The sequence below is a fragment of the Thermosipho sp. 1074 genome, assembly GCF_001999655.1.
Lineage (GTDB): Bacteria > Thermotogota > Thermotogae > Thermotogales > Fervidobacteriaceae > Thermosipho > Thermosipho affectus.
In genome coordinates, this window is the sequence record NZ_LBEX01000018.1 from 343,243 (window position 1) to 400,913 (window position 57,671).

General features: G+C 29.3%; 56 protein-coding genes, 2 pseudogenes and 1 riboswitch (2 of these 59 only partly in view). Of the genes and pseudogenes, 31 read left to right on the forward strand and 27 right to left on the reverse strand.

Annotated features, from left to right (window positions below):
• The 5 genes in view from XO08_RS08580 to XO08_RS08600 are tightly spaced (at most 5 nt apart) and all read left to right on the forward strand, a layout consistent with a single transcriptional unit that may run on beyond the window.
• Nucleotides 1–2,541, forward strand: the 3' portion of a protein-coding gene (locus XO08_RS08580; RefSeq protein ID WP_075666535.1) for a valine--tRNA ligase. It extends 54 nt beyond the left edge of the window; 2,541 of the gene's 2,595 nt are visible here — the last part of the coding sequence; its start codon lies beyond the left edge, outside the window; it ends in the stop codon at nt 2,539–2,541.
• Nucleotides 2,542–2,544: 3 nt separating this feature from the next.
• On the forward strand, nt 2,545–3,852 hold the full coding sequence (locus tag XO08_RS08585) for a folylpolyglutamate synthase/dihydrofolate synthase family protein (RefSeq protein WP_075666536.1): 1,308 nt from the start codon (nt 2,545–2,547) through the stop codon (nt 3,850–3,852).
• A gap of 5 nt (nt 3,853–3,857) precedes the next feature.
• Nucleotides 3,858–4,196, forward strand: coding sequence for a ribosome silencing factor (rsfS, locus tag XO08_RS08590; protein ID WP_075666537.1), 339 nt, complete (start codon nt 3,858–3,860; stop codon nt 4,194–4,196).
• A complete protein-coding gene (locus tag XO08_RS08595; RefSeq protein ID WP_075666538.1) occupies nt 4,193–5,434 on the forward strand; it encodes an amidohydrolase in 1,242 nt (413 codons plus the stop codon). Before rsfS ends, XO08_RS08595 begins: the two co-directional genes overlap by 4 nt.
• Complete coding sequence (locus tag XO08_RS08600) at nt 5,392–6,360, forward strand: TIGR01212 family radical SAM protein (protein WP_075666539.1); 969 nt, start codon at nt 5,392–5,394, stop codon at nt 6,358–6,360. Before XO08_RS08595 ends, XO08_RS08600 begins: the two co-directional genes overlap by 43 nt.
• A 222-nt stretch (nt 6,361–6,582) precedes the next feature.
• Here XO08_RS08600 and XO08_RS08605 read toward each other — a convergent pair whose 3' ends face one another.
• The 3 genes from XO08_RS08605 to XO08_RS08615 are packed head-to-tail and all read right to left on the reverse strand — an operon-like array spanning nt 6,583 to nt 8,328.
• Nucleotides 6,583–7,278 (reverse strand): ATP-binding cassette domain-containing protein, encoded by a 696-nt coding sequence (locus XO08_RS08605; protein WP_075666540.1) that lies wholly within the window; start codon nt 7,276–7,278, stop codon nt 6,583–6,585.
• A gap of 9 nt (nt 7,279–7,287) precedes the next feature.
• Nucleotides 7,288–8,112, reverse strand: coding sequence for an ABC transporter permease (locus XO08_RS08610; RefSeq protein ID WP_088368954.1), 825 nt, complete (start codon nt 8,110–8,112; stop codon nt 7,288–7,290).
• Nucleotides 8,113–8,121: 9 nt separating this feature from the next.
• Nucleotides 8,122–8,328 (reverse strand): hypothetical protein, encoded by a 207-nt coding sequence (locus XO08_RS08615; RefSeq protein WP_075666541.1) that lies wholly within the window; start codon nt 8,326–8,328, stop codon nt 8,122–8,124.
• 652 nt (nt 8,329–8,980) lie between these two features.
• Between XO08_RS08615 and XO08_RS08620 the strand changes: the two genes are divergently transcribed.
• From XO08_RS08620 to XO08_RS08630, 3 genes are all read left to right on the forward strand, one after another.
• On the forward strand, nt 8,981–9,208 hold the full coding sequence (locus tag XO08_RS08620) for a hypothetical protein (RefSeq protein WP_075666545.1): 228 nt from the start codon (nt 8,981–8,983) through the stop codon (nt 9,206–9,208).
• 294 nt (nt 9,209–9,502) lie between these two features.
• Complete coding sequence (locus XO08_RS08625) at nt 9,503–10,867, forward strand: radical SAM protein (protein ID WP_075666546.1); 1,365 nt, start codon at nt 9,503–9,505, stop codon at nt 10,865–10,867.
• Nucleotides 10,868–10,930: 63 nt separating this feature from the next.
• Nucleotides 10,931–12,652 (forward strand): ABC transporter ATP-binding protein, encoded by a 1,722-nt coding sequence (locus tag XO08_RS08630; protein ID WP_075666547.1) that lies wholly within the window; start codon nt 10,931–10,933, stop codon nt 12,650–12,652.
• 202 nt (nt 12,653–12,854) lie between these two features.
• Here XO08_RS08630 and XO08_RS08635 read toward each other — a convergent pair whose 3' ends face one another.
• From XO08_RS08635 to XO08_RS08645, 3 genes are read right to left on the reverse strand one after another with little or no spacing between them, the layout of a single operon-like run.
• On the reverse strand, nt 12,855–13,034 hold the full coding sequence (locus XO08_RS08635; protein WP_075666548.1) for a hypothetical protein: 180 nt from the start codon (nt 13,032–13,034) through the stop codon (nt 12,855–12,857).
• Nucleotides 13,031–14,368 carry a S41 family peptidase gene (locus XO08_RS08640; protein WP_075666549.1) on the reverse strand — a complete coding sequence of 446 codons (1,338 nt, stop codon included), beginning with the start codon at nt 14,366–14,368 and terminating at the stop codon, nt 13,031–13,033. The genes XO08_RS08635 and XO08_RS08640 overlap by 4 nt, the downstream gene beginning before the upstream one ends.
• 3 nt (nt 14,369–14,371) lie before the next feature.
• On the reverse strand, nt 14,372–15,682 hold the full coding sequence (locus XO08_RS08645; protein ID WP_075666550.1) for a radical SAM protein: 1,311 nt from the start codon (nt 15,680–15,682) through the stop codon (nt 14,372–14,374).
• Nucleotides 15,683–16,639: 957 nt separating this feature from the next.
• Here XO08_RS08645 and XO08_RS08650 point away from each other — a divergent pair.
• The 5 genes from XO08_RS08650 to XO08_RS08675 all read left to right on the forward strand — a co-directional run bounded on the left by XO08_RS08650 (nt 16,640) and on the right by XO08_RS08675 (nt 22,149).
• Nucleotides 16,640–17,935 (forward strand): radical SAM protein, encoded by a 1,296-nt coding sequence (locus XO08_RS08650; RefSeq protein ID WP_075666551.1) that lies wholly within the window; start codon nt 16,640–16,642, stop codon nt 17,933–17,935.
• Nucleotides 17,919–19,535, forward strand: a complete 1,617-nt coding sequence (locus XO08_RS08655) for an ABC transporter ATP-binding protein (protein ID WP_075666552.1) — start codon at nt 17,919–17,921, stop codon at nt 19,533–19,535. Before XO08_RS08650 ends, XO08_RS08655 begins: the two co-directional genes overlap by 17 nt.
• Nucleotides 19,536–20,224: 689 nt before the next feature.
• Entirely contained in the window at nt 20,225–20,794 is a 570-nt protein-coding gene (locus XO08_RS08660) for a hypothetical protein (protein ID WP_075666553.1), read from the forward strand.
• A complete protein-coding gene (locus XO08_RS08665; RefSeq protein ID WP_075666554.1) occupies nt 20,788–21,090 on the forward strand; it encodes a hypothetical protein in 303 nt (100 codons plus the stop codon). The genes XO08_RS08660 and XO08_RS08665 overlap by 7 nt, the downstream gene beginning before the upstream one ends.
• Nucleotides 21,091–21,645: 555 nt before the next feature.
• Nucleotides 21,646–22,149 carry a hypothetical protein gene (locus tag XO08_RS08675; RefSeq protein ID WP_075666556.1) on the forward strand — a complete coding sequence of 168 codons (504 nt, stop codon included), beginning with the start codon at nt 21,646–21,648 and terminating at the stop codon, nt 22,147–22,149.
• 265 nt (nt 22,150–22,414) lie between these two features.
• Here the strand turns inward: XO08_RS08675 and XO08_RS09470 are convergent, their stop codons facing one another.
• From XO08_RS09470 to XO08_RS08700, 6 genes are all read right to left on the reverse strand, one after another.
• Nucleotides 22,415–22,549 carry a hypothetical protein gene (locus XO08_RS09470; protein WP_255362985.1) on the reverse strand — a complete coding sequence of 45 codons (135 nt, stop codon included), beginning with the start codon at nt 22,547–22,549 and terminating at the stop codon, nt 22,415–22,417.
• 174 nt (nt 22,550–22,723) lie between these two features.
• Nucleotides 22,724–22,975 (reverse strand): nucleotidyl transferase AbiEii/AbiGii toxin family protein, encoded by a 252-nt coding sequence (locus XO08_RS09415; RefSeq protein ID WP_232218185.1) that lies wholly within the window; start codon nt 22,973–22,975, stop codon nt 22,724–22,726.
• A complete protein-coding gene (locus XO08_RS08685; RefSeq protein ID WP_075666557.1) occupies nt 22,908–23,168 on the reverse strand; it encodes a hypothetical protein in 261 nt (86 codons plus the stop codon). Before XO08_RS08685 ends, XO08_RS09415 begins: the two co-directional genes overlap by 68 nt.
• Nucleotides 23,169–23,839: 671 nt before the next feature.
• On the reverse strand, nt 23,840–24,019 hold the full coding sequence (locus XO08_RS08690) for a hypothetical protein (protein WP_075666558.1): 180 nt from the start codon (nt 24,017–24,019) through the stop codon (nt 23,840–23,842).
• 51 nt (nt 24,020–24,070) lie between these two features.
• A complete protein-coding gene (locus tag XO08_RS08695) occupies nt 24,071–25,414 on the reverse strand; it encodes a S41 family peptidase (protein WP_232218186.1) in 1,344 nt (447 codons plus the stop codon).
• A 28-nt stretch (nt 25,415–25,442) separates the two neighbouring features.
• The gene (locus XO08_RS08700) at nt 25,443–26,771 is read right to left on the reverse strand and encodes a radical SAM protein (protein ID WP_075666559.1); all 1,329 of its coding nucleotides are present in this window, start codon (nt 26,769–26,771) and stop codon (nt 25,443–25,445) included.
• A 1,540-nt stretch (nt 26,772–28,311) separates the two neighbouring features.
• Here XO08_RS08700 and XO08_RS08705 point away from each other — a divergent pair.
• The 4 genes from XO08_RS08705 to XO08_RS09355 all read left to right on the forward strand — a co-directional run bounded on the left by XO08_RS08705 (nt 28,312) and on the right by XO08_RS09355 (nt 29,972).
• Nucleotides 28,312–29,175 (forward strand): hypothetical protein, encoded by an 864-nt coding sequence (locus XO08_RS08705; protein WP_075666560.1) that lies wholly within the window; start codon nt 28,312–28,314, stop codon nt 29,173–29,175.
• 7 nt (nt 29,176–29,182) lie between these two features.
• Nucleotides 29,183–29,458: a hypothetical protein gene (locus tag XO08_RS09345; RefSeq protein WP_198022707.1), complete on the forward strand. Its 276-nt coding sequence runs from the start codon at nt 29,183–29,185 to the stop codon at nt 29,456–29,458.
• A 21-nt stretch (nt 29,459–29,479) separates the two neighbouring features.
• Nucleotides 29,480–29,656, forward strand: a complete 177-nt coding sequence (locus XO08_RS09350; protein WP_198022708.1) for a hypothetical protein — start codon at nt 29,480–29,482, stop codon at nt 29,654–29,656.
• A gap of 178 nt (nt 29,657–29,834) precedes the next feature.
• On the forward strand, nt 29,835–29,972 hold the full coding sequence (locus XO08_RS09355) for a hypothetical protein (protein WP_198022709.1): 138 nt from the start codon (nt 29,835–29,837) through the stop codon (nt 29,970–29,972).
• 296 nt (nt 29,973–30,268) lie between these two features.
• On the opposite strand, the pseudogene XO08_RS09510 reads toward XO08_RS09355, so the two are convergent.
• From XO08_RS09510 to XO08_RS09360, 4 genes and pseudogenes are all read right to left on the reverse strand, one after another.
• Nucleotides 30,269–30,577 (reverse strand): annotated as a pseudogene (locus tag XO08_RS09510) (ATP-binding protein); the annotation flags it as partial.
• 1 nt (nt 30,578) lies between these two features.
• A pseudogene (locus XO08_RS09515) lies at nt 30,579–30,755 on the reverse strand (ATP-binding protein); the annotation flags it as partial.
• A gap of 158 nt (nt 30,756–30,913) precedes the next feature.
• Nucleotides 30,914–31,402: a DDE-type integrase/transposase/recombinase gene (locus tag XO08_RS08725; protein ID WP_075666561.1), complete on the reverse strand. Its 489-nt coding sequence runs from the start codon at nt 31,400–31,402 to the stop codon at nt 30,914–30,916.
• A gap of 9 nt (nt 31,403–31,411) precedes the next feature.
• Nucleotides 31,412–31,789: a hypothetical protein gene (locus XO08_RS09360; protein WP_075666562.1), complete on the reverse strand. Its 378-nt coding sequence runs from the start codon at nt 31,787–31,789 to the stop codon at nt 31,412–31,414.
• A gap of 1,296 nt (nt 31,790–33,085) precedes the next feature.
• Here XO08_RS09360 and XO08_RS08735 point away from each other — a divergent pair.
• The 9 genes from XO08_RS08735 to XO08_RS08775 all read left to right on the forward strand — a co-directional run bounded on the left by XO08_RS08735 (nt 33,086) and on the right by XO08_RS08775 (nt 42,809).
• Nucleotides 33,086–34,108, forward strand: coding sequence for an LVIVD repeat-containing protein (locus tag XO08_RS08735; protein ID WP_075666563.1), 1,023 nt, complete (start codon nt 33,086–33,088; stop codon nt 34,106–34,108).
• A gap of 820 nt (nt 34,109–34,928) precedes the next feature.
• Nucleotides 34,929–35,108, forward strand: coding sequence for a hypothetical protein (locus XO08_RS08740; RefSeq protein ID WP_075666564.1), 180 nt, complete (start codon nt 34,929–34,931; stop codon nt 35,106–35,108).
• Nucleotides 35,109–35,853: 745 nt separating this feature from the next.
• Nucleotides 35,854–36,291, forward strand: coding sequence for a DUF4234 domain-containing protein (locus XO08_RS08745; protein ID WP_232218187.1), 438 nt, complete (start codon nt 35,854–35,856; stop codon nt 36,289–36,291).
• 36 nt (nt 36,292–36,327) lie between these two features.
• A riboswitch (TPP riboswitch) is annotated at nt 36,328–36,439 on the forward strand.
• A gap of 52 nt (nt 36,440–36,491) precedes the next feature.
• Nucleotides 36,492–37,268 carry a sulfide-dependent adenosine diphosphate thiazole synthase gene (locus XO08_RS08750; RefSeq protein ID WP_075666566.1) on the forward strand — a complete coding sequence of 259 codons (777 nt, stop codon included), beginning with the start codon at nt 36,492–36,494 and terminating at the stop codon, nt 37,266–37,268.
• A complete protein-coding gene (gene thiC, locus XO08_RS08755; RefSeq protein WP_075666567.1) occupies nt 37,265–38,542 on the forward strand; it encodes a phosphomethylpyrimidine synthase ThiC in 1,278 nt (425 codons plus the stop codon). Before XO08_RS08750 ends, thiC begins: the two co-directional genes overlap by 4 nt.
• Entirely contained in the window at nt 38,539–39,249 is a 711-nt protein-coding gene (locus XO08_RS08760) for a TIM barrel protein (RefSeq protein WP_075666568.1), read from the forward strand. Before thiC ends, XO08_RS08760 begins: the two co-directional genes overlap by 4 nt.
• A 3-nt stretch (nt 39,250–39,252) precedes the next feature.
• Complete coding sequence (locus XO08_RS08765; protein ID WP_075666569.1) at nt 39,253–40,452, forward strand: thiamine-phosphate synthase family protein; 1,200 nt, start codon at nt 39,253–39,255, stop codon at nt 40,450–40,452.
• A gap of 99 nt (nt 40,453–40,551) precedes the next feature.
• Nucleotides 40,552–41,511, forward strand: a complete 960-nt coding sequence (pfkA, locus tag XO08_RS08770; protein ID WP_075666570.1) for a 6-phosphofructokinase — start codon at nt 40,552–40,554, stop codon at nt 41,509–41,511.
• A complete protein-coding gene (locus XO08_RS08775) occupies nt 41,508–42,809 on the forward strand; it encodes an amidohydrolase (protein WP_077288026.1) in 1,302 nt (433 codons plus the stop codon). Before pfkA ends, XO08_RS08775 begins: the two co-directional genes overlap by 4 nt.
• Here XO08_RS08775 and hydE read toward each other — a convergent pair.
• The 11 genes from hydE to murJ all read right to left on the reverse strand — a co-directional run bounded on the left by hydE (nt 42,782) and on the right by murJ (nt 52,582).
• On the reverse strand, nt 42,782–43,807 hold the full coding sequence (gene hydE, locus XO08_RS08780; protein ID WP_075666572.1) for a [FeFe] hydrogenase H-cluster radical SAM maturase HydE: 1,026 nt from the start codon (nt 43,805–43,807) through the stop codon (nt 42,782–42,784). The two genes, XO08_RS08775 and hydE, sit on opposite strands and share 28 nt — an antisense overlap.
• Nucleotides 43,773–44,042: a hypothetical protein gene (locus XO08_RS08785; protein ID WP_075666573.1), complete on the reverse strand. Its 270-nt coding sequence runs from the start codon at nt 44,040–44,042 to the stop codon at nt 43,773–43,775. The genes hydE and XO08_RS08785 overlap by 35 nt, the downstream gene beginning before the upstream one ends.
• On the reverse strand, nt 44,029–45,444 hold the full coding sequence (gene hydG, locus XO08_RS08790; protein ID WP_075666574.1) for a [FeFe] hydrogenase H-cluster radical SAM maturase HydG: 1,416 nt from the start codon (nt 45,442–45,444) through the stop codon (nt 44,029–44,031). Before hydG ends, XO08_RS08785 begins: the two co-directional genes overlap by 14 nt.
• A gap of 2 nt (nt 45,445–45,446) precedes the next feature.
• Nucleotides 45,447–45,698 (reverse strand): TM1266 family iron-only hydrogenase system putative regulator, encoded by a 252-nt coding sequence (locus XO08_RS08795; RefSeq protein WP_075666575.1) that lies wholly within the window; start codon nt 45,696–45,698, stop codon nt 45,447–45,449.
• A 130-nt stretch (nt 45,699–45,828) separates the two neighbouring features.
• Nucleotides 45,829–47,577: an NADH-dependent [FeFe] hydrogenase, group A6 gene (locus tag XO08_RS08800; protein WP_075666576.1), complete on the reverse strand. Its 1,749-nt coding sequence runs from the start codon at nt 47,575–47,577 to the stop codon at nt 45,829–45,831.
• Nucleotides 47,578–47,754: 177 nt separating this feature from the next.
• Entirely contained in the window at nt 47,755–48,630 is an 876-nt protein-coding gene (locus XO08_RS08805; protein WP_075666577.1) for an AEC family transporter, read from the reverse strand.
• Nucleotides 48,627–48,875, reverse strand: a complete 249-nt coding sequence (locus XO08_RS08810; RefSeq protein ID WP_075666578.1) for a hypothetical protein — start codon at nt 48,873–48,875, stop codon at nt 48,627–48,629. The genes XO08_RS08805 and XO08_RS08810 overlap by 4 nt, the downstream gene beginning before the upstream one ends.
• A complete protein-coding gene (rnc, locus tag XO08_RS08815) occupies nt 48,865–49,560 on the reverse strand; it encodes a ribonuclease III (RefSeq protein ID WP_075666579.1) in 696 nt (231 codons plus the stop codon). The genes XO08_RS08810 and rnc overlap by 11 nt, the downstream gene beginning before the upstream one ends.
• On the reverse strand, nt 49,479–50,504 hold the full coding sequence (locus tag XO08_RS08820) for a 7-cyano-7-deazaguanine synthase (protein WP_075666580.1): 1,026 nt from the start codon (nt 50,502–50,504) through the stop codon (nt 49,479–49,481). The genes rnc and XO08_RS08820 overlap by 82 nt, the downstream gene beginning before the upstream one ends.
• Entirely contained in the window at nt 50,497–51,189 is a 693-nt protein-coding gene (locus tag XO08_RS08825; protein ID WP_075666581.1) for a biotin--[acetyl-CoA-carboxylase] ligase, read from the reverse strand. The genes XO08_RS08820 and XO08_RS08825 overlap by 8 nt, the downstream gene beginning before the upstream one ends.
• The gene (gene murJ / locus XO08_RS08830) at nt 51,176–52,582 is read right to left on the reverse strand and encodes a murein biosynthesis integral membrane protein MurJ (protein WP_075666582.1); all 1,407 of its coding nucleotides are present in this window, start codon (nt 52,580–52,582) and stop codon (nt 51,176–51,178) included. Before murJ ends, XO08_RS08825 begins: the two co-directional genes overlap by 14 nt.
• A 106-nt stretch (nt 52,583–52,688) precedes the next feature.
• On the opposite strand from murJ, the gene XO08_RS08835 reads away from it, so the two are divergent.
• The 5 genes in view from XO08_RS08835 to XO08_RS08855 are tightly spaced (at most 11 nt apart) and all read left to right on the forward strand, a layout consistent with a single transcriptional unit that may run on beyond the window.
• Nucleotides 52,689–52,967, forward strand: a complete 279-nt coding sequence (locus XO08_RS08835) for an RnfABCDGE type electron transport complex subunit B (protein WP_075666583.1) — start codon at nt 52,689–52,691, stop codon at nt 52,965–52,967.
• Entirely contained in the window at nt 52,964–53,755 is a 792-nt protein-coding gene (gene dprA / locus XO08_RS08840) for a DNA-processing protein DprA (protein WP_075666584.1), read from the forward strand. The genes XO08_RS08835 and dprA overlap by 4 nt, the downstream gene beginning before the upstream one ends.
• Entirely contained in the window at nt 53,742–54,578 is an 837-nt protein-coding gene (gene panC / locus XO08_RS08845; RefSeq protein WP_075666585.1) for a pantoate--beta-alanine ligase, read from the forward strand. Before dprA ends, panC begins: the two co-directional genes overlap by 14 nt.
• Before the next feature lie 4 nt (nt 54,579–54,582).
• Complete coding sequence (locus XO08_RS08850) at nt 54,583–56,691, forward strand: TIM-barrel domain-containing protein (protein WP_075666586.1); 2,109 nt, start codon at nt 54,583–54,585, stop codon at nt 56,689–56,691.
• An 11-nt stretch (nt 56,692–56,702) separates the two neighbouring features.
• A protein-coding gene (locus XO08_RS08855; protein WP_075666587.1) for a polyribonucleotide nucleotidyltransferase crosses the window boundary here: on the forward strand, nt 56,703–57,671 show its 5' end (the start). Its footprint extends 1,128 nt past the window's final position; 969 of the gene's 2,097 nt are visible here — the first part of the coding sequence; its start codon is at nt 56,703–56,705; its stop codon lies beyond the right edge, outside the window.

Genomic DNA, 57,671 nt, shown 5'->3' on the forward strand with positions numbered 1-57,671 from the left:
TACAGCTTTTGGTTGGAAAAAGGATATTTTTCACCTAAAAAAGATGGGCCAAAATACTCTATTGTAATTCCTCCGCCAAATATAACGGGTAAAATCCACATGGGGCACGCTTTAAACATCACATTACAAGATATATTAGTTAGATTTAAAAGAATGAATGGATACAAAACGCTCTGGCTACCAGGTGAAGATCACGCGGGAATTGCAACTCAAACTGCTGTAGAAAAAAATTTAGAAAAGGAAGGAAAGAAAAGAGAGGAGCTTGGCAGGGAAAAATTTTTAGAAATTGTTTGGGAATGGGCAAATACATACAGAAAGACCATAAAAGATCAAATAAAAGCCATTGGAGCTTCTGTGGATTGGTCTAGAGAAAGATTTACTTTAGATGAAGGGTTATCAAAAGCCGTTAGGAAAGTGTTTGTATCATTATACAAAAAAGGATTAATATACAGGGGAAAATACATTGTAAACTGGTGTCCAAGGTGTAAAACTGTTTTATCTGACGAAGAAGTAGAACACAAAGAGCATGAAGGTAAGCTTTACTATATAAGGTATCCATTTGCTGATGGTGCTGGAGAAATAGTTATAGCCACCACTCGTCCAGAAACCATGCTAGGAGATACCGCTATTGCTGTATCCCCTTCAGATGAAAGATATAAGCACTTAGTTGGTAAAGAAGTAATTTTACCACTTATAGGAAGAAAATTAAAAATAATTGCAGATCCATATGTTGATCCAGAATTTGGTACAGGGGCTTTAAAAGTAACTCCTGCACATGATCCAAATGATTATCTTATTGGCCAAAGAAATAACCTCGAATTTATCAACATATTTAACGATGATACAACACTGAATGAGAATGCGGGGAAATATCAAGGTCTTGGCAGAGATACAGCAAGGGAAAAGATTGTCGAAGACCTGGAAAAAGAAGGATATTTAGTAAAAGTTGAAACATTACAACATTCCGTAGGACATTGTTATAGATGTGACACTGTTATTGAACCTATGCTAATGGATCAATGGTTTGTTAAAATGGAACCACTTGCCAAAAGAGCAATAGAAGCTGTGGAAAATGGAGAAGTAAAGTTTTATCCAGACAGATGGAAGAAAGTGTATTTGAATTGGATGTATGAAATAAGAGATTGGTGTATAAGTAGACAACTTTGGTGGGGCCACAGAATACCAATTTGGTATTGTAAAGATTGTGGCCATATAAACGTATCTGAAGAAGAAGTACACGTTTGTGAAAAATGTGGAAGCACAAATTTACGTCAAGAAGAAGATGTGCTTGATACATGGTTCTCCTCTGCACTTTGGCCATTTAGTACCCTTGGTTGGCCAGATGAAACATCTGATTTAAAGGAATTTTATCCAACCAATGTATTAGTTACAGGATTTGATATTATATTCTTCTGGGTAGCAAGAATGATCATGATGGGATATGAATTTATGGGTGAAAAACCGTTCTCGGATGTTTACATACATCAACTAGTACGTGATAAATTTGGAAGGAAAATGAGTAAATCACTTGGTAATGGAATAGATCCACTAGATGTAATTGAAGATTACGGAGCAGACCCCATGAGATTTTCACTTGCATTACTTGCTGCACAAGGTAGAGATATAAAACTAGATTTAAAACACATTGAAACAAGTAAAAAGTTTGCAAACAAAATTTGGAATGCAACAAGATTTGTGATTTTAAATCTAAAAGATTTCGAAAAAGAAGAATTAAATAATTTAAACTTATCGGATAGATGGATTCTTTCAAAACTTCAAAAAACAATTAAAAATGTAACCAGTGCAATTGAATCATATGATTTTAATCTTGCGGCAAGGGAAATATACAATTTCTTCTGGGATGAACTTTGTGATTGGTATATCGAAGTTTCAAAACCACGACTTAATTCTGAAGACAAAACAGTTGTTCAAAATGTATTGGTAAAAGTATTAGATAATAGCTTAAAACTTCTTCATCCATTCATGCCATTTATAACGGAGGAATTGTGGCAAAAATTACCAACTGATGGTGAATCTATAACTATTTCAGAATGGCCGAAAATTGATGATAACTTAATAGATGAAACTGCGGAAAAAAGATTTGAATTGTTAAAGAACATAATAAAAGGTATAAGGAACGTTAAAGCAGAAGTTAATATACCTCAAAGCAAAAAAGTAAACATAGTTTCAACTATAAAATTTGATCAAGAGGAAGAACTTTACATAAAAACTCTAGCAAAAGTTGAAAATATAAGTTATTCAAACATGAAACCTGAAAAAGCGGCAAGTGCATATGTCGACAATGAAAACGAAATATTTGTAGAACTTGGCAATTTGATAGATATTGATACTGAAGTAAAAAGATTAACCAAGAAAATTGAAAAGCTAGAAAAGGATGCGGAGAAATTCAGAAAAAAACTAAACAACAAAAAATTCCTGGGAGGAGCACCAGAAGAAATAATAGAAGAAACAAAGGAAAAACTCTCGAATATCGAAGGGCAAATTGAAAAGATCAAAAAAATTCTAAAATCACTAATGTGAGGGATGACTGTGACTTATTTAGAAGCACTAAAATATCTTTATTTCAACAGACCATTTGGTAAAATAAAGATAGGTCTATACAGAATAGAAGAACTTTTAAATATACTTAACAATCCAGAAAAAACTTTCTCTTCTTTTCACGTAACTGGTTCAAATGGAAAAGGGAGTACTACAACGTTTTTGCATTACTTATCTAGATTTCATGGATTTAAAACGGGGGGATATTTTTCTCCCCATTTATCATCTATTTTGGAAAGGTATTTAATTAACGGAGAAAAAGTAAGTAAAAATACTTTTCTAAAATCCTTTGAAAAAATTAAAAATGCAGCAGAAGTCTTAGATAAAAAAGGTATAGATTATTCTCCTAGCTTTTTTGAATTTGCAACTGCTATTGCATTTGAGATATTCAAAAACGAAAATGTAGAAATTTCAACAATTGAAGTAGGACTAGGTGGAAGATTTGATGCAACAAACGTTATTATTCCTAAAGTCTCTGTTATAACAACTGTTAGTTTAGAGCATACAAAAATTTTAGGAAATTCAATAGAAAAAATAGCTTTTGAAAAAGCGGGAATAATAAAAGAGAATACTCCTGTTGTTATTGGAAGTATTCCAAATACTGCAAAAGAAGTTATTTATGAAATTGCAAATAAAAAAGGTGCAAAAGTTTACGAATTGGGAAAAGATTTTAATTTTGAAATAAATAAATTGAGTTTCAATGAAAATTCAATTAATTATTACGGGGATAAAGACATAAAGGACATAAAAATATCACTAAATGGTACTCACCAACCTATAAACGCTGCAATTGCACTCAAAGCCTTTGAGATATTTAATCCATTAAATGAAAATGTGGTAAATGATGCCTTCAAAAGAGCTTTTATTCCAGGAAGATTTGAACTTTATAAAAATATTCTTCTAGATGGTTCACACAACCCGCAAGCTGCTGAAAAATTCGTTGAAAACCTGGATATATACTTTAAAAACAAATCGAAAGTTGCGGTTTTTGGCATCCTTGATGATAAAGATAAGAGAAAAGTAATAGAAAAAATATCAAAAAAATTTGATCATATAATAGTTACTTGCCCACCTTCACATAGGGCAGTTAATTGTGAAGAGACGTTCTTGCTAACAAAAGAATACTGTAATTCGGTTGAATTTGTCAAAGACCCTTTAAAAGCATTGGAAAAACTTCAAAAGTACCGTTCTGAATTAAAGATAGTAACTGGTTCTTTTTATCTTGTAGGTTATATAAGAAGTTATTTGGAAAATGGGTATATAGATGAAGAATTAAATTTAATGAGGAGGTGACATTTTTGGAAATACTTGATTTAATTTGGAAAACATTGATTGAAAAAGAAGCAATAGATCCCGTTATATTAGACATGTCAAAAACAAATGTTCCAACTGAATTTTTTGTAATTTTAACTGCAAATAGTAATACACATATGAACAGTTTAAAAGAAGCTATTCTGGATTTACTCAAAGGTAACGGGATGGAGATTATATATTATGATAAGGAAGAAAATCATGATTGGTTAATAATTGACGCAGATGAAATAGTTGTGCATATATTTAAAGATGATGCCAGAGAATTCTATGATTTAGAAGGCTTATGGATCGACGCCAAAAGAATAAAGGTGAGTAAAGAATGATCCTAAAAAACGCATATGTATTAAAAAGCTGGGAAAAAAATCCAGAAAAATTAGATATAAAAGTCGAAAATGGAACAATAGTAGAGATAAAACACAATTTACAACAAGAAGATGATGAAATAATAGAGCTAAAGAACAAACTTATTATTCCCGGACTTGTAAATACACACACTCATGCGGCAATGTCAATTTTTAGAGGAATAGCTGAAGATGTATCATTTAATGATTGGTTATTTAAAACAATTATTCCATTAGAAGAAAAACTGGACTACAAAACGGTATATTATTCTACATTAATTTCACTAATGGAAATGGCCCAAAATGGTATAGTTGCTTTTTGTGATATGTATATTTTCGAGGATGCAGTGGCACAAGCGGTAGCCGATTTTGGTATAAAGGCTTTGTTAACACGTGGGTTAGTATCAGAAAATGACAAAATCGAAAAAACTAGACTAAACGAATCCCTTAAGTTATACAACAAATGGCACGGATATGATAATAGAATATTTATAGGTCTTGGGCCACATGCCCCTTATACTTGCTCTATACCAGCTTTAAAAGAAATCTCAAAAATTTCAGAAGAATTAGATATTCCAATAACCATACATCTTTTTGAAAACAAGTGGGAAAGAGAAAAATACAGTCTAAAAGAAATCCTTGATACAGGTATTGCTAATAATCATCTTTTGGCTGTACATTGCATCCATTTAGACGACAACGACATTCAATTATTAAAGAACTATAACGTCTATATTTCACATAATCCATCAAGTAATTTGAAACTTGGGAACGGAATTGCACCTGTTACAAAATTTATCAATAATGATTTACCCGTTACATTAGGAACTGACGGGCCTGCAAGTAATAACTCTATCGATATATTATTTGAAGCAAGACTTGCAACTCTTCTTCAAAAGAAAGACAATCCAAAAAATCTTTCAGTGGACAAAGCAATTAAAATGATCACATACGACGGATATAAAGCGTTGAATTTAAACGGAGGAACAATTGGAATTGGAAAACCTGCAGATTTTACTATTATAAATTTAAATAACCCAAGCTTTTTCCCTGTTGATAATATGAAAAAACATATAATCCACTCAAAAACAAGTATATTTGCCACAATGGTTGACGGTAAATTTATATATTTCAATGGAAAATTCCCAACAATTGATGAAAAGGAGGTCTATAAACAATTTTCGAATTCCTACAAGAAGGTTATAGGTACAGAAAATTAAGCGTTGAATTAAAAAAAAGATATGGAACTAAAGTCTATAGATTACCTATAAATGCAGGATTTACTTGCCCAAATCGTGAAAACGGACAATTTGGTTGTCTATTTTGTGATGAAACAGGAAGCGGTTTTACAACTATTAAAGATATTGATATAAAATCCCAAATAAATGAAATGAAAAAAAGATATATAAACAAAGGTGCAAAAAAGTTTATAGCTTACTTTCAAAACTTCTCAAACACCTATGCTCCAATTGAAAGATTGAAAGATATTTATTATCAGGTTATAGAGAAAGACATAGTTCAAATTTCCATTTCAACAAGACCTGATTGTATTTCTGATGAAATACTCGATCTTCTTGAAGAACTTAAAGAAAAGATAGACGTATCTATTGAAATGGGACTTCAAACAGCAAACTATCACACTCTTACAAAAATGAACAGAGGACATACACTTGCCGAGTATATAAATGCAACAATGAAGGTTAAAAATAGGGGATTTGAACTAGTCTCACATGTGATATTGAATTTTCCCAATGATAACATACTCGATGTTATTGAAACTGCTAAAATATTATCTGTACTTGGAGTTGATGGTGTAAAAATTCATTCACTTTATATTGTTAAAAACACTATTTTAGGTAAAATGTTTGAAGAAGGAAAGATAAAGATAGGTTCTCTTGAAGATTACGTCGAAAGGACTATTAGATTTTTAGAATATCTTTCTCCAAAGATCGTTATACATAGATTAGTTGCAGATCCACCTAGAAAAGGAACAATATTTGGAAATTGGGGAAAACCTAAAATCCAAATTATAAACCTTATTGAAAGAAAGCTTGCCGAAAAAGAAACCTATCAAGGAAAAAATTTTTTAAGTTGGTATACTCCAAAAACTGAAAAATTTAAAAATATTCAAAATGATTTACATTAGAACTTTTATGTGGAGTTATAACCACTGAAAAAATAATATTTTATCCAGATTGCTGAAAGTCATAAAAGATTTTTACTCCCAATAAGGAGAACATTAAGAAAGATAAAATTATTTTGAACTTAGCCATTCAATTTGGTCTGATGATAATTTGGCTTGTTCTAAGAAAATAAAGTTCATTTATTTTGAGTTTATATCGTATTTGTATTAATTACAAGTTTTTATTCAAATGTAATTTAACAATATTTCTTCTATTTTGTTGTAATCATTAGTATTTATTTCGCCAATCTTTCTTCCTTTTTTTAAGACAATTATTTTGTGCATTTTTTTTAATTCTTCAATTTCGTGCGTTGCAAAAAAAATTATTTTATCTTTTTCTATAAGTTCTTCTACAATATTGTATATACTTTGACGAGTTTTAAGATCAACTCCGGCTGTAGGTTCATCAAAAATATATATTTCAGAATCTTTCATTATTGCCCTTGCTATATCCAGTCTTCTTTTTAAACCTTTGGATAACTCCATATATTTTACCTTTTCAAAATCTTTTAAATCTGTTTCTTCAATAACTTTATCTATGACTATTTGCAATTTTTCTCCATACAAACCATTAAGTCTTCCAAAAAACTCTAAATTTTGTCTAACGTTTAGTCTATAATAAAAACTCCTTTCAACCCCTGTTGATATTGACACATTTTTTCTGGCATATTTTTCATGTTTAAGTAAATCAACACCATCTAACAAAACATTCCCGTTATCTGGGATTAAAAATGTTGCCACTATTTTTAGCAAAGTAGTTTTTCCAGCTCCATTTTCTCCAAAAAGTGCTATTTTTTCTCCTTTTCTAACAGTTACGTTTATATCTTGTAGTGCTATTGTTCCATTTTTATATTTTTTACTTACATTAATTATTTCAAGCATAAAACCTCCTCAATACCATGCAAGAGTACCTTCCTTTCTTGCTTTATTAAATGATAATTTAAATAACCAAACACCAAATGGTATTAACACCAAACCCATTATTACCATAACAAGGAATCCCGTTCTTATTTGAACTACATTATAGCCCTTTAGTAAAGTTTTTCTTAAAAGATCCATACCATACGTTGATGGAAGAAGATACGAAATTCCTCTTATAAATTTCGGCATAATTTCTACTGGATAGTATATTCCAGAAAAAAGCCCTGTGAGTGTAAAATATATCCACCCTACTGGATCACCTCTTTTTGTTATAAGTATTATTGCAGCTGAAATTAGTCCAATTCCTATAAGCGGAAGCATTACAACAAGCAAAACCAAAAAAGATGCAAAAATATTTGGATTTATTTTTACAGAAAATAACCACACAAGTGCAAAAAATATAAATAAAATATTAAAGGTTGTAAACAAAAAGCCACTTAAAAAGTTGAATGCGAAAAGTTGCCAAAATGGCGTATCTGAAAGCAAGAAATATTCAAGTGTTCCCATTCTTTGTTCTCTTTGTATTGACGCTTTGAAAGTTGATAATGCAAGATTTGTATAAGACATGAATACTGATCCAGTTATAAAATATGCAAGAATATCTCCACCATATTTTTCAATTAATGGAAAATAATTACCACCAGCTATAAATTTCCCTATGAGCCCAAATTGTATTATTCCAACAAATCCACTTAAAAATCCCAAAATAAATTGTGTCCGGTACGAAAACCAGATAATTACATCCCGTTTTATAAATCCAAACAATTTTACTGCAAATTTTATAAAATTTTCCATTCTTTCACCTTATTTATTTTCCTCATAAAGCCAAGGAAATAACCAATTCCACCAATGTCTTTTTTTACAGCCTTCATTACAAGAAACATTTGGTGAACATTCCTCTTTGTTTGCACAACCGTCGCAATTTTTAACATCTCCACAAAGTCCTCTTTCTCCATCACAAAAGGAAAGATATACTTTATCGTTTACAACCGGCTTGTTTAAAAATTCCATATAATTCCCTCCTTTTTCAATAAAGTTTTTGATTAATTTTTTGAATATTTCAGTAAAATTATACAAAATCTACGTTTAAATTACAAGTATAATAATTTTATGTTTTTATATATTAACATCATCTATATAACTATGGTTTAGTAAAACATATGTACATTTAATTAGCATTACTACATATAGTTTTGTAGTTCCTATACTGATAAATCAAATAAAAATATGTTAAAAAATATATAAAAATATTGGGTTAGGAAAAATATTTAATTGCTACGCTTATCAAAAAAATTTCCTAAATTGTAAAAGTTAAATTTTATAATAAAAAAATGAAAAAATATTTTTGTTAGAAATAGAAAAATTAACAAATAAAACCACATTTTTATGGTCTTGTGCAATGTTAATAATAAAACCTTCTTATTTTAGATATTATATTATAAAGCATAAATCAAATTATTCGTAATAATTATGCAAAATAATAAGAAACATTTTAAAATTTCAAGTATTTTTGCTATAATTATGGTTAAAAAAAAAAAAAAACGCACTATATGAAAATTTTTAGAGATTGATAGGCGCTTATATATCTTATAAAATAGAATTGTAATTTGTTTAAAAAAATATTTTTCGTTAGTGAAAAAAATATCAAAAGGAACGATATATTATGAATGAAATTTTCAAGGATGCGTCTTTTGTTTTTTTGGATAAAAATCTTAAAATCACACATGAAAGTACAAATTTCACAAAATTTAAGTCGTATTACGTCGTTGATTTACCCGAGTATAATGTGTACTTGCCTGTGCAACTTGAAAAACATAAAATTAGAAATCTTAATGGAAAGTTTATATGTGATCCGTTTACTATAGTAAAACAAAGATTTTATAACAACTAATAATATAATTTAAAATACATCATGAATCCCGGGCCGGGATTATCTTAAAAGAAAAGGAGGGGATAACATGAAAAAAGTTGTTATTTCTTCAAAAAATTTTGATAAAGTTTTGAATGCAGGATGTACGGGTTATTTTCTTTGTGGTAGTTGTAAAGAAGGCAAACTAACACCATAACTTTAAAATTGTCCTCCACCTTATTAAACAAGGTGGAGGACGTTTATAAATAGTAATTCTTAAAATTTGTGAGGGACTACTTTTATTCAGAATTTTAGCCAATATATAGGGGTGAAATAATGAAAGAGCTTGAATTCATTTTTAAACATTTGGAAAACATAAAAAGTAATTTTAAGCTTTTTTATCGTAAAAATGATAAAGGTTTATTATTACATAAACCTACTCTAACATTATATGTTCTAGATAAACAAAATTTTCAATTTTTCAAAGAACTCTTAAACAAAAATGAAGCACAACTAAGAGAAAAATTTAAAAAAAAGGATTTTGAGCTGAAAGATTTAAAAAATACAATTGAAGAAATTAAAAAGCTTGTTCAATATAACAGTCAAAAAGATAAAAAAACAAAAAAATTAGAAAGATTAGCACTTTTTATTGCGCAAGAATGTCCGCTAGAATGTGTTTATTGTTATGGGAAAGGAGGAACATATGGAAAATCAGAAATAATGAGTTTGGATATTTTAGAAAAATCGATTAACGTATTTTATTCACTCTATGACAAAATTGAAACTATTCAATTTTTTGGTGGAGAACCATTAGTAAACATAGAAGGAATATGTAAGACAATCGAAATTTTAAATAAAAAAATAATGAGACAACAAATAATTTATATGCCGAAAATTAATATAATAACTGGGCTGGGAGTTTCAAAAAAAGTAGTTGAGAAATTGATATTATTACTTAAGAAAAATAATCATTTTAATTATGAAATAATTGTGAGCTTTGATGGTCCAAAAAAGATACAGAATCTATTACGACCTTTTAAAAAAGGATTACCATCATATGATAGGATAGTTGAAAATCTTAATATTTTAAAAGAAATAAATCAACCAAAAGCAATAGAAGTTACTTATACAAAGCAACATTTAATATTTGGAATTAGTCACGAAGATTTAAAAGAATTTTTTAAGAATGAATTTGATATTGAAGATATTTTAATTAGACCTGTAATGAGCTGCGATGAGAATTTAATTATAGAAAATGATAATACTTTAAAGGAAATAGAAAAAATATTAGAAAGACCTTATGATTTGGAATATAAACTGAAAGAATATATAAGTATTTTGATCAATTCCAAACCTACAGAATATTATTGTAATGCTGGAATATCCAGTGTTGCTATATCAGCTTCTGGCGATATATATCCTTGTCAATTAGTTGTTGGAGATTCCAAATTTGCTTTTGGTAGTATTCAAGCTCCAATAAAAACAATAAAAGAAAATCTAAAAAAAATGGAAAGTAAATATAAAATTTTAAACTCAAAACTTCTTGACAAAAATTGCAAAGAGTGTTTTTTAACTTTTTTTTGTGAAGGTTGCGTTTTTAAGCAATATTATTTTGAAAAATCATCCGATGCATCTATTCCACATAATAACTGTGAAATTGTAAAAACGTTGACTGAACGTTTATTTTTAAGTATAAATTAACAACAAAATGTATTACTCAATATCAACAGAATGATAGAAAATTAAAAAATAAGGAGGAATACAATGAAACTTTTTTCGATTTTATCAAATAAAGAAGTGAAAGAACTTTTAGATTACACAAAGAAGTATGTAAGTTATCAAAAAACTATTTTTATATTAGCTCCGATTTTACTTATTGTTGGTTCAATTAGTCCGTTTCTTGTCAGATTTTTGTTTGATAATATAATCCAAAATGCGTATTTTTCAAAACTTCCATTATTTGTATTATTATTCATTTTTGTAAAAGGAGCGGAGAGATTTCTTTCAGTTATTGTGAATTATAATTTTAGAAAATGTGGAAATCTAATAGTTAGAAATGAACAAACAAGTTTTGTTAAAAAAATTCTTCGCTTACCAGTTCGGACTATCTCTGGAAATAATACAGGTGATATACTTTCAAGAGCAACTTCAGATATTCCTGTTTTTTCTCAGGTAGTAAGTACAGCTATGCCAGGTATTGTTTTAAATGTCATATCACTGGTTGTTTTTAGTGGAATACTTATTTATTTGAGCTGGCAACTTGCAATAGTTGTATTTGCAACTATACCTTTTTATAACCTATCTATCAATAGTTTTAACAGGCTTTTAAAAAATTTTTCTAAGTTGGAACGCGAAAAGAATAGTGAGGTTATAGAAGGAATACGTGAAAGAATAGAAGGAGCATTAACCATAAAACGCTTTGGTAAATTTGATTATTTTGTAAGCAGCTTAAAAGAGAAAATAGACGATTGGGTAAAAGTAAGTAATAAATATAATTTGTTTATGCAATCAATAGAAGATTTTTTAGTGTTTATAAAAGATATATGTCCAATAATAGTATTAAGTTTTGGTGGATATCTAGTTATGAAAGGAAATATAACTCTTGGTACTTTGGTAGGTTTTTATAGTTTCATGAACTGGATTTATGAACCAATAAGAGTTTTAAGTCACTTCTTTGTTTCACTTCAAAGTTCAACACCAGTTTTTAAAAGAATAAAAGAAGTATACGAAATAAAAGAAGAAACAAGCGGAAAAGAAACAATTAAAAATGTAGATGAGATCGAATTTAAAGGAGTTGACTTCTCATATAACAGCAATTATGTGTTAAAAAACTTAAATTTTAAAGTAACATCGGGTGAACGAGTTGCCATTGCTGGTTTAAGTGGTAGTGGAAAAAGTACAATGTTAAGTCTTATGACAAGATTTTATGAACCAACTAATGGGAGTATATTAATAAATAAAAAAGATATAAAAAGGTATACACTTGAATCTCTCAGAAAGAATATTATAGTAGTAAAACAAAACGATTTTCTTTTTAACATGAGTGTAAAAGAGAATATAATACTTGATGGTAATTTTAGTGAAGAAGAGTTCATAAAAGCAGTGAAAATAGCACGCGTGGATAAGTTTGTAAATGAACTTGAAAATGGATATAAAACATTGATTGGAGAACGTGGGAAAAAGTTATCAGATGGTCAAAGACAAAGAATAGCGATAGCAAGGGCAATAATTAGAAAACCACAAGTTCTTGTACTTGATGAAGCAACATCTGGAATAGATTCTAAAACTGAAGAAGAAATATTTGAAAATCTTTTCAAACTTGATATGACAATAGTAATTGTTTCCCATAGATTATCCACAATTAAAAAAGCAGGGAAAATATTTATCATAGAAAATGGACAATTTATATGTGATGGAACTCATGAGGAACTACTTAATAAATGCTCAAAGTATAAACAAATCATTCAGGCTCAACTTATTAGTTAAAAATAATTAAATTATAAAATATCAAAAAAATATTAAAAACAACTATTTTTATATTTATCATCTTACTTACATTATTATTTAATAGCGGATACATTTTATAAACTATTTTTTGATTTTACCAAATGAAAATAAACTCCTTGTGTAAATTGATTAGCAATAATATAAATATAACATAGTTGTAAGTCCTGATTTATAAAAGATACTAAGGAACATTTGGGTTGTCCCAAGTACATCCAATAGGTAAATCAAGGAAACACCCACCGGGTGCTGGCCCACATGGTCCACTTCCTCCTTCGCATAATTGTGCAATCATTTCACAGCCATTTTCCGTTTCCAAATCTTCTGGTGGTATTATGGGATTTAGTATTTTTACTTTCATCATTTTTCCCCTCCTCCTTTTGTGTTTTTATTTATAATTTCAAAAGCATAATCTAACATTACATCATTTTCTCCAAGCAAATAATCTATTTCTTCATCTTCGGTTAATTCTTTTTCATAATCCACCTCTATTTTTGGGTTGTCTGTAATTTTGTAATATCCACCTGGTATAAGTACTAATATTTTCGTATTTGGTAAAATATATTTTCCCAGTGCAGCACCAAGAGAATTAACAGGTTCCCTTGGTCTTTTGCCTATTATTTTTCCTACGTTTAGCTTTTTAAAAAAGTATGTAGCTACAACTGCCGCTGAAAACATTCTATTATTTACAAGAAGCCATATCTTTCCGTTAAAATTGTGTCTTGCAGGAAGTATTTTTGGATTTAATTCGTATTTTTCTAAGGTCCTTTTTATTTTTCCGTTACTTAACGGTATATTCTTGCAGGTGTACCCTACTAAGTATATTTGTAAAGGATTTTGGGTTAAATATTTGAAAAGCTCCCACACATTGTCTAAAAATCCCCCAGAATTTCCTCTTAAATCTATTATTAAATCTGATAAGTCTTCATTTTCACTGAATGTTTTGTTCAAAAATTCTTTGTAATATGTTAACCATCTATAACTATACATAAACGTACTTATTTTTAATATTCCAATATCTCTTCTTCTTTCAAACGATAATTTTCTTTTTTTCCATTCCTCTGGATATAATTCTTTTTTCTTTTTAATTGCCTCTTCAAATTTAATGGCATTTACTTTTATTACTTTTTTTATATCATTGGTTTTTATCAACACTTTGAAATTATTTTTATCTTCAATTTCTGGAAAGAGTTTAATTAAATCCTCCAAATGTTTGAAAAGTACATCTGAGGAAATTTTTGGTAAAAACAGTTTCAAATCATTAATTATTTCTTCTACGTTCCTATCATCGATTTTCAAGATCTCTACCTTATTTTCTAACTCAGTCACAAGTGAATTTTTCACAAATAATCTATTACCTACCACCACTGGTTCAAATGGCATTACTAATATATCTGGTGTAATATTGAAAAATACCCCATAATGTCCATCGCTAAAAATATGTATTATAGGAGCGATAGTTTTAAAAAACTCGCCTTTTGTCATAGGCTTGTTAAGTTGTCCCTTTATTCTGTTAACTTCTGAATAAAACTTTTCCTGAGATACAAATTCAAATGGATCAATCCCTGATTTTAGTATGTAGTTTATATAAATTTCAAAATCTTTTTGTAATTCTTCAGGAGAAAATAATTGTTGATTAAAACTTATCATAGCAAATAGTAATAATAAGATTGAAATCCATTTTTGTATATTTTTCATAAATTATCTTCTCCTTTGAATTAGAATTTTTTTCAGCTTTTCGGGAATGTATGAGTATAATGCAATAGATGTTTCAACAAGTTTTCGAACAAACCTACAATAATCTTTGTTTAATTTATAATTCTTTTTATCAATTATTCCAGATTCGTAATAACATTGACCTCCACAAATATATCTTGCAAAGCAACTTTGACATTCTTTTAAAATATCTACCTTTTTAATTTTTTCCATGATTGTTTCTTCAATAATTTTAAAAATCTTTATTTTATTGTCTTTTAACACGTTCCCAACTTTGCCAGTAAAAGTTCCATCAAACCTATGACAAACATAAACATCTCCTTTAGGATTCACTACTACAACTTTTCTACCTGCTCCACATGGGTAATACCTTTTTTGCCTAGTATGTAAAATTTTTAAAAACATCCAGATTATATTTGGTAACTTTTTTTGAAATTTATCAAAATTTCTTTCTTTTAAAAGTTTTATCATTTTATCTGTATAAATATCTATGCTATTTAACAGTTCATCTATTCTCGGTTTTAATTTATTATCATTTGTTGAAACTAAGAAAACAGTAAATGGAATTGTTAACGTAGAAAAAAACTCCATTAAGTTAGTAAAATCATCATTTTTTGATGTTAAAGTGGCCCGAAGCAATATTTTTTTAAATATGTCGTTTTTATATGACGAATGTAAAATTTCAATTGCTTTTATAATATCTTTATAGGTTCCTTTCTTGTTCTTTTTTAGTCTCAATTTATCGTTCAATTTTTGGTTTCCATCCAGACTTAATGTAATTGAAAAGTTATTTTTTCTAAAAAACGTAGCTATTTCCGGTGTAATGATAGTGCCATTCGTTGTTATAGCAAATCTAATATTTTTTCCTAAATAACTGTTTGCAAAATTTACAACTTTCTTGATAACACTAAAATTAATGAGCGGTTCTCCTCCAAAAAAAGAGATTCCAACGTTTGATTGCCCTTTTTCATAAAACATTTCTATAGCTTTCTTAGCTGTTTCCAGATTCATTAAACCTTTAGAATGATAAGTTCCTTCTTCTGCATAGCAATAAACGCATTTAAGATTACACATATGTGAAACTGTTAACACTAATAACTGTGGTTTAAAATTAATACTATTAAAGCTGCATATCTTATTATCTATAAACGGTTTAACTACACTAACTATATTTGGTGGTAAAAAATCGTTATCTTTTATTTGATGGCTAATTTCTTCATCAATTTCAAGTAGTAATAAGTTTTCTGGCAGAAAAAGAAGATATTTTCCAAAATGATTTATAAGTTTGAACTCCATATTTTCACTCTTCCTTATTAATTTATTCCACTTCTACAATTTATTATATAAATCACATGAAAATATAACAACCTCGAAAAATTTCAATTATAAGTTTTTTTTTTTTTTTTTAAATATTTCTAATTTATTTAAAATATATTAACGAATAATGTGAAGCATTTTTTATGTACTAAAACTATTTTTATAGTTTAAAAAAATTGTTTTGTTTATTTTCCTTATAAAGCCAAGGAAATAACCAATTCCACTAATGCCTTTTTTACAGCCTTCGTTACAAATGCCAACACAAGAGTCGTAAAAGTTAAATTTTATAATAAACAAATGAAAAAATATTTTTGTTAGAAATAGGAAAATTAACAAATAAAAACACATTTTTATGGCTTGTGAAGTGTTAATAATAAAACCTTCTTATTTTAGATATTATATTATAAAGCATAAATCAAATTATTCGTAATAATTATGCAAAATAATAAGAAACATTTTAAAATTTCAAGTATTTTTGCTATAATTACATTTAAAAAAAAAAAAAAAAACGCACTATATGAAAATTTTTAGAGTTTGATAGGCCTTTGCATATCTTATAAAATAAAATTGTAATTTGTTTAAAAAAATATGAATCATATCTCAACCATTCAAATAAATTTGCTTAACATACAATAAATGCATAAAGGATTTTTATATTGTTTGTTAAAAAAATAACAAGTATTATGTCAATAAGAATATATTATGATTTCTTTATAAAAATCACAGGGGTGGAGGGGAGTTTTTAAGGAGGTGTTAAAATGAAAATAATACTAAAATGGTCTGATGTAAAGAAGTCGGTTCTTAAGATATCAGCTACTAAAGTAAACTGCTCGTTATCGGCTGCTCATTGTTCATATTTTGTACATTAAAAATTGATTCCCTCCACCCTTTCCGCTTATTTTTAATTATTTACATCAAAAACAAGGAGGGAAAGGAATGCGTTTTTTTAAAGATGTAAAAGGTAACTATTGCGTATGTTTGGACTCGGAAACTCTTAAATGGATAATTGTTGATAAAAACTCAGCTCTACAATGTGACGATAGCAATCAAAATCTAATAAAAGTCTTCGAAGATGAAAGGGTTAATGAAAAAGAAAGTGAAATTCTAAAAGATAATGTATACCCTAATCCTATTGGGATATCAATACTCCCAACATTTAATTGTAACTTAAAATGTATTCATTGTTTTTATGAATCAAGGCCAGATAAAAGTTATCAAATGCTTAATCGAGATTATATTCCTTTAATTATTGAACTAATAAATTCGTATAATATTGAAAATGTGACAATAGGTGGTGGTGAACCTTTAACTTATCCACATCTAAGGAAACTATTAACCGACTTATTAGAAAAAACAAATGTAAAAATTTTTTTATTAACAAATGGGTTATTATTGTATAAAATAAAGGACTTTTTGAAAAATACCCAACTTAGTATCCAAGTTAGCTTTGACGCTACAAATGCGGACACTTATCAAAAAGTACGTGGCGGAAATTTTCAAAATTTACTTGAAAATATAGCTTATTTAAAAGATTTGAAAACTGATACTGCTTTGAGTTATACAATACATACTATTAACAAAGATGAAGTTATAAAATTTATAAAATTTAGCGAAAAAATAGGTATCAACTTTCTTCACTTTCCAATTATAGAAAATTATGGAAGGGCAAAAATTAATCAGTTATCTCCAGCCCCTAAAGAGCTAATTGACTTATACCAATTCTTGGTTTATTACTCGTTTCACTATAATAAATTAAAAATTTATTTTGTTGAGGAAATTAAGTTTAGATTACTGAATCAACTTAGGAGATATAATTGTTCAGCACTTTATAATCAATTATCTCTTGGACCTGATGGATATTTATATCCATGTAGTGAATTGATAGATAACAGATTCAAAATCTGTCATATCACGGAATTGAAAAAATTAAAAAACTTTGTTCAACAATTCAGGATTCAGACAAACATTGGAACACCGATTGTCCAAAAAATTTGTCCAGATTGTCCTATAAAATATTTGTGTGGTGGAGGATGTAGAGCTGTTGATTTTCTTTCTGGAAAAAGCTATTTTAAAGCAAAAGCAGATAGTTTAACTTGTGATATATTTCTGAAAAGTGCTTTTACTATTTTGTGGGAACTTGCAAATTATGAACTTAATCCAAGAATACCATTAAACCTCCTCTATTCTGATAATGTATTTAGGTGGGTGAAAGAATATGAAAAACATAACTAAAAAACAAATAGTTAAATTACTTAAAAAACATCTCTTTCATTTATTTTTTGCATTTTTTCTGCTAATTTGTGCAACAGGAATGACAATTTCTATTCCTTTATTTTCAAGAAATATCATAAATTTTATATTGACTAATAATACCACAGCTAGTTTGTTCAAAATTCAGCTAATGTTACTTTTGTTGGTGAGCCTATCCAAAGAATTTCTTATGTACTTTTCGTATTACATCTTCGAAAGTAGGATGAGATTTTTTACCGCATCACTTAGAAAGACAATATTTGAAGTAGCTCAAAATAATTTCAATCAGATTTCTTCCTTTGAATCTGGCAGGTTGTTCACTTACATTAGTACGGATACAGAGAGAATTCAAAATTTCTTTTATCCTACTCTTATATTTTTTTTGAAAGACTTGCTTATATTGATTTTTGCCTTAACCATAGGGCTTTTTATGAATCCCTTGGCAATTATAATATCAATTCTTCCTCTACTGCTTTTCTTTGTTTTAGCACGTTTTGTTAATTCAAAGATTAAAAATCTAACACATAAAGCACTTGAATCGCAAACGGAATTTATAAGCAGGTTAAAAGAATATATTCAAGGAATGGAAATGTTTCGGGTATTTTTGAAAGAAAAATTTTCTATAACAAAGTTTAAAGAATTCAATGAAAATTATACAAGAAATGATATCAAAAGGATAAAGTCAATTGTTTTATTCAACATTCCACTTGCACTATTATTCAATAGCGGATATATCATAGCAATAATTATGGGAATCTATCAAATGAAGATAGGTACCATACAAGCAGGTGGTTTAGTAGCAGCGCTTATGATAATAAATTATATCTATGAATCTGCAAAAAACTTTTGGGATTTCAACATACATCGCCAGGAAATAAAAGTTGTGCAAAAAAGACTTTCTGAGATTTTAGAACTACCGTTTTCAAAAAAATGCAACGCTACTTCCAAACTATACCGTTTAGACGAAAAGATCAAGTCTTTAAAAGTACATATACCAAACTTTTCTTACGAAGATACTACTCCATTACTTGAAAATTTTAACCTGGATATACAAACAGGAAAAATCATAGGACTTTTTGGAAAAAGTGGAATAGGTAAAAGTACTGTAATAAAAATCATTCTTGGACTTTTAAGTGTAGAAAACAACTACGTTTTCATTAACAACATATCGCTGAGTAAAATCGAGATAAATTCATATTATCAGAAAGTTGGTTATCTTCCCCAGCATTCAGTTTTATTTAAAGGAACGGTTAAAGAAAACATACTTCTTGGTGAAGATAAAGAATTAGATAAGGACTTAATAGAATTTTTAGATGATCTTTCACTTGAAAAACAAGTAAAAGAAGGAGGTAAAAATCTTTCAGGTGGAGAACGTCAAAGAATTGCTATAGCACGAACATTTGCACAAAATGATAAAGACATGTATATCTTAGATGAACCCACAACTTATCTGGATGAAATAAAAATCAGAGCTTTAAAGGAGCTGATACGCTGTAGGTCAAGTAAATCTATAGTTTTGCTCATCTCACACTCCAGGGATTTTCTAAAAGATTTATGTGATAGTATCGTGGAATTTTTATAAATTCAAAAAAATCAACTATCATGTGTGCTAAACAAGAATAAAATGAAGATACTAAGAAGCATTTAGATTGTCACAAATACAATCATTATTCTTTCCCTCGTTTTGTGATTTTGTTTATAATTTCAAAAACACGTTCCAATAAATTTATGACAAACATAAACGTTTCCTTTAGGATTCACTACTACAATCTCGAAAGATTTCAATTATAAGTTTTTTTTTAACCATAATTATTTGCAAAATGCTTTTTATTTTAAAATATTTCTAATTTATTTAAAATATATTAACGAATAATGTAAAGCATTTTTTATGTACTAAAACTATTTTTATAGTTTAAAAAAATTGTTTTATTTATTTTCCTTATAAAGCCAAGGAAATAACCAATCCCACCAATGTCTTTTTTTACAGCCCTCGTTACAAATGGCAACACAAGAGTTGTAAAAGTTAAATTTTATAATAAAAAGTGAAAAAATATTTTTGTGAAAAATTAGTAATAATTATGCAAAATAATAAGAAACATTTTAAAATTTCAAGTATTTTTGCTATAATTACATTAAAAAAAAAAAAAAAACGCACTATATGAAAATTTTTAGAGATTGATAGGCGCTTATATATCTTATAAAATAGAATTGTAATTTGTTTAAAAAAATATTTTTCGTTAGTGAAAAAAATATCAAAAGGAACGATATATTATGAATGAAATTTTCAAGGATGCATCTTTTGTTTTTTTGGATAAAAATCTTAAAATTACATATAAAAGTACAAATTTTACAAAATTTAAGTCGTATTACGTCGTTGATTTACCCGAGTATAATGTGTACTTACCTGTGCAACTTGAAAAACATAAAATTGTAAAAGTTAGAGAAAAGTTTGTGTGTGATCCTTTTAATAAAATAAACCAAAAAGTAGAGATTCTAAGTTCTCTAATAACAAATAAAAATGGTAAAAACGTATCTAAAATCTTTTATGTTTCACATGTAAATACTGAAGTTGAAATAAAAGTCAAATTTTACTTTAAACTTGTACCTGAAGAATTTCGTTCTTTTATTATAGTGCTAAGGGATAAAGAAGACGTTGAAAAAATTTATATAAGGATATTCAGCTTGATAGAAAAAAGTGGAGAAATGGTATTTTACCTAAAATTTGATGGAAGAAAAATAGTAGGGAAAAAATATTTAGAACTTTATAGTTGTGGAGAAAGATTGTGGTCTGAAAATATTGAAATTATTAAAAACACATATGGGGGGGTTGAATTATGGTAAGACCTTATTCATTAACAGCGAACGATGGCACTGGAAGAATGCATGATGGATACTACAACAAAGAAGTAGCAAGAAAAATCGATGAAATAACCACCAAAGCTTGGCAGACGGATAGGAAAGTAGTGCAGAGTCCTCTATTTCAGATTGGGCTATCTGGTATTTTGACTGTGGCAACTGGTGGACTGTCTGCAACTAAAACAATAACTAAGTTTGCAATAGGAGCGGCAAGTGGTGCTTCAGGTATTGGCATCACGAACTTTCTCCTAAAAGCTGTGGACTATGCTCATGGAAGGTGATATGGTTGAGGAAAATTCTTAGACTTGTATTAAATCACGCAAGATTTTTCTTCGATACTTTTATCGATGTAGAAAACAAAATATGGACATACTTATTGTTTACATTGTTTGATGTTATTTACCTTTATAAATTCACTAACATGTACCCTATTTTCGGATATGATATACCACATTTGAATATTTATCAAAAAATCCTGCTTATTATTATTTGGATATTGTACATCGGTTATCCGATGGATATTTACATAGAGAAAAAGAATATTAGTAAAAAAAGAGCCATATTTTTCTCCGTGATTTTTATATATGAGATTCCAAATTTCACAAATATTCAGCTCTTTCTCTTTGCAGGTAAGGGAGATGTTGTATATAGAGTCATAATATACTTTCTTTTCATGGCAATTGTTATACTAATTCATCCATTAAACAAAAAAAGGATTTTATTTAGGAAATAGTGTATTGGAGGGATAGTGCAAAAACTAATGCTTGACGATCGTTTAGAAAGTTTTGTGACGAAAGCGGTAGATTATACAGTATTTATAACAAAGGTGGGTGATTATGGATACAAAAAATAATATATTCATTAAATTAAAAACTTGGCTTATTAAAGAATACGTAGAAATAAATATCATACCAATTTTTGCAATTATTCTTTCTATATTTGATATGTATTTATTGCTTTCAAAAGCAAACATTCCACCTTTATCTGATACAGGAGATTTTCGTTGGGGGTTCAAGCTTTGCTGGATAGTAATATTAAGTTTCCCATCAATAGCAATATTGAATTTTCTCTCAAACATAATATTTAAAACTTGCAAGAGAGAAAAGATTAGTAAAGTCAAAGTTAAAGGTTGGTGGGTGTCATTTTATTTTGAATATGTTAACATAACAATAGTGCTATGGTCTGTGATACTTTACATATTTTACGGAAACAGGGATGTACTTAACAAAGGGCTAAAATGGATAATAATATATTTACTAATACTTGTATTAGTACATCCGCTGAATAAAAAGAACATAATTTTTGTTATGATGAAAAATAAAAAAAGACGTTACTTTTGAAAGTTTTGTAAAAATATAAGAAAGTAGGCTTTTTCAAAGAAAAACTTGATATGTTCAAAGAAAAAGAAGAAATTTAATATACACAACAAATCCAATAAAGACTTTGAATAACTGTTTATGGATCTCACACAAAAAAATTAAAAGACGAGTATCTAAAAGTGTATTGGAAAAATATTACTAAATCCACAATAGGTGAATTTATTCATCGATTTATTTAGAATTTATACATTTTTACATAGTTTCTAAAAAAGTCTTTTATTTTGTTTCAACTATTTTCAACTTTCTGAAAGTCTTTATTTTTTTCAGCATCATCAAAATATGTAAGTGATTTTAAAAAGACTGCTAAATTGTATTTAAGATATTTTTTTGTATCATGTCTAACAAATTGTTGATGCACCATTTATGAATCTTTATCAATGTCTAGTCTAGAGGTCAAAAAAATCTTTTTTTAGACCTCTTTTACTTATGGCATCTGCCTTCATACAAGCTATATCTTCATCACTTGCCACTGGTACATTTTTTATTTTCTCAATTTCTTTTATAAGAGGATATGGATACTCAAATAAAGAAACCTTTACCCCATTAAGTACAAAAATAAGAGTTTGAGTATTTCTATACACAAATTTAAGTTCTTAAGTAACTCTTTTTCATATAGTTCAAGTTTGAATTTTTCGGTGGGCAAAAGAAAAAAATCGAAATCCAAGGATGGTCTATGATTATATTTTAAAAGAAGAGAAGTACCACCTGCAAGATAAAACTCATGGAAAATATCTAATTCCAGTATTTTTTCTAAAACATTCTCTTGCTCTAAGGTTAATTTGTGCATCAGAAACCTCCAAAATCAGCTGCCAATAGCTTTTATCCCTACCCTGAAACCTGTGGAAATTATCCAAAAAAACTTTTCTCAGGTTGCTTTTTCCATATACTTTTAAAAGCTCTTTTATATCTTCAATATCTCCAAATATCATTTTTCTTATTATAGTCTCATTTCCTCTACAACTATCCCACACAAAATTCATACTAATCATCTCCCATTAATATTATATCATGTGCTGTTTCAAAAATCCAAACAATTAAGATCCTTCGTCGCTTTGCTCCTCAGGATGACATTCCCTTCGGTGCTTCGCACCTCAGAATGACAGGAAGAGGAGATATCATTCAAGATTCTTCGCACATATTGCTCAGAATGACAAAAAATGAGAAAAGTTTATATTTTTATTTTTGAAACAGCTCCCGCTTTCCTTGATTGTTCTGTCTTTTCGTATCGGATCAACTCAATAGAAAATTTTGATACTTGCAATGTTAATGATATTATTGATGGTTTCTCACATAACAATAACAGAAGGTAGGAGCAGCAAGTGGTGTTTGAGGTATTTTTGTTACGAATTTTCTCTTAAAGGATGTAGATAATGCTCAAGGAAGGTAATATAGTTAAGAAAACTTTTTAGATTTGTCATAAATTTTGCAAAGTTTACAACTCTCTTGATAACATCAAAATTGATGAGTGGTTCTCCGCCAAAAAAGAGATTCCAACATTTGATTGCCATTTTTCATAAATCACTTTTAGAGCTTTCTTAATTGTTTGCAGGTTCATTAAACCTAAACTTCGTTATATGATTTATACAATTTATATTTGTTTTGGAACATGAAAGAAGGGGAGTTGTTTTTTATTTTGGTTTTTCATCAAGAATTAATACATAATTGGAGGATTACCATAACCGCACAGATCAAAAATACAAGGAATTTCACATATCATATCGCATATAACTGTATCTTCACCGCCACAAAGTCCGTCTCCATCTCCGGGTGTAAGACAAGCTTCTATTTGTTCTTCGCTCTTAGGTCCAGTATTTAACAATTTTATTTTCAACTTTTCACTCCTTTCCTTAATCCCCTTCTTTCATGTTGATTATTCAAAACATTATTTATTCTTAATTATTTTTATTACTTTTTCAAGAACAGGATCAGAAACTCCTGTCAACCACTCAAGTCTCTCTTCCGTTGTCATTGTAAGTTCGTAATCTGGTATTATTCTGTTAGGTGAGGAGTAAGATGTGATTGCAGCTGGAATGTAAACATAAATTTTCATATTTGGCAAATAATGATTAATACCACCCATTGTAAAATGTGAGGAATAAATTGGTCTTTCTCCTATTATTCTTCCTATTCCATAACTTTGAACAATACTGGCAAAAGTTATTGCAGCTGAAGCTATACCGTTATCGACAAGTACCCATACTTTTCCATTAAATACAGGACTTCTTGGAGTTATAATCCACGAATAAGTTGTTTCAATTACTCTTCCATCGGTGTTTGTATCATAACGAACTCCTATTCCTGCCAAAGCTTGTATGTTGTACTTGGAGTTTTTAACTTTAACTCTACGTTTCACAGAAAGTTCTTTATTTACAAAATGGCCTAATACTTCAATTACGCTTTGTGGTTTACCACCGAAGTTTCTTCTTATATCTACAACCAGATCTGTCATGTCTTTATTTTCTCTAAAAACTGTGTTCAGAAATTCTCTGAAATCGACAAATAAATTGCCTTTGATGCTAAAACTCCCTATTCTTAATATCCCTATATTTCCTTTTCTTTCAAATTCGTAGGGTAATTTTGATTTCTTAGATTCTTGAACTTTTCTTCTATATTCTTTCATTGTTATAGCCTTTATATTTTTTCTTTTTATAGAGCCGTTATATTCAAATTCTATTTCCGCACTTTTTTTATTCCAAAAACTAGGTATCAAGTTGATATATCGGGAAATTTCATGTTCTTTCCGAGAAGAGTTATCTTTTGTAATGGTGTACTGCTCAAACTCCTTTATTATTTGTGCTGATGGGATGCCATCAATCGCCAAAACTTTTGATTTTATTGGTATATTCTCGATCAATGAAAAAACAACGTAGATATTATTATCTATAACATAAAGAGTCATTGGAAAGATTTGAGAATCATTCGAAATGGGAAGTTCAATACTACAATGGTAATCATTCAGGTAATGGAAAATAGGAGAAACCGCTTTAAAAAATTCAAAACTATCCATAGGTTTGTTAAGTTTTCTTCTTACATCATCAACGATCTCTGCAAATTCTGGGCTTTTAACCAGTCCATTTGGATCAATGTACGCTTCTTTTAGAAGGGCAATAATAAATTCAAAATCTCTTTGAAGTTTTTCTGGTTCAATTTTGGCTGCAAATATCGAGGAAATAAAAACAACACTTGTTAAAAAAAGAACTATTAACACTTTCAAAGATTTTTTCATAAAATCCCTCCTTTTTTAAAACAGTTTATTATGAAACTACTTCTGATTTGTTTGCTTTTGAAAAATTATCTTTTAATTTATCAGGTAAATAAGCATATATTACTAATCCCAATTCAAACAATTTTTTCTTAAAATGGCAACTGAGCTTATCAACGGTATTCCATTCATTAGCCGTAATCAGTGATTCATGATAACATCTACCACCACAAATATATTTTGCCCAGCAGTTAGAACAATCTTGTAAGTGATCCACAGTATAGAGCTTCTCTGAAAATAATCTTCTTGTATTTTCAATAATGTCCTCACGAGTATCTTCAAATATATTTCCAACCTTGCCGTTATTGTTTCCATCCATTCTATGGCAAATGTAAACATCACCCATTGGATTTACAACCAAAACTTTTCTACCACCGCCACACGGATAAAATCTTTTATTTTTACCATGAACAACAGTTATTGCAAGGTTCATCCATCCAAATGTCTTTTTAAAAGCTTGTTTGTAATTTCTATCTCTAACCAGATCTGTAATATATTTTCCAAAATCATTAATTTTCGAAGATAATTCTTCGAAAGTTGGTCTTAAATCTTCATCATTTGTTGTAACTAATTGAATTGTGAATGGTAAATCTAAAGAAGAAAAGTATCCAACTAATTCAATCAAATCGTTATTTATAGAAGTTAACGTAGCACGAATACTAACTCTACCATTTGTGTTATACAATAATAATTTTTTAATACTATTTAAGATAGTATTATGTGTGCCTTTACCAGCTTTTGTGTAACGCAATTTATCATTGTAAAATTGATCTCCATCTAAGCTTATCAGAACACTAAAATCATTATTTGTCAGAAAACATGCAACATCATCTTTTATCAAAATTCCATTGGTTGTCATTCCAAATTTTACATTTCTTCCAATATATTCTTTTGCAAATTTCGTAACTTGTTTTATAAGTTTAAAGTTCAGCAGAGGTTCTCCTCCGAAAAATGTAATTCCCACATTTGATTGACCCTTATCAAAAAAAGTTTCAATTGCTCTTTTAGCAGTTTCAAAATCCATGACTCCTGGATTACCATAAGTTCCGTTGTTTCCATAACAATATTTGCAATTTAAATTACATTCATGAGATACTGTTAGAACTATTGCATTAATATCATACTTTTCTTCAACCGTTTTCGTAAACTCATTTTTTTGTTTAATTGGTAAGTATTTAAATATTTCCTTTTTTATAGATTCTGGCAAAGTACTTTTGTTTTCAAAAAATGAAAATAACTCTTCATCAATCTCAAACAATAATAAGTGTTCAGGCAAAAAAAGAAGATGTTTTCCAAAGTGACTTATGAGTTTAAATTCCATATTACCCCTTCTCCCCCGTTAGTTTGTTTATTTAAATGAATGTGAGAAAAAATTCACTTGTTAAATAAAATACTTAAAATTTTTATATTCCATCCAAATTACATTATACAATTTATAAATTCACTCGTACAACCTTCAAAAAAATTCATTTTGCCTTTTTTTTTTTTTTTTTATGACAAATTATTAAAAAAATACTTTGTGTTTTAAATGATTACTAATTTATTGTTTGTGTGTTAACACATTATTTTTTTAATATTACAACGAATTTGAAGATTCTGTCGAGAAATTGCTATAAAAAAACACTCACCAAAACAGATTAATAGCCCATATCAGAGGAAAAGCTCACCAAAATACTTTCTGAGACACTTGAAATTTGTAAAAAATTTGGTTTTGAAAATTTAAATGTTGATAACTATGCAGAATATGTAACATTTAGAAATACAGGAAAATTATATGGAATTTTAGGGGGCTTAGATAAAATGTATATATGATTACAACATGATGTGCAGTTTTGCACACCATATTATTTTATTGCAATAATCAAAAATAATTTAGATAAAGTCACATGCCCTGTACTTATCACTGGAAGTTTAAAAATAATTTAATAAATGATATTGATAAAAAATTGCTTGAGGTTGCAAAGAAAATAAAAACATCATTGACAATATTTAAATATGACGGAAATCACCCCATTATAAAAAGGAATTTTTCAAAAATATAGCTATAAGATTTTTAAATGGGAATTTGTAATTTGAATTAAATAAGTTTTTAATGTATTATATAATTGTTGACAAAATTGATATAAGGAATAGAGACGGCTTTTGTACATGCAAAAATGGATAGGGTAATTAAGTTAGAAATGAGCATAGATGTTTATTTCAGGCGTTTTTATAATGGTTCAGCTGAGCAATTAATTAAGACATTGAAGAAACTTCACCAAAAATACGCTCCAGAAGTAAACTTTATACCTGAATTGTAATTCAGTTTCCGAAGATCTTCTAATTGAATGGTTTGAACCTTATCTTTACTTTGACTACTTTAAATCTGTTGATTTATGCAATTAAATCAAAATCTGTTATGAGTTTTTTTGCAAAAAAATAACATCTAGCCGAATATTTACCAAACAAGTAATTATATGTTAAACTGGATAGATAGTATAAAAAAGCACCCGAAAATTATTTGGTGATGGTATAAAGGTAACTGTGAATACAGATGATGCTATAGCGTGGAATTTTTTCAACAGAAAAGTTTAATATAATTAGAATAATCGGAAAGTTTGTCAAGTGTTAGCGATGTTGGATAGGTTAAAGAGTTAGTGAAAAAATAAGATTTTTCATCGTTTCGCTCCTAAGAATGGAGGTAGGAAAGACTTAAAATGACAAAAAAGAATATTCCACAGAATGATTAAAAAATGAGAAGAGTTTATATTTTTTACTTTTTAAGCAGGTTCAAAAAAAGCTTGACTTTGCATAAAATTGTTTGTTTTTTGTTCAGTTCCTAGAAGAGTATTATAAGAAAAAAGCTATTATGGGGGATTTAAGTGATAAAAATTATTGATACATTTCAAGAATTTAGAAAAGTTTTTTGTAATAAATTAGATTTATCTGTAAATGAAAAAGTTGAACTATGGGACAAAAAGTATATATTCAAATATCCTGAACTTGAGAGAAAAATAAAAGAAGATTACGAATTAAATGGGTATAACTGGCAAGAAATAGCAAAAAAACTTGTTTTTAACAATATTGAGAAAAATTACAAGAAAATGATTCAAGCATATCAGAATATAGTGCAAATAATTAACAAAACAAGTAAGAAAAGTTTTGAGATGTTTAATCTAAATTTAGAATTGAATGTAGTACTATATTGCGGACTTGGTAATAGTGCTGGCTGGGTGAATAAATATGAAGGAAAAAGGGCAATATTGTTTGGAATTGAAAAAATTGCTGAACTTAAATGGCATACGTTAGAAAAATTAGAACCACTTGTAGCCCATGAATTATGTCATGTAATACATTTTGAGTTGAGAGGAGAAGATGATTTACCAAGAGGGATTAAAAAAACTAAATACAATTTGGGAATTTGGAGAATATATGAAGAAGGATTTGCACAATTTTATCAAAACAAATTATTAGGAAAAAACGTAGATTCTCGTGGTAAAAAGTGGATGGAACAATGTAATGAAAAGAGGAGAACTTTAAAAAAGTTATACAAAGAAGCCTTGGAAGTGGGAAACACACAAAACTTTTTTGGAGATTGGTTTGAAGTTTTATATATCAATGATGCTGGTTATTTTTTAGGAGCTGAGTTAATAAAGAAATTAGATCAAAAATACTGTATAGAAGACTTGGCTCGATTAAATTTTGAGATAATAAAAAAAGAAGTATTAACTTATTTATCTGAGTAAAGATATAATGTATGATTTATCACATATAAAAAGAATTCTTAAAATGGTCAAAAGGTTAGCAACACATTGTGAAAACGAAATAGATATGGATTTAATTATATATGGTGCTTATTTTCATGGAATCCTTTATGAAAAAGAAAAACAAATATTGAAAATTTTTAAAACTAAAGAATTGTCAAAGGAAAAAATTAATAAGATAATTCAGGTTTCCTGGAAATCTCAAAAGAAAAAAAACTCCTGTAACATTATAAGGGAAAATCCTTCATTGGGCTCACTTAATTGAAGGAGGTAAGACTTTCATAATTTGAAATCCTTAATTGCTGGTACTTTAAGAGGTCAAGTATTAGAAGAAACAATAGAGTATATTGAAAAAAACATACTTGGAAAATTCAAGCCTTACCTTTCAGAAACACAGAATCTCTATATCGATAAAGAAGAATTTGCAAGGAAGTTTTTAAAAGAGTTAAAAGAAAATTTGTGATTACTGAAAAGGAGGAATTTGTATGAAAAAAGGTGATAGATTGTTCGTTAGAATAGATTATAGAATTAAAGATATTAAATTTGGACCAACAGATTTTGAAGATCATTTAAAATAGTTAAACGATGTCGCAGCTAAGAAGTATTTTATTGGTGGAGGTTTCTTAAATGAAGATGACGGAATGCTTATTTTTGAAGCAACAGATTTAGATGAAGCTACTGAAATTGCAAACAATTATCCTATAATAAAAAGAAAATTGTATACTTATAAACTGTTTGAGTGGGAGTTAGTTGTTCTTTCTAATAAAAACGGTTATTGATACTTTTTTCATGGTTTTTTATCTATAATTTTTATAAGTCTTTCTATTTGTGGATCTTTTTTATTCAGTATATCTTCCATCGTTGTATAAACTTCGATATCAGGGTATAGGCGTCCTCCGGATCGTTATTAATGTTAGGCCTCACCCATTTTTTGTGGGATACATAAAATTTAAATCCTGAAATTGGTAGTTGAAATCTTAAAATGTCTCCGTAGCTGGATGGTTGGTTTCCTGTTGGAGTGCCTATTATCGTTCCTAAAAATGTAAAAAAAAGGATTATTATTGTTGGTTAGATATTACTGTTTAGAAGAATTATAGAAAAATTCAAGTTTTTCCTTTAATCTATAGGCTTTTCCTTTAATTAAGATTACGTGGGAATGGTGTAATAGTCTATCTAATATTGCTTGAGATAGTACAGGAGAACCAAATATCTCGCTCCATTCTGATAACGGAGTATTGGTTGTTATTATTGTTGAATGTTTTTCATATCTTTTTGAGATTAGTTGGAAGAATATATTTGCTCCATCTCTATCTATTGGTAAACATCCTATTTCATCTATTATTAATACTTTGTATTTTGCAAAGTGTTTAAGTCTTACTTCTAATCTATTTTCTTTTAGAGTTTTTTTTCAATTGAGCTATTAATTCTTGGAAATGTATAAAATATGTTGAATATCTATATTTTTCTATTCTTAATGAAACTGCAAGATGCGTTTTACCAAATCCTGAAGTACCTACAAATAATATATTTTCATTATTTTCTATAAATATTAAGCTTTTTAAATCTAAAAGTAGTTTTCATTAATTTTTAGATTAACTATTTTTCCTATGTATTCTGTTGGAAAGGAGTATTTATTCCCTTTGTAGTATATTGTAGTATATTAATGAATCTTTAACCTTAACAGAGTGGTCTACATATGATTCAACGATGTGTCTTCTTGTCAAGTGGGATAAATACTCTTTTTTTGAAATAACAATAATGGCGGAACATTTGTTGCTTGATTTAATTGTGTGTTAACTTTTTTATTTATTCTCCTAATTATATCTTTTAGTTCTTCCTCATTTTCAAAAGCGTAATCATATGCTAATAACCAATTTAAAAATTTATTTGCTGAATCTACTTTCCCTTTAGTATATGAGTGTCTTGGTTTACATAATTTAATTTTAAACCCAAAATCTGCTGCAAAAGCTTTCATCTTGTTGTTTATTTTTCTCCCACTTTCAGTGATGTCAACAACAGATTTCATATTGTCAAATAATATCTTTTGAGGAACACCACCTGTAGTTTTAAATGCATTGATTAAACATTCAAAAATATCTTGTTGTGTCTTGCTTTGTCTGTATTCAAAGTAACAGTATCTTGAATATCCCAATTTGTAATTAAATACATTTACTACAAATTCTTCACCACTCTTTGAATGTAGCTTCATATTTTCTTTTCAATCTACTTGAGCTTGAATACCAGGTAAAGTTTCAAATCTTGCGTGTCCTTTAGAAGCTTTCTCTGGTCTCAACCCATTCCTTTTTACATATTTCCTAAAGTTTGAATATATCCCTACCACTCCCCCTTCTTCATCTCTTAATCTTTCATATGCTGCTCTAATCGTGATACCTTTAATTGACATTAACATCGATATCTTTTCAAAATATTTATCTAACTTGCTAGATTTGTTCCTTTTTTTAGGCTTCCCCTGATATCCTTCCCAATATTTCTTTACTGTCCTTCTGTCTATCCCGTATATCCTGGCTAATTCAGAAAAGTTCGGTCTCAAATCCATCCCCCTTAACATTTCCAAATGTTGTTTGACTTTTTCCATCTCTGGTATCCCTCCTTCCTTTGGAAGGATACCATTTATGTACATTTTTGTTCATTTTTATTTTCCTCTTCTTGGTCATTTGTATTTTACCATTTACATCTTTGGTTTTTGTGTAATATTCAGTAATATGTGCTTCTTGAAATCCATACTATTTTACACAATATTTTAATGCTGAATTCTTTGTTTAGTTGGTTTATTACTTCAATCTTTGTTTTTTATTTCTTTTTCTTCAAGTATCTTTTTCATAGAGAGCTTCAAATATGCATTCTCAGCTCTCAACTTTCCATTTCTTATTCTAAAGTTTTCTTCTTTGGCCTACCTCTTTTTAGTTCAACAGTAAGATAGCTGTTAATCTACAAACGAACTCTGCTTTGATCAATACCCAAAAGAGAAGAAATGATTCTTTTTGGAAGTTTCTCTTCAAAGTGAAGTCTAATGACTTCTTATCTTAGTTTAGAATAATATTTCTTAAATTTCTGCCCTTTTTTGTCAAAAAAATACACCCCCTCGTTGGTTTTATTGTACTACTTCGGGGTGCTTTTTTTATTGTTTCATTTTTCATAATATGATTAAAAGCTATTTTAATTTTTCTTTTTTTACATTATTAAAAACTACGGGATTATTTTTGATTATAAAGTAGATTAATGTTAATCTTTATTTTCCATCAACGACCAAATAAGTTGGCTCTTTTTTTCATTAGGGGTTATAGCTCTGTTTTTGGATTGTTGATTGGATTTAGCTATTTTCTATAGTATTATGATTCTTACAGATAGACCTTTGTATGGAGAAACTAATAAATCTCTAACTTTTGTTTTATTCTAAACAAAAGGTCTTTGAATGTCGAATAATGCTATATCTTCAGTGTCAATTAAAGATAGCAAGTTACCTATTTGTCAATGCGTTAGAGCAAATAGCATATTTACATTGGTGTTATTTTGTATTGTAATCTTTTTATACATAAATAATTAATATAATTTGTATGTTATGTTTTGTAATGCTTCTACTATGATATTATACATTAATTAAGTCGTTTGAAAAAAAGTTTTTAATAAAAAATAAGTATATTACAAAGTCGATTTTCTTTCGGAGAAATATTTTTTTGAAGTTACAGCTATATATAAATATAATCAAGCAGAAATACCATTTAAGAAGTATTTAAGTGGTGTATTTATATTGTGTTTAACGATATTGTTACGTTGTTGAAATTGAAAGAATATTGATTCTTTGTTATTATGAAGTAGTGTAGCTTTTTTATAAAAGCTTTGTCACAATTATTTTAAATAGGAGGTATAAAGTATGAACAAATTATTTAAAGTACGGGTAGTAGCTTTATTAGTTCTTCTTGTTTTCACCACGGGTTTGTATTTTGGTGAAAGCGTTTCTTTGAAAAATTATGTGCTTGTAACTGTAAATTCGAAAGTTAAAATTATGGATTTTAGTGATCCAATGTATCCAGAAGAAGTTAGCCAATTTTATGCAAAAACTGCTAATAGATCATACGTTAATGGAAATTATGTATATGTTACAGCTAAAAAAAATGGTCTTATGATATTTGATATATCTGATTTAACAAATCCAAAACAAGTTGCAACTGTTAACACTAATGGTGAAACATATGCTCTATATATAAGAGATAATTATGCCTATGTTGTAAATAAAAAAAGATTTTTTGTAATATTTGACATATCTAATCCTGAAAGTCCAAAGCAGATTAGTCAGCTTGAGTTATTAAGTAATACTAATTCATCTATAAGGATGGCGGATATATGGGTTGAAGGAAAGTATGCATATGTAGCTTGTAAAAGTGATGGTTTTGTGATAATTGATGTATCAAATCCTAAAAGTCCAAAATTAGTTAGAATAATTAATAATAAAGAGTTCTTTGATAATGACAGCGACTCGTTTGCAGTAACAGTCGGAATATATGCAAAAAAAGATTATCTGTATATGATAGATTGGAGATTTGAATTAGTAGTATATAAAATATCTAAGCCTACAAAACCAAGACCAGTTACAAATCTTGAACTTGGAGAAGGCTCTGTTAATGATATATTTGTGAAAGGAAAGTATGCGTATATTTCACTTAATAAAGGTGTTGCAGTAGTGGATATATCTAACCCTAAAAAACCAAAGAAAATTGTAATGTACAAGACTAATGATTCTGTGCCAGGAAAAGTATATGTCTTAGGAAATTATGCATATGTTCCAGTGGGGTATAAATTAGAAATAGTTGACATATCCAATATAAAAAGACCGAAGAAAGTTAAAACTCTTAAATTAGATGGATATGGACCGCGCGTAACTGGTTTAGGTGAATAATAAAAAGAAATATAAATATTTCAAAAAAATGGCTTCGGTGAAGTTTCGAAGCCATTTTTTTAATAATATGATTTATTAAGTGCGTAGTTAAAAGGGGTTAAATCTTTCACATGTATGTGTTCGGAATGACAAGAAAAGGAAATACATCTTAAAATAACAAAAGATCAGGGTGTATTTTAGAATGATGGGAGGATCTAGCGAACTTCAGAATAAGAAAAGAATAAGCTTCCTTGGAATAACAAGCGAATATGTTTCTGAATATACCTGAAAAAAAGTTTTGAAAATCGTTGGAAATCTCAATTTTTCTCTTATAAACGAGCAGTCAATCTTTGCAAAAGTATGGCTAGAACTGTTGGTCTTGTACTTCTGTCAACATCAGCTTCATTTTATATGGAAATAATTAGTGGAGTGGAAGATATTCTTTCTGCTAATAACTATTATAGCTTTTTATGACATTTGAAACTTTAAATGATAAAGAAACAATTTGTAAAAAAATCGTTTATTATTAGAAAAAAAGCAAGTGGATGAACTTATCGTTTTTGATCTAGAAGCGAGTGAGGCTTTTGTACATCAAATGTCAGAAATTAAGAAACCGTGTGTATATCTTGAAAAAATTTAAAAGTTCTAATATATACGGCCTCATTTGATAATGAATTTTGAAGTTTGCTTACTATGCAGCACCTCTTGGAAGCTCATGGCTTCGAAAAAATAGTTTTTGTTATGAGTCTTTTTGATAGTTATCATGTTTTGTAGAGATTAGAAAGTTATAGAAGAAAACTTTTAGAGTAGTGGAATAAAGTATGATGAGTCGTTTGTTTTTTTGGATAATTTTACAAAAGAAGACATGGAAAAAGTGAGTGAGGCTATTTTTTTAATCGACCCTGAAGCGATTTTTGCTTCAAACGATGAAATAGCTTTTGGATTTGGTTACAGGGCAAAACAGCTTGGCCATTTACCTATTGAGATACATGCTATAGTAGGTTTTGATGATGATCGTTGAGCAGAATCTTTCTCTTACAACAGTGCGACAACCAAAAATGCCAATAAAAGTTAAATTTCATACAAACGTTCTTGTAAGAAAATTTTGTGGTTGTTGTTTTAAGAGTGATTTTTAAACAACGTGTATGTAACCATAGTTTGTTTTATAAAAAGGCATAGATATATTTTGGATACGAATACTTTTTTGATGATTGTTGTGAATACATAATAAAACGCCAAAAACACCATGCCCTTGGATAAATTTTATTTCTAATGGAAATTAGCAATTTCAAAATTGAATAGAATAGCAAGATGGCGCCTATTATAAAAGATGATTAGAGGAAATATATTTACATTTGTGATGTTGTTATCGGCGATATTCGGTTTCCTTTTTTCATGATTAAAGATATTTGTTTCAGGAGAAAACCTAGTTGAAATTTGGATTCTCGCTTTAAAAAATGAGAAAGAAGTTGAAAGAAAACTTATTTGAGTCTTTTTAAAAAATAAAGAGATATAATTGTTATGTGAAAAATTAAACAAAAAACTATTTGGATAACTCTATTAAATTGTACAACACAAATTTTGCATATCATGTGTTCTAGGTATTTTCGTGGTTTACCTTTCTTTTTAGAATATTGCAAAATAAATTTGTAAAATTCTTTGTTGAATTTATAACTTCATCTTTCCCTTTTTTTCCTTTTTTGAACAGGCTTGCTTGAAAAATTGACTTAAGTAAAAAATTTTATTATACTTATGAGTAGGAAGGGATGAGATATGTGGTAATTTCATATTATATGTATGTGGGATTTTCGATACTTTCAAATATTTTATATTTTTTCTATAAAGAGCTTGCAGAAGTTTTTTTGGGACTTTCATCAATCTCTTTTTTGATTTTTTTGTATGTAATAGGCTTAAAAATTAAAAGAGAATTAAAGATAAATGTTTTATCCATTTATTATATTGTTTTAAGTCTTGTAATTTTTTCCTTTTTTCCGCTTTATTTGACATCTTCTATTTTTACGTATTTCTTCTCGCAAACTCTTGCTTTACTGTTTGTGCTTTTATACTTAAAATTGATTTTGAGCGTTTTAAAGTCAAGACTATCTATTTTTAATCTAATTTTGTTTTCTATATTAACATTTGGAATATATTCTTATGTGTTTTTTTATAAATTAATAAAAGAAATTGAGAAAAGTTTGACCTGATAAAATAATTGAGTTAAAATATACATGTAAAGTGAATAATTTCCCGAGGGGAGCTCCATATTCCGGAGCTGAGAGGAAGGTGGAAACCTTCGACCCTTAGAACCTGAACCGGGTAATACCGGCGGAGGGACTGGGGAAGAGAAAAAAATGAAATTTTGCCCTCCGGTGGAGGGCAAAATTTTTTTAAGGAGGGATTTAAGATGTGGGATTTAGAAATTTCAAAAATTATAGTAGAAGAATTTACCGAGAAATTAAAAAAAAGTTTAGATGTAGATGTAGCAATTGTTGGAGGGGGGCCTAGTGCGTTAGCCGCTTCATATGTTTTATCGAAAAATGGGTTTAATGTGATAATTTTTGAAGAAAAAAATGAACCAGGAGGTGGGACATGGGGCGGAGGGATGTTATTTAATGAATTAGTTGTAGAGGAAGATGTTGAGTGGTTTTTAGAAGAGCTAGATATGAAATACAAGAAAACTAAAGGGTTTATTTCTATTGATTCCGTACATTTTGCTTCAGCTTTGTTGTACAATTCAACAAAAGTGGGTACAAAAATATTTAATAATGTTTTTGTAGAAGACGTTCTAATGAGCAAAGAGAGAATAAACGGTGTGGTAATTAATTGGGCACCTGTTATAAGGCAAAGATTACATGTTGATCCTATAACGGTAAAGGCAAAATATGTTATTGATGGTACTGGACATCCTGCAAGTGTAGTTAATATGGTTATAGATAGAAATTTATCAATTGACTTACCTCTAGGAAAAATAAGGGAGTTTCCTATGAATGCAAAAGAAGGTGAAAAATTTGTTCTTGAAAATACTAAAGAAATTTTCCCGGGGTTACTTGTAATGGGAATGGCCGCGGTATCTGTTGGGGGTGGTCCAAGAATGGGGCCAATATTCGGTGGTATGTTAAAGTCTGGAATTAAAATTGCAAATATTATTATCGAGAATATTGATGTTGAGGTGAAAGGATGACAATAATAGATGAAATAAAAAGTGGTAAGGTTCCTTCAATTCTTAATGAAATATCAAAAAAAGAAGGAAGAAGTATTGATTATCTTGTAAAAGGATTATTAGATGGGACAATAGTTATACCAAAAAATAATAATCATGTTTCTTTGAAAAATCCGATGGGGATAGGAAAGGGTTTAAAAATAAAAGTTAATGCAAATATTGGTACTTCTTTTGGATATGATGATTTTGAATATGAGTTAGAAAAGTATAGGACATCAAGAAAATATGGAGCAGATAGTGTAATGCTTCTTTCTACATGGGGAGATTTGGATTTTCAGAGAAAAGAGTTATTAACAATTTCGGATATTCCCGTAGGTACTGTTCCAATTTACGATGCAGCGGTCATAGCATATAAGGAAAATAGGAATGTTGTAGATTTTTCGGAAAAAGATTTTTTGAAAATATTTGAAAAACATGCAAAACAAGGTGTAGATTTTGTTACTTTACATGTTAGTATTACAAAAGATATTGTAAAAAAACTAAAAAAATCTAATAGAATAATGAAAATAGTAAGTCGTGGCGGTTCTATTATTGCAGGTTGGATAATTAAAAATGGATTTGAAAATCCGTTTTATAGATACTTTGATGAAGTTTTAGATATTGCTAGAGAATATGATGTTACACTGAGTTTAGGAGATTCTTTAAGGCCCGGGAATTTATTTGATTCGTTGGATAGGTTACAATTAGAAGAGTGGTTTATATTTGAAGAGTTAGTTGAAAAAGCTCGAAGTAAGAATGTTCAAGTAATACTGGAGGGGCCTGGGCATGTTCCAATTGATCAAATAGAGTCTACTGTTGAGTTAATGAAAAAGTATGGGAAAAATGCTCCAGTGTTTTTACTTGGGCCAATAGTTTTAGATGTTGCACCTGGATATGATCATATTACCTCATCGATTGGAGCGGCAATTGCCGCAAAAAGTGGAGCGGATTTTATTTGTTATGTAACTCCCTCGGAACATTTATCATTGCCTTCTGTTGAAGATGTAAAATTAGGGGTTATTTCTTCTAAAATTGCGGCAATGGCTGTAGATTTTTCAAGAGGAAAATTTATTGAGGAAAATTATAAAGTAGCTATTTCAAGAAAAACCTTAAATTTTGAAAACATAAAAGAAGTTGTTTTAGACAAGGAGATAGTTGATAAATATTTAAAGAATAGACCGTTTCACGGGAAAGGTTGTTCAATGTGTGGACCATTTTGTTCATTAAAAATTGTAGAGGAGTATTTGAAAGAATGAAAATAGGAGTTTCAACGAGTGTTATAAGGAGTGATTTTAGATTTTTGAAGTATTTTTTGGAAAAATTCGAAGATTTAGATTTTTATGAATTAGGATTTTTGAGTCCATTATTTGTGAATAACTTGTTTAATTTGAAAAAGTCATTTGGAATACATGCTCCATTTATATTTAAGATGGATTTTCATCCTAAATTAACGTGCAATGATTATCATGAAACATTTAGGAAGATTAGGCAAAGTGCTTTTATGGCCAAGTATTTATCTGCCAAATATTTAATAGTACATTATCCAGATACATTACAATTGCAAGATTGGAAAGATAATTTTAAATTATTGGATGAATTAAAAGGTATTATTAAGATTAGGATTGAAAATACATTTGGGAATAAATATTTTTATGCGGCAAAAGATTACAAATTTTTATGTGAAGAATTGGGGTTGACTATGTGTATTGATATTGGACATCTTTTACTTGATGAAAGGATAAATCCATTTGATTTTATAGAAGAATTGTCAGATTTTGTAGAAGAATTTCATGTGTATTACGCAGATGATAAGACTTATAAAAAATGTCATCATTTACCGTGGTCTGATAATGAAAAATACATAAATTTGTTAAATTTTATAAAAGAATTTGATGTGGATATAGTAATTGAAGCAACACCAGACTGCAAAGGGTTAGATAGACTTTTGAATTTCTGGAGGTGAATTATGAAAAAATTATTAATAATTTCAGGATTTGATCCTTCGTCAGGTGCTGGTTTAATACAAGATGTTGGTATTGCTACTGCTATGGGGATGAGTGTATATTCAGCAGTCAGTGCATTTACCAAACAAACGCTCGAAAAGACATATAATGTAAAATTTAGAGAGATTTCAGAAATTTTAGATGAGATAGAGTTATTAGAAGATGTAAGTGTGGTAAAAGTTGGAGTAGCACAACCTAAAATAATAAAGGAATTGAGAAATCTTTTTAAAAATTCAACAATTGTTTGGAATCCGGTTTTGGAATCTTCAAGCGGATTTAAATTTTTAGATGAGGAAGAAGTAAAAAGATATATGAAATTTGCAGATTATATTGTTGTTAATAGCGTTGAAGCAAAGAAAGTTGGAATATTTGATAATATGGTTATTACAGGTGGACATGAAAATACGGAGATGATAGAAATAAAATATAAAGGTAAGGTTTTTCAACATGAAAGGATAAGAGGTAATTTTAGGGGGACAGGTTGTGTGTTTTCAACATTGTTTTCTTCGCTTTTGGTTTTAGGATATACTCCTGAAGAGTCAATCAAAAGGGCATCGGAAATTTTAGTTAGAGTTTTGAAGAGATCTAAAGACAGAGTGCAAGTTGAATTATTAACAAGAGAATGGCAAAAAGTTGAAGTCTTAGATGAATTAAATAGTATAGTAATGGATATTATGGAAATAGGTCATTTGACTATTCCAGAAGTTGGACAAAATGTTTCGTATGCATTACCTTGGGCGGAAAGTGAAGAGGAAGTGGCAAAGTTTCCCGGAAGAATAAGGTTGGTTTTTGGCAAGCCTCATTTTTTAGGTGATGCAACTTATAAGGGGAAATCTCATACTGCAAGGATGACACTGGAAATGATGAAAAAATTCCCTTATATAAGGTGTACGACAAATATAAAATTTAATGAAAAATACGTAGAAAAAGCAAATAAAATAGGTCTAAAAGTGTATGAGCATTTAAGAGATTCGGAGCCTAAAATGGTAAAAGAAAAAGAAGGACAGTCTTTGAGATGGGGAATTGCAAATATTATACAAGATTTAGATAAATCACCTGATATAATATATGATAAAGGTTTTTGGGGAAAAGAAGCAATGATAAGAGTTTTTGGAAGAAATCCTAGAGAGGTTATTGAAAAGGTAAAAAGTGTAATTTTCTAAAAAAGACTCCTTTATAGTTAAATATTGTTTTTTATTTATTGAATTTGCCTTATTTTGTGGTATTATATATTTAGGCAAACTAGAAAAAGGAGGATTTCTATGAAAAAAATTGCAGTTATGACTAGCGGTGGAGATGCTCCAGGAATGAATGCTGCTGTACGTGCTGTTGTTCGTTATGCTGTAAAAAATGATATAAAGGTTTTAGGTATTCAAAGAGGTTATGCTGGGTTATTGGATGAAGATTTTATAGAAATGGATTTTGCATCTGTTGGGGGAATAATGGAAAAAGGAGGGACTATCCTAAGAAGTAGTAGATGCCCTGAATTTGTAAGAAAAGAGACTAGAAGGGAAGCAGCATCAATTCTTGCAAAGCATGGAGTAGAAGGATTAATTGTAATTGGTGGAGAAGGTAGTTTACACGGTGCGATGTTTTTAGAAGAGGAACAAAAGGTACCAGTTGTAGGAATTCCAGGAACGATAGATAACGATATTGCAATGACTGATATGAGCATTGGAGTAGATACATGCTTAAACACTGTTGTTGATGCTATACAAAAATTAAAAGATACTGCATCATCGCATGAAAGAGCATTTATTGTAGAAGTTATGGGGCGTTCATCTGGTTACATTGCTACAGTGGCTGGGTTAGTTACTGGAGCAGAAGCTATAGTAATTCCAGAAATACCCGTTAATTATGAAGCTCTTGGAAATAAGATCCTGAAGGAAAGAGAAAGGGGAAAAATTAATTGTATAGTTGTAGTGGCAGAAGGTGCGGCAAGTGCTTATACAGTTGCAAGACATCTTGAACATAGAATAGGATATGAGACTAGAATAACAATATTAGGACACATTCAACGTGGAGGTTCCCCTACTGCTTTTGATAGATTGTTGGCATCTAGAATGGGAGTTGCAGCTGTTGAGTTTTTAAAAAGGGGTCAAAGTTATGTTATGATGGCTTTACAGGGAGGAAAAATTGTTCCAGTAAAGCTCGATGAAGTATTAAAACAAAAGAAGTCATTGAATATGGAATTAGTGGAATTAACGGCTTTATTGTCATGATGGTAGTAAAGTTTAGCAATGGGTATGTTTGGAAAGATGGTAACTTTGTAAAAAAGGACTTTTTTGTAGAAGGAAACAAATTTGTTTATCCAAAAAAATTTGATAAAGAAGTTAACCTGGAAGGGAAATATATTCTTCCGGGTTTTTCTGATTCACATGCACATATTTTAGGTGTAGGAATAAAAAAATTAACTTTAGATTTAAGTGATGAAAATTTTGAAAAAATTCTAGATATAGATAGTGATATAATTTTAGGAAGAGGCTGGGAAAAGATAGATAATAAAGATTTTTTTGATACAGTTAAATCTCCAGTTATTTTGATTAGAAAGTGTGGTCATGTTGCATTTCTAAATAGGAAAGCGCAAAGGCTTTTGAAAATTAACGATTATTATATTTTCGAAGATGAAATAGAAAAAATATGGGAATACATCCCTTCTGAATTTTTGGTAAGGGCTTTTAAAGAGGGGATAAATGAGTTTTTAAAACATGGGATTACGAGTGTACATTCAGATGATTTACATGGGATTTCATTTGAATTGTTAAAGAGACTTTTGAAAGAGAGTAAATTACGTGTATATGAAAAATTATGTACAAAAAATCCATGGGAATTTGAGTTTGGTAGCTATGGAATATCAAAAATTTTTGGTATAAAGCTTTTTGCAGATGGTTCATTAGGTGGTAAAACAGCATTTTTATCTAAAATGTATAAAAATAATAGTGGTTTTAGTATTTTTACTTTGCCGGATAATTTTAGTGATATAGTGAAATTTGCAGAGAAAAATAACTTGCAAGTGTGTGTTCATACAATAGGTGATGAGGCACTAAGTAGAACTATTGAGGCATTTGGAAAGAAAACAGGTCATAGAATTATTCATGCACAATTTGTAAAAAAAAGGGACTTTGAAAAGCTATCTTCCTTTAGTTTTTCTGTACAACCTCATTTTTTCTTTGAAGATTTGAATTTAATATCTAGTGTTGATTTTAGTAATATACTTTTATATCCTTTTAGAAATATGTATGAAAATAATATTTTGATTTCTTTTTCAAGTGATGGACCAGTTTCACCAATTTCCCCTTTATATGTAATTCAAGCTGCTTTAAAATTGGGCTTTTCCTTTAGCGAGTCAATCTCATTGTATACTGAATTTTCTGGAAAACTAATTAAAGAAAATATTGGGGTTATAAAACCCCAATATCTGGCTGATTTTATTATTTTTAAAGATAAAACGTTAAGAAATTTAGAAAAAGTTTTTGTAAACGGTGAACTTGTTTATGATACCTTAACTCTGAATCCATAAGTTTGTCCTACTTTCCTTTTTAGATCTTTTATCATACCTTTAACACATTCAATACAACTTGTATCTACTTCAAATAGACAAATTTTATTTGGGTACAGTGTATAGTGTGGTCTGTATGGATTAGGGGTTAGATTTGGCATTATTACATTTGCCCCAGACTTAAGAGCCATTTGTCTTCCAAATGGATGAAGACTTCCCATAGCAGTGGTTGCAGGAATATTTGCAGTGGGAATTAATATTCTGGCAAGCGCTATTATTTTTAAGGTTAGTTTTAAATCACCACCTTTTGCATTTTTCAAAGGAGTATTTGGATTTGGAATAAATGGACCAATACCTATCATGTCTGAATCAAGTTCTTTTAAAAAGAGTAGATCTTTTGCTAATTCTCTAGCTCCTTGCCCGGGTAATCCAACCATGCACCCCGCTCCAACTTCATAGCCTAATTCTTTTAACTTAAAAAGGTGTTTTTTTCTATTTTCAAAAGTATCATGTGGATGAAGGTTATTGTATAATTCTTCATCTGCCGTTTCGTGTCTCATTAGGTATCTATCGGCACCGGCATCTTTCCAAATTTTATATTCTTTAAAATCTCTTTCACCAATGCTTAGAGTTATAGCAACGTTAAGTGATTTTATTCTTTTTATTAGCTTTTCAATTATTTCAGTGGTATAGTAAGGATCTTCACCTGACTGTAAAACTATTGTTTTTATGTTTTTTTCTGATATTAATTTAGCTCTTCTAAAAATTTCATCAGGGCTCATTCTGTATCTTTTTATTTTATTATTTGGGGCCCTTAATCCGCAATATAGACAATCCATTTTACAGTAGTTAGAAAATTCTATAATTGCTCTTATGTGTATTTCATCACCTACGTATTTTTTCCTAATTTCATCAGCAAATGATAAGATTTCATTGTCGTATTTGTTGGTAGATATTAGATATTCAAGTGTTTCAAGTGTAACATTATCTTTTTGAATTTTTTTCAGCATTTCTAGCATATTTTATCACCTCTAAAAGTAGTTTTCTTAAATATGCATCATCTTTGGAATGGATATTTTCACAGAAAATAATATATTCACTATCTTCATAAAGTACTTCCGGTGGGAGATAATATTCATTTCCCGCTTTTTCTATGAAACTTATTCTTTTACCAATTTTTTTGTTTATCCATATTTTACAATTGTATTTCTTTGCTATTTTATTTAACAAATCTTTTAGTTTAAAATCTGACATCTCTCTCACCTTTGTCTATTTTGTTTAGACCATCTTTTACTGTTTCTTTTTGTTTTGTGTCAAGTTTTTCTATTTCCGTTTTTATTATTTTTTTTCCTATTTTATACGTTTTTTCAGAAGCATAATCATTTAGGTATTCATTTAATGTAAATAATGCATTTGGAGTACAAAATCTTTTTACAAAACCTGGAATTGCAAATTCCATGAAGTGTTCGCCTGTTCTTCCTGCTCTATAACAAGCAGTACAAAAAGATGGGATGTAGTTTTCTTTTAAAAGTTCATAGATAACTTCATCTAATGTTCTTGTGTCGCCAAGAATAAATTGACTTTTTTTAATTACTTCTGGATCTTTTTCAGAATATGAACCAACACCTATGCTTGAGCCAGCATCAATTTGTGAAACTCCAAGTTTTAAAACTTCTCTTCTTATATTCATTGGTTCCCTTGCAGTTAATATTAACCCTGTATATGGCACAGCTAGTCTTAAGATGGCAACTATCTTTTTAAAATCTTCGTCGTTAACTTGATATGGAGGCCTTTTTGCTGTGGGAGTTCCAACAGCTGGTTCTATTCTTGGAAATGAAATTGTGTGAGGTCCTACTCCAAATCTTTCTTCAAGGTGAATGGTATGATAAATAAGACCCATAATTTCAAATTTCCAATCGTATAATCCAAATAAAGCTCCAATTCCAACATCATCAATTCCAGCAAGCATGGCTCTATCAAGTCCATATAGTCTCCACGCAAAATTAGATTTTGGCCCTCTAGGATGCATTTTTTTGTACGTTGGTATGTGATATGTTTCTTGAAATATTTGGAATGTTCCTATACCAACTTCTTTTATTATTTTATATCCTTCAACGGTTTGTGGTGCAGCATTGACATTTACTCTCCTTATTTCACCGTTTCCAACTTTTGTGTTATAAATATTATCAATTGTCTTTGCAATGAACTGAGGTGAATACATAGGATGTTCACCGTAGACAACTATAAGTCGTTTGTGACCTTTCGTTACAAGTGCTTTTACCTCATCTTTTAGTTTTTCTATAGATAGGGTTTTCCTAATAACATCTTTGTTTGAAATTCTAAATCCACAATATTCACAATCGTTTATACATTCGTTTCCTATATAAAGTGGTGCAAATAATACAATTCTATTTCCATATACTTTTTCTTTTAATTTTCTTGCTGCTTCAAAAATTTCTTCCCACAATTCATCCGAGTTGGCATTTAGTAAAGTTGCAACTTCATACGGTGTAAGCCTTTCTTTATTGAGTGATTTTTGGAGAATATTGCGTATTTTTTCACTTTCTGGATTTTTTGTAGATTTAAGTATGGAAAGAATTTCGCCAGTGTTAATAAAGGTTTTTTCATTTTCATTTTCTTTTACAAAAACATACATAATTATGCCTCCTTTTTTATTAATAAACTTTTTACTTTTACAGTTTTTAATTGTCCTAATTTTCCGGTAAAACTTCCAAGAGTATCATTATTTGCTTTGAAAAGCAAAAAGATAACAGCACTATTTTCTTCCTCAATAGGATATCCAACTCTTAATTTTATATACTTTGAGTAGTTATGTAATATCTCATTTACTTTGTCATATATATCGTTCCTGTTTCCTACCACAATATTTATAGAGTAGAAATTTTCCATAAAAAATCCCCCTTTCCAAAAATACCAAGGAAAGGGGGAAAAATCCCTTATAACATTTCACCCCTTTCCTTGGTCTCAGGTAGTTCCCTCAACCTCAGAAAGGAACTATTTAATTTCGAAAGATTACGTACTATTCAGCTGCTACTTTATTTTTAACTGATCTATCTGTATAGTGCGTATGTAACAGTTCGTGAGCAATGTGACTATATGGTTTTTCAAGGAATTCTTCATATAGTTTTTGAACATCTGGGTTTTCATGTGATCTTCTAAGTGTACTAAGTTCATCTATTGAATAAATAGCCATTGCACGTTTTTTGAGTATTTCTGGATCAAGGCTCTTTGGTTGTCCTCCACCACCGATACATCCACCAGGACAAGCCATAATTTCGATAAAATCGTAATATCTTTTTCCATCTCTTATGTCATCTAACAATTTTTTTACATTGGCTGTACCATGCGCAATTGCAATTTTTATTTTTTTACCTTCAATATCAATTTCTGCTTCTTTAATACCGTTTAATCCTCTTACATCGTCGAATTCTAGTTTTGGCAGTTGTTTGTTTGTTATTATTTCGTATGCGGTTCTAAGTGCAGCTTCCATAACTCCACCGGTTACACCGAATATTGCACCTGCACCAGTGGAAGTGCCAAGTGGATTGTCAAATTCTTCATCTTTTAATCCGGCAAAGTTAATTTCTTTTATTTTTATTAATTTTGCAAGTTCTCTTGTGGTTATGACGTAATCTGTTGGCTGAATTTCTCTTCCATCTTCGAGTTTAATTTTTTGCTGAGGTCTTTTTATTTCATCTTTTTTGGCAGTACATGGCATTACAGATACCATAACAATATCTTCTGGATCTACACCGATCTTCTTGGCAAAATATGTTTTAACTACTGAACTCATCATCTGTTGTGGAGATTTAGCACTTGATACATTTGGGATAAATTCAGGATATTCCTTTTCAAGAAGATTTATCCAACCTGGGCAACAACTTGTAAACATTGGAAATGGTCCGCCTTCTTTTAACCTTCCAATTAACTCTGTCCCTTCTTCCATAATAGTAAGGTCTGCTGCAAAGTTTGTGTCAAATACGTAATCAAAACCAAGTTTTTTTAAAGATGCGACCATTTTTCCTGTACTGACTGAGCCAGGTTCCATTCCAAATTCCTCGCCTATTGCAACCCTAACAGATGGAGCAGTTTGGGCAACTAATATTTTTTCTTTTCTTTCAATTAATTTTAATACTTTTTTCCAATCAGGAGTTTCATAAATTGCGCCTACTGGACACAAATACGCACATTGTCCACAAGAAATACAATTTGTTTCGTAAACTGGTTTGTCGAAGGCTGTTTGCGGAATAGTTTTATAACCTCTTTCAACCATTGAATAAATATTCATTCCCTGAATTTCGCTACAAACCCTTACACATCTTTGGCATTTAATACATCTTGAAAGGTCCCTTTGGATTGAAGGACTACTATCATCAAATACCTCAGATAAATCTGTGGGATTAAAAATAGGTCTTACATCGTATTTGTGAACTAATTTTTTAAGTTCACATCTTTGGTCGGCTTCACAATACATACAATCATTTGGATGATTTGCCATTATTAATGAAAGATTAAATTTTATTGCATTTTCAACTCTATCAGAATTTGTCCTAATTTTCATTCCATCAGTTATTTTAGTGGTACATGCTGGTTGTAAAGTTCGTGCTCCCTCAATTTCTACTACACAAATTCTACATGCACCAATAGGTTCAAGTTCAGGATGGTGACATAGCGTTGGAATTTGTATCCCCAACTTTTCCGCAGCTTCAAGGACAGTTATCCCGTCTGGTACCTCAAACTCTTTCCCGTTGAGAAAAATTTTTGCCATCATATCCCTCCTCTAGTTTATTAACATAAACGATATTTTTCACATTCTTAGCCAAAAAATGATAAAGAAATATTATAATCTATATTTCTTCAAGTAAATTATATCACAAAGTATTTTAAAATGAAAAGACTTAAATTTGTGAATTTGTTAAAAAAATCCTAATATTTAACTCTATCTTTAAATAATCTTTTCTATTAAAAATACCCAGACAGGTATAGTAAAAGCAGAAAATAATGTAGTAATTGCAACAGTAAGACTAATGTCGGAAGAGTCGCCAGTTAAAGCATCGATTAGGATAACACTGTTTATAGCAGTTGGCATAGCACTTTCTAATATAAATACCTTTCCTAAGTTTTTTTCCATGTGAAAGATAATCACATAAATTAGTGCAAAAAAAGGATAAATAAATAACCTAATTAGTGTAGTTGATAACAATAATTTGTGGTTTATTTTCTTTATTGTAATTTTTGAAAGGGATAAGCCAACAAATAAAAGTAACACTGGTATAGCTGCATTTTTTAATAATAAAATTGTTTCTAAAATTGGCTTTGGAAAATTTCTATAATTTATACCAAGTAATGACAAGATATATGCAAGTATTATTACATATATGTATGGAAGTTTAAATGTATTTTTTAAACTTATTTTTTTGTCAAGAAACATTGGAACAAATATGGACCCCAAGATCATATTAATCACAGAATATATAACACCATATGATAAGGCTTTTTCACCCCAAACGGATAACAAAATGGGGTATCCTAAATACCCCGTATTTATATAAACACTATTTGTGAATAAAAGTGATTTGTTTTCTTTAAATGGCAAAGATATAAAATAGAATATTATAAATAGTATTATTATACCGCTACCATATGTTTTCAGTTGTGATAGTGATGGTGGATAATCGTTGATAAAAGTGAAAGTTAACGTATTTGCCATTATCCAAAGAGAAATCTTTGATAAGATTTTAATGTCAAACGGAAAAATTTTACCAAAGAGGAAGCCAATTAAAATTATGACAAACGGAGGTAAGATATTAAAAAGTATCATTTTTCATTTCTACTCCATATTATTTCGTTTTTGTACTTTATTTCTTTTATTTCTTCAGGATAATTCAATTTATTTCTTTCCAAAATTTCTAAAATCAAATCTATGGGTAATGATGTTTCTACCCAAATCTCTTCAACTGTTACAGTTTCTATTCCACTATTTGCAAAGTTACTCAAAACTTTAGAAAGTGCTTTTTCATATCTCTCCCAAGTAATATTGTATTCTTTCAACTTTTTATTTTCCATTTTTTTCATCCTCCTTTAATTTTTCATATGCAGTTTTTGCTGCAAGTTTTTCAGATTCTTTTTTTGAAGTTCCTTTTGCTTTTGAAAATATTTTGCCGTTTATTTTTAGTATCGTAAAGAATTTATTTCCCATTACTGTAGTTTCATATACAGGAAGTTGTTTGAATTTTTCTTGGGTTATCTCTTGAAGTTTTGTTTTGTAGTCAAATATTCTTTTACCCGAAAGAAAAATTTCTATATATTCCTTAAATATATCTGAAAATAGATTTTCTATAGTATATAAGTTTTTCTTTGAATCTAAATATACAGCCGCAACTAAAGATTCAATTACATCAGCTAAGATGGATTTTTTCTCAGAACCTCCATTTCTTTTTTCTCCTTTTCCAAGGATTAAAAATTTTCCTATGTTTAATTTTTTTGCAATTTCGTATAAAATGTCTTCACTTGTAACTGCAGATTTTATTTGAGCCATAGTACCTTCTGATAGATTTTCATAATTTTCATACAAAATTGTACAAACTAATAAGTCAATAACAGAATCCCCCAGAAATTCTAATCTTTCATAAGATTCTTTTCTGTGTTCATTTGCGTATGAAGTATGTGTTAAAGCAGTGAACAAGAGTTCTTTATTTCTAAATTCGTACCCAATGATATTTTCGATTTCTCTTGTTCGAAATTTTCCCATTCTTCCACCCCAACTACATGAATAGTTCTAAGCTTATTATTTTTGGATTCTTTCCAGACCACTTTTATAGGTACTGCAAATTCGGGTTGTAGTTTTCCTTTTTCGATCCAATATTTTGAATTTTCCACCCTGTAAATAGATGGGTTGGCTAAAACTTTCAAAATTAATGGTTTGTTTGCAATTATAACTTCATCAATTACGTCAAGTGTCTCTATTTTTTTTCCGATTTCTTCGATGTTGTATACCATGGGTTTAACGTTTATTATGGCTATATTTTTTGAAAGTGGTCCGATAATTTTTACATTTGCAAGTTCTAAATTCTTTGGAACGTTTTCAAGCAAAATTTCATTTGCTAAGTCAACAGCTTTGCCATGGTAATTCATATTTGTCATAATTTTTAATAAATGTTTTAATTTGCATCCTTCTCTTTTAGCGTTTTCTCCAATCCTTTCAAGTTTGAATGAATAATAATTAAGAATTTCTTTTATTTCTTTTTTATTAAGATTACCAAGTGGTGCATAAAGTCCGTTGAATAATTTCAAACCAGTTTTTCCCCAACTATCACTTTGATTAGAACCTGTAACAACTAGTATGTCTTTTGCATAGTTTTTTACCGTATTCATTTTTACTGACTTTGTACACATATTACAGGATGGACCATTTTTCCAAATTTCTTTTTGATATAGGGATTCTAAAAATGTTAACTTTAATCCCATTTTATTTGCCGCTTTTTTAACAATTTGGATGCTTTTTTTGTAAGTAAATGGTCCATAAACAACATTTACCAATTCCACTTTTTCAGGTCCCAAAGCATCTTTACAAAGAAGAGCTGCAACTGTACTGTCAAGTCCTCCGGAAAAAGCTACAATTACTTTGTTATTACCCACAGTTTTTCTAATTTCATCTATTATGTTTTTTATTTTTTTATTTAAAATACTAATCATTTATCCCTCCTTTTTCCAATTCATGAATACTTCTTATTTTTATCCGTTTTTTATTTTTTTCAAGTAGCAAAAAATCAGGAAAAATTTTGATTATTTTGTAACCTGAGATCTTGTCTCCTTTTTTAAACATTAAATTTTTTTTCCATTTGATGTTTAATAGTGGAGAAAATAAAGAGAATAACAGAAAATTCTTGTTGTATTCTTTTATAAATAATTTTAAAAAATCATTTGGGTTGATTTTTTTATTTTTTATGTGATAAATTGAAATCCCATTTTTTGGTACATCATTATTTATGTTTATACCTATACCAATTATAATACATTTTATTTTATTGTTAAATGATATTGCTTCTGTTAGGATTCCAGAAAGTTTTTTGGAATTAACATATATGTCGTTTGGCCATTTGATTTTGGCATTAATATTTAGATTTTTTAGTACATTTAAGATTACTATGGAAGATAATTTTGTATAAAAGTTTGGTTTTTTTAAGTTCCTTTTTACTAATATAGAAAACCAGAGTCCTCCTTCATTTGACACCCAATTTCTTCCGAGTCTACCTCTTCCATTTGTCTGGATTTTTGAAACAACAATAGTTCCATTTTTTAATTTTTTATATGAATTCTTTAGATAGTCATTTGTACTGTTTATTTTTTCAAAATATATAATTTTGTTACATTTTAGCATTTAAATACCTCCAAATTAATTCTTTATAAAATATAGTAGAAAGTAGGAGATATATTATAACTGCTATGAGTATTTGGATTAAAAAATGAAGGTTTTTAAATGGAATAATCCCCAAAGTCATTATAAGGCTATTTAAGAGTATTTTTAAACAATCCTTTATAGGGAATATTTTTATATATAGTATTAAATACATTGCTCCAATAATTCCAGCAATACTTGTAGCAAATGCTACACCTATTGGCCCCCACTTCATTCCAAAAATTAAATCTAAAATTATATTTGAAAAAGAGACTATTAAAGTTGCGTAAAAGGGAATCTTTGTGTTTTTTATTGCATGAAAGCTTCTGGAAAGAGTCGAATAAATACCATAGAAAGGTAAACCCAAGGAGTATGCAATTAAAACCTTTGAAGTTATTGCTGTATCGTAAGCGGAAAATTGTCCGTGTTGATAAAAGAATTTTATTATCTTAAAAGAAAGGTAGATCAATCCAAATGTTGAAGGAATGGTAAGTACTAGTGTTGATTTTAACGCATCATTTACGTAATGTTTAAAAAGGTGTTTTTCATTTGAGATTTTTGAGAGAACTACTGTGGAAACGGAAACTGCAAATAAACCATACGGAAGCATATAAAACCTAGAAGCGTATTGTAAATAAGAAATGCTTCCTTCACTAAAAAAAGAAGAAACATTCATATCAACAACGGTATTTACTTGAGAAATAGTCATTGTAAAAAAGGTAGGAATAAAATATTTAATAAATTCTGGAAAGTATTTTAATGTAAAATAATATTTATGTGAAAAAAATGATTTTATTAAACTTAAAAACATAAGTATACTACCAAAGAGGAAGCCGAATGTCGGTGCAAGTATTCCATATTTTTTTGATAAGAATATTCCAATGATTATAGCAATATTTGATAGACTTGGAGTAAGAGCCGGCCAGAAAAACTTGTCTTTTGTATTTAAAATTGAGTATAATATTGACCAAAGAAAGATAAAGTAAACGGCCGGTGCTGTTATTAGAAGTAGCTTTTTTGATAATTCTTTTGTTTGGATGGAAGCACCTGCACCAAATAAATTTATAAAGGCTGCCGGAAATAGATAAGTAAAAAGAAGTAGCAAAAAAATTATAATAGAAAAACCATTTATTATAGAGGATAAAAACATGTCTTTGTTTTCTTTTTCGCTGTACAATGGTACAAAAGCAGAAGACATTGCGCCCTCACCGAATACTTTTCTTAAGAAAAATGGAAACATTATAGCTATAAAATAAGCATCAAGTTGGTAAGAAACACCAAAGTATTTTGCAAAGAGTATGTCTCTAAATAATCCTAATATTCTTGAAAAAAATGTTGCTGTAGAAAATAAAATACTACTAACGAATATTGACATTTTTTCCTCCTTTTATTTTTTCAATAGATATTATAGCATTAATGACAATTTTAATCTATTTATGGTAAAATAAATCTAGAAATAATAAAAATAGGAGGTGTTTGACGTGGTAGTACTTTATTCGGCACTTGTTATGGGAGTTTTAGGATTGGGATTTGGTCTATTTTTGGCGTTTAGTAATGAAAAATTTAAAGTTGAAGTTGATCCAAGAATTGAGTTAATTACAAAAGTATTACCTGGAATAAATTGTGGGGCGTGTGGATATCCAGGCTGTGAAGGATATGCTTCAGCTATCGTAAAAAAAGGTGATGCAATTGATAAATGTCTTCCTGGAAAGAAATCGGGTGTTCAAGAGAAGATAAAGGAAATACTTGAAAAACAATGAAAAAGAATTTAAAAATAGTAGTTTGGCATTTTTCTGGCTATAGGCTAGACGAAATTGAGAGAAAACTAAGTAAAGATGAAGATGGAGAAAAAAATGATTTGTATTTTAAATTAGAAGATTGGCTTTCAAAGACTGAGAATTTTGTAGTGACCTATTTTGATGAATATTACCCGGAAAATTTAAAAAATGTGTGGAATCCTCCTGTTGTTTTATTTGGAAAAGGAAAAAAGTCTTTGTTATTAAAAAGGAGCTTTTCGATTGTTGGGGCGCGTAAAGCAAGTTCATATGGTAGAAAGGTAACATGTGAATTTTCTAAAAAGTTGAGTAATTATTTTGTGATTGTAAGTGGAATGGCAATGGGAATTGACTCGATAGCCCATAATTGTGCAAAGGAAACAATTGCAATTTTAGGAAGTGGTGTGGATGTTTGTTATCCTGAAAAAAATAGAGGAATATACGAAAGGTTAATTCTAGATGGTTGTGTTATAAGTGAATATTTACCGTGGAAAAGTCCAAGAAAGGAGTATTTTAGAGAGAGGAATAGAATCATTGCAGGTATATCTGAAGGGACTTTGATAGTTGAGGGAAAATTAAAGAGTGGAACAATGATTACTGCAAGGTTTGCATTAGAGTTTGGTAAAGATGTTTTCTGTATACCTGGAAATATATACAATGAAAATGCACAAGGTCCAAATTACTTGATAAAAAATGGCGCATTTTTAGCAACAGGACCAGATGACATACTGGATTATTATATTTTAAGGGGTGTACTGTATGATAATTGTTGAAAAAGTAGATGAAATGAAAAAAATATCGAGAAGTTTAAATGGGAAATCCATAGGTTTTGTTCCAACGATGGGTTATTTACACGAAGGACATCTTTCATTAGTTAGAGCTGCAAAAAAGGAAAATGATGTAGTTGTAGTGAGTATATTTGTAAATCCGACACAATTTGGTCCAAATGAAGATTACGATAATTATCCTAGAAATTTAGAAAGAGATTTGAAACTTTTGGAAAGTGAAAGTGTTGATTATGTGTTTATTCCTACAAATGAAGAAATGTATGAAAAAGACTTTTCAACATATGTTGAAGAAGTTTCTTTATCTAAATTTTTATGTGGCGCAAAAAGACCAGGTCATTTTAGAGGTGTTTGTACGGTAGTTACAAAATTATTCAACATAGTAAGACCTACGCGTGCATACTTTGGTCAAAAAGATGCTCAACAGTTTCGAGTATTAAGGAGAATGGTAAGGGATTTAAATTTTGATGTTGAATTGAAGGAGATGCCAATTGTTAGGGAAAAAGATGGACTTGCCATGTCTTCAAGGAATATCTATTTGACCAAAGAGGAGAGAAAAGAAGCTACAAGGCTTTATAAATCATTGTTAAAAGCTAAAGATCTTGTTAAATCAGGTGTGGTAGATGTAAAAATAATAAGAGATGAGATGAGAAAAATTCTTGAGCATCCACTTTTGAAAATTGATTATATTGAAATAGTTGATGAGGAAAACCTTATGCCAGTTGAAATAATTGACAGAAAAGTTGTCATTGCCATTGCAGTATTTGTTGGAAAAGCAAGATTAATTGATAATATAATCATTGGAGGGTAAATGGATGATTTACAAAGTGATATATGGAAATCCGGATGTAAGTAGCGAAGCGGTTGTAAATGAAAAAAAGGTAAAGTTAGTGGATCAAGAGTATTTAAAAAACGTGATTTTCGATGAATGTCTTTTAAAAAACGAAAAAGAATATTTGATATTAAGAATAAAGTTAAAGGAAAAAAGAGGTTTTTATTTTGGCTTTGGCGATAAAGTTGGGCCTTTAAATAGAAAAGGAAGAAGATATATTTTTTGGAATACGGATGATTTTATTCATCATCCCGGAGCAGAACCTTTGTATAAGAGTTTTCCATTTTTTATTTACATCTCAAAGAACATGAAATTTGGAATATTTACAGATTATCCTGGTTATATGGAGATTGATCTAGATAGTGAAGGTAAAGGGGAAATAGAATTTAAAGTTAGAGGAGAGGGTTTTAATCAATATATTATTTTAGAAGAAAAGGTAAAGAAGATCTTAAAGCAATATCTATATTTAACCGGTAAAAATGTGGCCTTTCCATTTTGGAGTTTGGGATATCAACAAAGTAGATGGAGTTATTCTTCTCAAAGTGAAGTTTTGCAAATTGCAAAGAAATTTAGAGATAAAAACATACCATGTGATGTTATTTGGCTTGATATCGATTATATGGAAGGGTATAAGGTTTTTACTTGGAATAAAGAAAATTTTTCCAATTACAAGTTAATGTTAGAGAAACTTCATAATATGGGGTTTAAAGTTTCGGCAATTTTGGATCCGGGAGTTAAAGTAGAAAAGAATTATGAAGTGTTTGAAGAAGCCAAGGATAGATATTTTTTGAAAGATACTTCAGGGAAAGATTTTGAAGGAGCAGTTTGGCCTGGACGTGTTAGGTTTCCAGATTTTTGTGAAAATAAAGTTAGAAAATGGTGGGCAAGAAAAGTTAATAAGCTTTTGGAAGATGGAATAGATGGATTTTGGAATGATATGAATGAGATTGCAATTTTTGCAAGTGAAAAAGATATAGAAGATGCAAAAGAAAAATTGAAAAATATAAAATTAGAGGATGGAATAAAGGTTGCAAGTGTAATTGGAGAAATTGGAGAGATAAAAAAAAGGGGAAGAGGAGATGAGATAGTACATCTTTCGGAAAAGAAACACTATAAGTTGAAAAATGTTTATGGTTTTAATATGATTCGTGCAACATTTGGAGGTTTTCCAAAGAACAAAAGAAAGTTGATAATTACAAGATCAGCGTATTCGGGAGTCCAAAGATATGGAGGAGTGTGGACTGGGGATAACCATAGTTGGTGGGAGCATATACTTTTAGAAATTCAAAGAATAAACTCTTTGTCGATGGTTGGCGTTTTTAACTCTGGATTTGATGTTGGAGGATTCGGGGGTAATGTTGAACCAGAGTTAATAGTTAGGTTTATGCAGTTAGGAGTCTTTATGCCTTTGTTTAGGAATCATTCAGCTATTGGGACTAGGAGGCAAGAACCTTGGAGTTTTGATACAGAATATGAGGAATTATTAAAAGATGTGATAGTTTATAGGTATAAACTAATCCCCTATTTATACACATCCTATATGTTAGGAATATTAGAAGATATACCACTTATTGCCCCAATTTTTTATCATTTTGAAAACGATGAACAATCTTACCAGGTTTTTGATCAGTTTATGGTTGGAAAAAGATTATTAGTTGCGCCTGTGTATAATCCTGGTGTGACAAAAAGAATGGTTTATTTGCCTAAGAGAGCTTTAAATTTCAACAATAAAATTTTTGTAAGAAAAGGTTGGAATCTTGTGGATGCTCCTTTAAGCAAGATTCCGCATTTTATATTGGATGGTTCTATTGTATTTATGCAAGATGAGGTACAATACTTGAAAAATTCATATAACGATGTATTAACTGCGCATGTAGTAGCTTATAATGATAAAGCTGTTGGATATTTGTATGAAGATGATGGTGAAAGTTATAATTACAAAAAAGGATTATATAACTTATACAAAGTAGTCTACGATAAAGGAAATGTACAGTTTTTAACTAAAAGAAATGGTTTTTTGCATAGGAAACGGAAAATTAAATTTAAAATTTACAGAAAGTTTGGTCTGGATGAGTTTGAGTTAGAATTTTAGGAGGTGTTTTGATGAAAGATTTTAAAGAATGGAGTAAGGAGTTATTTGGAAGAAAATTAACAGTTCAATATGGAAAAGTTGCTAAACAATCTTCAGGTTCAGCATGGGTTCAATTTGGAGATAGTGTGGTATTAGCTACTGCAAATATTTCAGATAGAGTGATAGAAGGAGTTGATTTTGTCCCGTTAACCGTTGAATATCAAGAAAAATTTTACGCCGCCGGAAAAATTCCAGGTGGGTTTATAAAACGGGAGGGTAAACCTTCTGAATCTGCAATTTTATCAGCAAGATTGATTGATCGACCAATAAGGCCGTTGTTTCCAAAATATCTGAGAAATGATGTGCAGTTAATTGTAACTGTACTATCTGTAGATTCTGATACACCACCGGATGTTACTGGTATAATTGCATCTTCGCTAGCTTTGAATTTTTCAAAGATACCGTTCACTGGTATTGTTGCCGGTGTAAGAGTGGGATATGTTGATGGGAAGTTTATTGTTTTTCCGACCGAAGAACAATTAAAAAATAGTAGGTTAGATATTGTAGTTGCGGGAAGTAAAGATGCGATAACAATGGTGGAGGGAGAAGCAAAGGAGATTTCAGAGGAAGAAATGGTGCAAGCATTGCTTGTTGCACATGATGCAATTAAAGAGATAATATCTTTTGAAGAGGAAATTTTGAAAGATATTAGCGTTAAAAAGATGGAAATAGAAGAGCCAAAACCAAAAGAAGAACTAATTCAAAAGTTGGAAAGTTTAATTTTAGAGCAAGAATTAAAGGAAAGATTATTAACCAAAGAAAAATTGGAAAGATCCGAAAGATTAAAAGAGTATAAGGAAGAGGTTATTTCAAAAATTTTTGAAGAATTTGATGTTGATGAAGAGGAAAAAGCAACTCAAGAAATGCTTTTAAAAGAATATTTTGATGAGAAAGCAAAAAGTTTGATGAGGAAAATAATAGTTACGGAAGGATTAAGAGCT

Coding starts and splice junctions, on each gene's coding strand:
- XO08_RS08585 (WP_075666536.1), top strand. CDS start 2,545: ATGACTGTGACTTATTTAGAAGCACTAAAATATCTTTATTTCAACAGA.
- XO08_RS08595 (WP_075666538.1), top strand. CDS start 4,193: ATGATCCTAAAAAACGCATATGTATTAAAAAGCTGGGAAAAAAATCCA.
- XO08_RS08605 (WP_075666540.1), bottom strand. CDS start 7,278: ATGCTTGAAATAATTAATGTAAGTAAAAAATATAAAAATGGAACAATA.
- XO08_RS08610 (WP_088368954.1), bottom strand. CDS start 8,112: ATGGAAAATTTTATAAAATTTGCAGTAAAATTGTTTGGATTTATAAAA.
- XO08_RS08615 (WP_075666541.1), bottom strand. CDS start 8,328: ATGGAATTTTTAAACAAGCCGGTTGTAAACGATAAAGTATATCTTTCC.
- XO08_RS08620 (WP_075666545.1), top strand. CDS start 8,981: ATGAATGAAATTTTCAAGGATGCGTCTTTTGTTTTTTTGGATAAAAAT.
- XO08_RS08625 (WP_075666546.1), top strand. CDS start 9,503: ATGAAAGAGCTTGAATTCATTTTTAAACATTTGGAAAACATAAAAAGT.
- XO08_RS08630 (WP_075666547.1), top strand. CDS start 10,931: ATGAAACTTTTTTCGATTTTATCAAATAAAGAAGTGAAAGAACTTTTA.
- XO08_RS08635 (WP_075666548.1), bottom strand. CDS start 13,034: ATGATGAAAGTAAAAATACTAAATCCCATAATACCACCAGAAGATTTG.
- XO08_RS08640 (WP_075666549.1), bottom strand. CDS start 14,368: ATGAAAAATATACAAAAATGGATTTCAATCTTATTATTACTATTTGCT.
- XO08_RS08645 (WP_075666550.1), bottom strand. CDS start 15,682: ATGGAGTTCAAACTTATAAATCATTTTGGAAAATATCTTCTTTTTCTG.
- XO08_RS08650 (WP_075666551.1), top strand. CDS start 16,640: ATGCGTTTTTTTAAAGATGTAAAAGGTAACTATTGCGTATGTTTGGAC.
- XO08_RS08655 (WP_075666552.1), top strand. CDS start 17,919: ATGAAAAACATAACTAAAAAACAAATAGTTAAATTACTTAAAAAACAT.
- XO08_RS08660 (WP_075666553.1), top strand. CDS start 20,225: ATGAATGAAATTTTCAAGGATGCATCTTTTGTTTTTTTGGATAAAAAT.
- XO08_RS08665 (WP_075666554.1), top strand. CDS start 20,788: ATGGTAAGACCTTATTCATTAACAGCGAACGATGGCACTGGAAGAATG.
- XO08_RS08675 (WP_075666556.1), top strand. CDS start 21,646: ATGGATACAAAAAATAATATATTCATTAAATTAAAAACTTGGCTTATT.
- XO08_RS09470 (WP_255362985.1), bottom strand. CDS start 22,549: ATGGTGCATCAACAATTTGTTAGACATGATACAAAAAAATATCTTAAA.
- XO08_RS09415 (WP_232218185.1), bottom strand. CDS start 22,975: ATGCACAAATTAACCTTAGAGCAAGAGAATGTTTTAGAAAAAATACTG.
- XO08_RS08685 (WP_075666557.1), bottom strand. CDS start 23,168: ATGAATTTTGTGTGGGATAGTTGTAGAGGAAATGAGACTATAATAAGA.
- XO08_RS08695 (WP_232218186.1), bottom strand. CDS start 25,414: ATGAAAAAATCTTTGAAAGTGTTAATAGTTCTTTTTTTAACAAGTGTT.
- XO08_RS08700 (WP_075666559.1), bottom strand. CDS start 26,771: ATGGAATTTAAACTCATAAGTCACTTTGGAAAACATCTTCTTTTTTTG.
- XO08_RS09345 (WP_198022707.1), top strand. CDS start 29,183: ATGTATGATTTATCACATATAAAAAGAATTCTTAAAATGGTCAAAAGG.
- XO08_RS09355 (WP_198022709.1), top strand. CDS start 29,835: ATGCTTATTTTTGAAGCAACAGATTTAGATGAAGCTACTGAAATTGCA.
- XO08_RS08725 (WP_075666561.1), bottom strand. CDS start 31,402: ATGAAGCTACATTCAAAGAGTGGTGAAGAATTTGTAGTAAATGTATTT.
- XO08_RS09360 (WP_075666562.1), bottom strand. CDS start 31,789: ATGGAAAAAGTCAAACAACATTTGGAAATGTTAAGGGGGATGGATTTG.
- XO08_RS08735 (WP_075666563.1), top strand. CDS start 33,086: ATGAACAAATTATTTAAAGTACGGGTAGTAGCTTTATTAGTTCTTCTT.
- XO08_RS08745 (WP_232218187.1), top strand. CDS start 35,854: ATGAGATATGTGGTAATTTCATATTATATGTATGTGGGATTTTCGATA.
- XO08_RS08750 (WP_075666566.1), top strand. CDS start 36,492: ATGTGGGATTTAGAAATTTCAAAAATTATAGTAGAAGAATTTACCGAG.
- thiC (WP_075666567.1), top strand. CDS start 37,265: ATGACAATAATAGATGAAATAAAAAGTGGTAAGGTTCCTTCAATTCTT.
- XO08_RS08760 (WP_075666568.1), top strand. CDS start 38,539: ATGAAAATAGGAGTTTCAACGAGTGTTATAAGGAGTGATTTTAGATTT.
- XO08_RS08765 (WP_075666569.1), top strand. CDS start 39,253: ATGAAAAAATTATTAATAATTTCAGGATTTGATCCTTCGTCAGGTGCT.
- pfkA (WP_075666570.1), top strand. CDS start 40,552: ATGAAAAAAATTGCAGTTATGACTAGCGGTGGAGATGCTCCAGGAATG.
- XO08_RS08775 (WP_077288026.1), top strand. CDS start 41,508: ATGATGGTAGTAAAGTTTAGCAATGGGTATGTTTGGAAAGATGGTAAC.
- hydE (WP_075666572.1), bottom strand. CDS start 43,807: ATGCTAGAAATGCTGAAAAAAATTCAAAAAGATAATGTTACACTTGAA.
- XO08_RS08785 (WP_075666573.1), bottom strand. CDS start 44,042: ATGTCAGATTTTAAACTAAAAGATTTGTTAAATAAAATAGCAAAGAAA.
- hydG (WP_075666574.1), bottom strand. CDS start 45,444: ATGTATGTTTTTGTAAAAGAAAATGAAAATGAAAAAACCTTTATTAAC.
- XO08_RS08795 (WP_075666575.1), bottom strand. CDS start 45,698: ATGGAAAATTTCTACTCTATAAATATTGTGGTAGGAAACAGGAACGAT.
- XO08_RS08800 (WP_075666576.1), bottom strand. CDS start 47,577: ATGGCAAAAATTTTTCTCAACGGGAAAGAGTTTGAGGTACCAGACGGG.
- XO08_RS08805 (WP_075666577.1), bottom strand. CDS start 48,630: ATGATACTTTTTAATATCTTACCTCCGTTTGTCATAATTTTAATTGGC.
- XO08_RS08810 (WP_075666578.1), bottom strand. CDS start 48,875: ATGGAAAATAAAAAGTTGAAAGAATACAATATTACTTGGGAGAGATAT.
- rnc (WP_075666579.1), bottom strand. CDS start 49,560: ATGGGAAAATTTCGAACAAGAGAAATCGAAAATATCATTGGGTACGAA.
- XO08_RS08820 (WP_075666580.1), bottom strand. CDS start 50,504: ATGATTAGTATTTTAAATAAAAAAATAAAAAACATAATAGATGAAATT.
- XO08_RS08825 (WP_075666581.1), bottom strand. CDS start 51,189: ATGCTAAAATGTAACAAAATTATATATTTTGAAAAAATAAACAGTACA.
- murJ (WP_075666582.1), bottom strand. CDS start 52,582: ATGTCAATATTCGTTAGTAGTATTTTATTTTCTACAGCAACATTTTTT.
- dprA (WP_075666584.1), top strand. CDS start 52,964: ATGAAAAAGAATTTAAAAATAGTAGTTTGGCATTTTTCTGGCTATAGG.
- panC (WP_075666585.1), top strand. CDS start 53,742: ATGATAATTGTTGAAAAAGTAGATGAAATGAAAAAAATATCGAGAAGT.
- XO08_RS08850 (WP_075666586.1), top strand. CDS start 54,583: ATGATTTACAAAGTGATATATGGAAATCCGGATGTAAGTAGCGAAGCG.